The following is a 56504-nucleotide window of genomic DNA, read 5'->3' as shown; positions in this document are numbered from 1 at the left end:
GCCAACCTCATACTTCTCGCCAATCACGGCGTCATAGCCGCGGGTCGCAACCTGGCCGAGGCGGTCTATCGCGCGGTCTCCATCGAGCGGGTCTGTCGGCTGGCCTACGACGTGATGCTCACCGGCCGGACCCCGTCCGAGATGAACCGGGGCGACATGATCGGCATGCAGCAGTCGCTGATCGAGCGCGCCGCCGACGTGTATTGGGCAGGCGCTGCCCGTATGACGATCAAGGCCGATCCGAACGTTCTGAACTGACAGCCCAACCGATCACCCAAGAATCGAGGATTGCCCATGACTTCCATCGACGACATGGCGGCCAATCTCAACTTCACCACAGCCAAGACCGGTGCCGACCGCACCGTGACCTTTCTGCCCGAACCCGAACGGGCAGAACGCCGTTACACGGTCATCTCCGTCGATGATCACATCGTCGAACCGCCGGACACCTTCGAGGGCCGCGTGCCGCGCAAGTTCGCCGACCGCGCCCCCCGCGTCGTCGACACCGGGGACGGCGGCCAGACCTGGATGTACGACGGCAACTCACTGCCGAACGTGGGCTTCAACGCGGTGGTCGGACGACCAGTATCCGAGTATGGCTTCGAACCCGCCCGGTTCGACGAAATGCGCCGCGGCGCATGGGATATCCATGCGCGCGTCAAGGACATGGATCTCAACGGCGTGTACGCGTCGCTGAACTTTCCGTCGTTCCTGCCCGGTTTCGCCGGTCAGCGACTCCAGCAGGTCACCGACGACAAAGACCTCGCGATGGCCTGCGTGCGGGCGTGGAACGACTGGCACATCGACGCGTGGGCCGGCGCCTACCCCGACCGGATCATTCCCTGTCAGCTGCCGTGGCTGCTCGATCCCGAGGTCGGCGCGCAGATGATCTACGAGAACGCCGAACGCGGATATCACGCGGTGTCGTTCAGCGAGAACCCCGCGATGCTCGGACTGCCGACCATCCACTCGGGTTACTGGGAGCCGCTGATGGCGGCGTGCGCCGACACCGGGACCGTGGTGAACCTGCACATCGGATCGTCAGGCACCTCGCCGTCGACCACCGCCGACGCGCCGCCGGATGTGCAGGGCGTGTTGTTCTTCGCCTATGCGATCTCCGCGGCGGTCGACTGGCTGTACTCCGGTGTCTGCACGCGGTACCCCGATCTGAAGATCTGCCTCTCCGAAGGTGGCATCGGCTGGGTGGCGGGTCTGCTCGACAGGCTCGACCACATGCTGAGCTATCACGAGATGTACGGGACATGGAAGGCGCTCGGCGAAACCCTGACTCCCGCGGAGGTTTTCAAGCGCAACTTCTGGTTCTGCGCTGTCGAGGACCAATCGTCGTTCATCCAGCACGAGCGGATCGGCGAGGACAACATCCTGCTCGAAGCCGATTACCCGCACTGCGACTCCACGTGGCCGCATACTCAGCGGACGATCCACGAACAGATCAATGGTTTACCCGAGGCGATCATCCGGAAGGTGACGTGGGAGAACGCGGCGCGGCTCTATCAGCACCCGGTTCCCGACGCAGTTCAAGACGACCCCAACGCCTACTGAATCTCTTGCCGGCGCAAATACCCGGCATGGTCACGCCCGTCGGTAAACCGGCGGTCCGGCCACCCCGTTTCCTCGCAGCGGTACCCTCGAACTCGAATTCATGTCAGATCGGGGGTGGTCATGGACCTCGTGCTCGGCATTTCGATGACATCGGCAGCCGTGCGCTGGGTGCTCGTCGAGGGAACGACCGGCGAGGGCGCGACCATCAGCCGTGGCGCCTTCGACTTGGACGACGCGGTCGAACCGGACGATCTGCTGGATGTCCTGCTGGTCGATGAAGCCGACAACCACACGCACGCCATTGGCCTGACCTGGACCAATGAAGCAGAAGACGCAGCGTCCGGGGTGCTGGAGGCACTGCGGGCCAGGGGGCGCGACAACGTCATCGCGGTTTCAGAACTCGAGGCGGGCGACGTCCTGGCCTCCGGTATCGCAGCCATCGCGGAGTACGAGGATGTCGCGGTCTGCATCGTCGAACCCGACGCCGCGGTCGTGGCGATCGTCGATGACAACGGCGTGACCGTCGACCGCTTCGGCCGACCGTCCGACGGGTCGGACGTGGTGGAGCTGCCGAGTTCAGTGTTGACCATGCTGGAGCTCGACGATTGGCGTCCCGATTCGATCTTTGTGGTTGGTTCGGCCGACGACCTCGACTTGATCAGGTCGACGCTCGAAGACGTCACCGACGCACCCGTCTTCTCGGCCGCCGAAGCCGATCTCGCGCTCGCTCGCGGTGCCGCGCTGGCATCCGCCCGTGCCGTGAACGGTTTGGATACTGCCGGATCGCACACCCCGCCGCGGATCCGCGCGTTGACCGCAGTTCTCGTCGCGGCTGCGGTGACGTTCGTGATTTCGCTGTCGGTCGCGCTCGGTCTGAGCCTGACGCCGTCGGCACCGGAGCAGCCGACTGCTGCGGATCATCAGCCCACGGCCGAGGCGCCGCCTCCGGGCAACGAACCCGCGACCAAGGTTTCGAAGCTCACCGCGTCACTGCAGGCGGCTCGTCCCGTCGTGGCGCAGACCATCGTGGTGGCCGCCCCGCCCGCCCCGGAATTCGTGCCGCCGGCTGCCCCCGCAAATCAGCCGCCCGCGCGCACCGCGCCGACGTATGCGCCACCGCCGGTGTACGTGCCGCCCGTGGCTCCGCAGCCGCGGCTGCGCGACCGGATCATCGAACGGATTCCGATCATCAATCGGTTCCACGAACCGCAGTACCAATACCCGCCGCGCTAAACCCTTTTAAGGCACCGGCGGCGGCTGGTACGGGTTGTTCGGCACTTGAATCGGGATCGGCACCGGTACGAACGGCACCGTGATGTGGGTCGTCGTCATCGCCGGCGTCGTGGTGGTCGTGGTGGTCGTTGTCGGTGACGTTGTCGTCGTTGTGGTTGTCGTCGTTGTGGTTGTTGTCGTTGTCGTCGTCGTTGTCGTCGGCGGCGTGGTCGTTGTCGTCGGCGGTGTGGTGGTCACGTATGTCGTGACGGTCTCTTGCGTGGGTGGCGGTGCCTCAGGGGTAAAGGTCACGGTTTCCGGCGGGGGCGGCGCGACGCTGGCCGGTGGTTCTGCGCTCGCGGGCGGTGGCGGTTCGGCGTTCGTCGGTTTCGGGGGGCTGGCGGTGCTCGGTTGATCGGTCTTGCTGCTGCTGTCGGTCACGCTCGTCAGGGCGATCGCGACGCCGCCGACAGCGATCAGTGCGATCGCGGCCGCCAGTCCGATCACCAACTGCGGCAACCGCTGCCACGTCCGAGGCTTGTCGATGGGCCCAGTCGAGGGTACGTACTGCACGGGCTGACGCATCGAGATGGCTTCTACGTCATAGGAGCTTTGGTAGGGGTTTTCACCCGTGTACGGGACGGGTTCGTCGGCGATGTCGTCGTCCTGCGACCACGCCAGCGCGTTGGCCGTCTCCGTTGCCGGTGCGTCGGCACTCGGCGCTGCGGGCGCCAAACCGGTTGGGGCGTCCGCCATCACCGGCGCCATACCGGTCTGGGCCTCGGCTGCCGAACCGTACGCCGCGAACAGGGCCGCCCCCACCGCCGCATCCAGTGCGGGCTGCGGTGTCGTCACCACCTGGGTACTAGTGTGCCCTGAAAGTCGTTGTGTGATAAACGGAATGCTGGCACCCCCACCCACTGCGACGACAGCGGCGATGTTGGGCCAGCCAATCCCGTTGCGCTCCAGCGTATTGTCCAACTCGGCCAGCAGGCCGTCGAGCGGAGCGGCGATCAGAGACTCCAACTCGCTGCGGGTCAACTGAATGGCCGACCGATGATTGGGAAGTTCAGCGAGGACCTCTGTCGTCGTTTCCGCGGACAATCGTTCCTTGGCACTACGGCATTCCTGCCGCAGCCGGCTCAGCGAGCCCACCGCCGCGGTGGCCGCCGGATCGATACCACCGTTCTCCGCAACGCTATTGACGACGTGGCTCAGCAGTGACTGGTCGATCTGGTCGCCCGCGAAGTCGGTGTACCTGGTGGTCTCGTCAATCGGCTCGAATGACGCGCCCGCGTCCGCCAGAGTGATACTCGTTCCGCTGCCGCCGAAGTCGAGTAGTGCAATGACACCTTGGGAAGGCAGCCCTGGATTTGTCTGTAGCGCCGTCAATGCGGTGATCGCGTCGGACACCAACCGGGCGGGCATGCCGTTGGGCGACAGGCTGGGATCGGTCCGCAGCGCGTTGCGCAGACTGCGCAGGGTCGCCATCCCCCAGTACGCGGGCACCGCGATCGCAATCTCGGTCGGCGGCTGTCCGTCGGTCGCATCGACCATGTCTCCCAGCGCTTCGACCAACAACCGATCGGCCTGATGAGGTGCTCCATCCGGGGCGACCAATGGCACCGGGTCGCCGACCCGCTCGACGAATCCGCCCAGCACGGAGCCATCGGCGAGGGTCACCGCCGCACGGTGTATCACAGGTTGATTGCCGACTCGTGCCGCGACCAAGTTCGTCGTCCCGACCGACAACCCCAACGGGTCGCTCATAACGGACCACACCCTAGCCTCCCCACCTGCTGATATCCGGTAGACACTCCGTACCAACGGCGTTCCACCAACACGGTTTTGGGCCGCGTGGAGTTCGCTGTGGCCGACAGGGCGAACACACTAGGCGGGGTTTCCGGTGCGGCGCGGTAGCCGGTGTGCTGCAATGTCGGCCATGGGTGACATCGACGACATCAAGCAAGTCAAATACCGGTACCTTCGCGCGCTCGACACCAAGCACTGGGACGAGTTCGCCGACACCCTCACCGAGGACGTGGTCGGCCGGTACGGCGAGTCGATCGGTGAGGAGCACCACTTCACCAACCGCGACGAGTTGGTCACCTTCATGCGCAACTCACTCGGGCCGGAGATCATCACTGAGCATCGAGTGACCCACCCGGAGATCACCGTGGACGGCGACGAGGCGTCGGCGACCTGGTATCTGCAGGATCGGGTGATCGCACCAGATTTCAATTTCATGTTGATCGGCGCGGGTTTCTACCACGACAAGTACCGGCGAACCAGCGAAGGCTGGCGCATCAGCGAGACCGGCTACGACCGGACCTATGATGCCTCGATGTCGACGGAGAATCTCAACTTCAAGGTGAAAGCCGGTCGGGCAATCAATCTTTGAGAGCTCCCCCGTTTTTGCAGGATCACTGTGAGATCGCGATGAGCGCGCCTGGCCGAAGCCAGCGCATGATCTCCACCAGCTTGGCGTCGTCGATGGCCACGCAGCCTGCGGTTGGACCGCCGTCGGTGGCATGCAGGAAGAAGGCGCCGCCGTTGCCGGGCACACGTTCCTTGTTGACGCCCATCACGACGGCATGGACGTACTGCGGGATCTCTAGGTTCTCGGTTCCGCTCGAAGGATCGGTGTTGAACGGGCACTGCGATTCCTCGCACACCTGCATCGTGTTGTAGGTCGGGCTCTTCATATCGCCGTCCCACCAGTGATTAGGGCCGACCTGCACGTACTGCAGGCCGCCCCCGGGGTTGGGCGCGGTGCCGAACGCAAAGTCGAGGGTGAAGATCCCCATCGGCGTCTTCATCTGGCCGTCGTGGGTCTGCGGCGCAATGCCGGCCGAACCGATGAAGGCGGGGATACCGACGGCGACGGGCTGCCATCCGGCTGCGGTCCGTTGGTAGACGTCCATCTTGGCCGACGAACCACCAACGCCGACAACGGAAATCACTTGAGTAGCGTTGCCGACGTAGTGCGCGAACCACGGTGCGGTCTGGGCGTGACTGGTTGCGCTGGAGAGCGGCAGCAGTGCCACGCAGAGCAGGATCAGGAGCCGGCGCACCCGTTCATGCTAGGTGCTGACCGGGTCACCTTCGAGGAGGCCACGCAGCCAGGACGTCCATTTCGGCTGTTCGGCAGACGCGACATCGGCGGCGTCGGGTCCGTACAGATAGATGCCGGCCATCGCCCGGCCCTCCTGCCCGACCGTGCATGCGCCGACCACAGCGATGCCCGGTGCGGGCTGGTCGATACGCAGCATCACCTCCCGGGAGACCCCGTTCTGGTGGATGCGCTCGACGCGGCCGGCCAACCGGGGTGCGTGCGTGGGCGATTCGACACGATCGCCGACGTCAGCGGTAGCGACGTTCAGCGCACTCGTCATCTTCGACCACGCCTGCTTTTCGCCGCCGAGATGGGCGGCCGAAGCTCGGATCGTCGCCGGCTGCGCCCCTGCGAAGTTCGCGAGATAGACCTTGAGGATCTCGAAGAAGCCGGGCCATCCGGTCTCGAAGCTCTCGATCTCACCGTCCCAGTCGTCCTTGTCGGTGATCATCGTGTGCACCATGCGGACCACGCACTGGTCGCCGGATCGGGCGGTGACGGTGACCTCGGTCGCGACCGGCGGGGCATCGCCGCTCCATCCATACTCCTCGTATTCGAGCCGCACCGGCGGATCCCAGGCGGTGACCTTGCCCGACGAGACATCGGCGCCGCAGTTCTCGTCGCCGAAATCGAAGCTGATCGCGCCGCCGACGCGCTCCTCGACGTGTGTCGTCGTGAACCATGCGCTCATACCCGGTCCGGTTGCGATGGCCTGCCACACCTGTTCGGGCGTGCCGGGTACGAGGAATTCCATCTCGACCCATCGGCGTCCGGAATCGTCTCTCTTCAAAGGCATTACGTATTCTCCTTCGGCTTGGGATAGGCCGCGACCATCAAGCGGTAGCTGCGACCATCGGAATCTGATTCGTCGTGATAGCGGGCGGCCAACGTCGTCACGGCGTCGGACAGCTCCTTGGTGAACGCGGTCCGGTCCGCGGGGGATCGGAACTGGATCGCGGTATCGATCGACAGGGTCGGGAGTCGCTTGTTGTTCGTGCGCGCCGCACGCCAGAGCTCGCCGACCTCGCGTACGGCACGCGCCGACAGTGCGATGAGGTAGCTCGCCGACAGCCGGTCATCGGAGCGCCTCGGATCGGAGGCAACGGGCCCGAGGGCGCCGGGCGACACCACGTACGAGGCCGCGGTCGCGACGAGGAGACGCTCCCTCAGCCCGCCCCACTGACGTTCGCCGGCCTCGGTGACCAGGTGGTGGTCTTCGAGCGCGCGGAGGTGGTAGTTGACCTTCTGCCGGGGCATGCCCATGCGCGACGCAAGGGCGGCCGCCGATGCTGGTTCGGTCAGCGCGGCGAGCAGTCGGCCTCTGATCGGATCGAGCGCGCTGACCGCCGCGGCGGGGTCGGCGATCACCTCGACGTCGAGCATGGCGCCCATCGTCGCCTTGACAAAATAATTTGTCAAGGATGTGGATAGATTACCCGGCATGAACCTCCTGCCCATTCGTCGTCACCGAGGAATCCGCCAGATCGGCGAGGGCCTCGGGACGCTGGACCGCGAGGTGTTCGAGGCCATCGCCGACTCGCCGAGTCCCCTGCTCGACGCCGTCATGCCGAAGCTGACCAGCGCCGCGGACCATTCGAAGCTGTGGTTCGCGATCGCGGCGGGGCTCGCGACGTTCGGCACCCCGTCGATGAGGCGCGGTGCGACGCGCGGTGTGGTCAGCCTCGGGGTGACGAGCCTGCTGACCAACCAGGTGGCCAAGCGGGTGTGGAAACGGCCACGACCCAACTACTTCTCCGTGCCGTTGGCGCGGCAGAGCCGGCGGATGCCCACGTCGAACTCACTGCCGTCGGGCCACTCCGCGAGTGCGGCAGCGTTCGCCGTCGGCGTCGGATTGGAGACCCCGCCGCTGGGCTTGGGACTGGCGCTGCTGGCGGGGCTGGTCGGAATGTCGCGAATCGCCACAGGCGCGCACTATCCGGGTGACGTGCTCGCCGGCTTCGGCATCGGCGCGGGAGTCGCGGTGCTCAGTTCGCGGATCGTGCCGCCGGTGGTGCCGACCCGGTTGCCGACCGCCGACCCGCTGTTGGTCGACGCGCCGAAACGGCCGGACGGCGAAGGCGTGATCCTCGTGGTCAATCCGGCGTCAGGCAGCGGGACGGGCGCAGCCGTCATCGATCAGGTGCGAGAGGCGTTGCCGCGCACCGAGATTGTCCAGGTAGATGGCAGCGACGACATTCAGAAGGAGCTGAAGGAAGCCGCGGGGCGGGCCGAGGTGCTCGCGGTCGCCGGCGGTGACGGCACGGTGTCGTGCGCGGCAGGTATCGCGCTTGAGGCGGGTATTCCGTTGGCGGTGTTCCCTGGTGGCACCTTCAACCACTTCGCGAAGGACATCGGCTGCGACACGGTGGCCAAGACGGTCGACGTGATCAGGCGGGGCCATGTGTCGTGCGTCGACATCGCGTGCATCAACGACACCAACATGGTGATCAACACCGCGAGCATCGGTGCCTATCCGATGTTCGTGCAGACCCGCGAAAAGTTGGAGCACAAAATCGGCAAGCCGATGGCCGGCATCTACGCGATGTTCCACACGCTGCGTCACGGCGAACCGGTGCGCATCAAGTACGACAACAAATCGCTGCAGACGTCGCTGTTCTTCCTCGGCAATTCGGTCTATCTGCCTTCGGGATTCGCCCCGTCGCGACGGCACCGCATGGACGACGGGCTGCTCGACGTCCGGATTCTCGAGACCGGTCGCCGGCTGGCGAGAGTTCGGATCCTGGTGGCGCTCGCGCTGGGGCGGCTGACGCGCAGCCCGCTGTATCACGAGATGCGGGTGCCGGAGTTCTCGTTCACCGCACTCGACGGCCCCACGGTGCTGGCGCATGACGGCGAGGTGGGCACGGAGTTCAGCGAGGCCACGTTCAGTGTGCGGTATCGAGCACTTCCTGTTTATCGTCCGCTGCCGTGACCCTGCGCCAAGGCGGCAGGAGCAGTAGGCACAGGACGAAGTAGGCGTAGCCCAGTCCCCATCCTGCGATCACATCGGATGGGTGGTGCACGTTCAGTACGACCCGTCCGACGCCGATCATGACGACGAGCAACGCGCCTGCGACGACGAGCCATCCGCGCAGCGGTGGGCGCACGAAGGGCCAGGCGAGCGTCAGGACTACGAGCACGCCGACCATGACTCCGACCGCGTGACCGGACGGGAACGACAGCGAATAGGCGAAGACCATCGCGGTCGGCGGCCGGGGGCGGTCGGCGAGGTGCTTCGTGAGCTCGATCAGGGGTCCAGACAGGCCGGCGAGTGCGACGAAACCCGCGAGCCGCCAGTTGCGGCGCCATAGCGCCACGATGATCACGACGAGGCCCGCCAGCCGAAACGCGTTGGGTCCGAGCACGGTACAGAACACGTCCCACGCAGTCACCCAGCCCGGGTGCGTGGAACCGTAGCGGTAGGTGGGGTCGAGCGCCGCCGCGTCCATGGCGGTCAGCCACGGCCACCCCGCCTCAAAGCCGATCCACATCAGCGCGTAAACCGCCGCGCCGGCCACAGCGCTCGCCGCGAGCCAGCGTGTCCTGGGTGTCATACAGATAGCTCTACCAGGCGTAACCGCCAACCATTAGGGTGGCTGGCCATGGCCGGACTTTTCCGCAAACTTTTTCGTATCGGCAAGCTGCCCGCCGAGATGCGTCCCGGCGTCGACTCGGAGGGCGTCATTTTCCTCGGCGAGTACCTCGGTGTCGTGATGCGCTTCACCGGCCGCGTTCCGGGACGGAAGTCGGTCGGGCTGGTGCGCGGGTACGGGGGCGCGCTGGCGTTGACGAACACGCGGGTCCTCGCGACGGTCTCGGCCGTTCCCGGCAAAGGCGGACGCGCGGTGGATCAGCCGTGGAACGCTCCGCAGTCCGGGACGGTCAAAGGCACGCTGTCAGAGTCCGGGCTGCTGCTGGAGGTCGCGGATCTCTCCCAGGTCGATCCCGAGTTCTCCGGGACCCTGTCGCTGAACTTCAAGGCTGAGCTGCCCGCCGATGTGTTGAGCCGTGTGCCGTCGCGGACGCTCGCGTTCGATGTGCCGCCGAAGTTCGTCTACAGCGTCCTCGGGATACCGCGCGGCTGAGCTACGGTTCCCCTATGGCTGTGTTTCTACGCAAGCTGTTGCGCATCGGCGGGCTACCCGCTGAACTGCGGGCCGAAGTAGAGGCCGAGGGCGTCATCTATCTCGCCGAGTACGTGCCGGTGACTCGACGCTTCAGCGGCAAGATCCCCGGCAAGCGCGCACACGGCAACGTGGCGAGCTACGTCGGCTCGTTGGTGCTCACCAATCAAAGGATCCTCGCAACGCTCTCGTCGGTGCCGAAGCTCGCGGGCCGCACCATCGATCAGCCTTGGAGCGCACCACAATCGGGCACGGTGACGGCCGACATCACCGATGCGGGCCTGCACCTCGAGGTCGACATCGCTGCAGTGGATCCGCGGTGCGAAGGTGAGCTCTCGCTGCAGTACAAGACGCCCATCCCGCCCGAGATCCTGACGCGGATACCGCGCCAGTCGATGGCCTTCAACGTCCCGCCCGAATACGTTTTCCGCGCGGTCGGAGTGCCCTACCACCCCTAGAACGGTGGCGGGTCGTCGTCGTAGCTTGGCGGTGGCCGGGAGGGGGAATAGGCGCTCTCGCAATCAATTCCGGTGTCCTGCTGTTGGCGTTCGTGTGCGCGTTGCTCGGCTTCGGCCTGGATGAGTGTTTGGTTGAATCGCCGTTCGTCGTTGATCGCCTTGGTGCGGTTGTGGGCGCGGGTGGTTTTGCGTCGGGGCATGGCCAGCCCACGCGCGGCAGGGTCGGTCGGGCAGTCACCGGCGGGGTGCACCACTTCTACGGGTGCGGTGGGCCGGCACAGGGTCGGGAACAGCAGTCGGCTGCCCGGATGGGTGGTGTAGGTCTGCCCCTGCGGGCAGGTCCATATGACGGTGCCGTCGGGGAGCTGTTGATCCTGCCAGCCCCAGAACGTCTTGAGCAAGTGATGTTTTCGGCATAGAACCTTCAGGTTCGACGCTTGGGTCGGGCCGTTGGGGTAGGCGAGGGTGTGGTCGATGTCGCAACGATGGGCGGGTTCATCACAGCCCGGGAACCGACACGTCATATCCCGACACCGCACAAACGTCGCCAACACCGCTGAGGGAATGTAGCGCGGTTCCGGTGGCGTGCTGCCCGGATGGCGGATCGGGACGATCTTCGCGGTACCCGCCACTTTCGCGGCCAGCAGGGGTGCGGGCAGCATCCCGCCGCTCATCAGTGCCGCCGGTGGGGTGTGGGCGATGACCCTCGGTTGGGGTGGTGCGGGGGCGAACGCTTCGCGCACCGTCACTTCGCTCAGCGGCTTGTCGAACAGCGGAGCTGATTTGCCGTCCAACTGGATCGGAGTGTCATCGGACAGCGAGTCCTCGCGGGCCACGACGTGCACCACGACCGCGCTGGGGACGGCGTCTTTGGCGTCGCAGTCGGGGTCCTCACACCCGCACACCAGCCGCTCAGCCTGGTGGGCCAATGCTCCGAGGGCCGCAGCGCGGCGTTGGTCGTGGGTGCGGGGATCTTTCTCGCACACCGTCTGGGCCAGGGCATCGAGGCGTCGGTCCAGGGCTTCGCCGTCGGTGATGATCAGCCGGCCCTCCACCCACACGCTGCCCGAGCCATCCTCGGGATCGCGGACATCGACATGGCAGTTGCGCGCGGAGTACTCGGCGCGCCGCACCGCGGCGGGGTCATACCGATTCACCCAGTAATCGATCTGAGTTTCGGTTTTGTCCGCCGAGAGCACGCCCCACTGCTGCACCTGGGCGGCGATCTCGGTATCGACTTTGGCCATCGCCTCAGGGTCGGTGACCAGGCGGGTGCGGTTGACGATCGCTGAGACCAGCCGGTAGGTGATTGCCCCGGTGGCGAACACCTCGCTCACCCGGGGTAGGCGTTCCCGTAAACCCATGGCGATTAACAACTGGTGCGAGGCCACCCCGAGTGTCACGTTTTGCGACGCCGCCACCGAGGCGGCGACCGCCCCCCAGTTGTCCAGACACCACTGCTCGCGTTCTGCAGAGTCGTCGGCGGCCAGCATCCGCTCCAACTCATCCGCGCAGGCGAACAACCGGCGCGCGCACGCGGCGTTTTCCACCTGCGCCCACGCCCCGACCGCCGCCACACCCCGGCTGCGGATCGTCGCCTCCACCAACGAATCGAACATACATTCGACACTAACCGCACCGTCGACACCAAACCAGCAGCTCAACCCCAACCTGTGGATAAAAACACGATTGGGGATAAGTTGCTTGAAGTGAGTCAAAGGGTTGCGAAATCCGCGCAGCGGCCTGTTCGGTGGACCGACAAGACAGGGAAGGACGCTGCGTGAACCAGCCGAGACGAGACAACCTGCTGATCGTGCACTGGCACGACCTGGGCCGCCATCTCGGCGTCTACGGACACGACGACGTGTCCAGCCCCCGGCTCGACCAGCTGGCCGCCGAAGGCATTCTGCTGACCCGCGCGCATGCCACCGCACCGTTGTGTTCTCCGTCGCGCGGCTCCCTCTTCACCGGCCGATACCCGCAGAGCAACGGCCTGGTCGGCCTCGCCCACCACGGCTGGGAGTATAGGACCGGTGTCCGCACGCTGCCGCACCTGCTGTCCGAATCTGGTTGGCATACAGCGCTATTCGGCATGCAACACGAAACATCGCACCCTCCGCGCCTTGGCTTCGACGAGTTCGACGTGTCGAACTCGTACTGCGAATACGTCGTCGAAGAGGCCACCCGGTGGCTCACAGATCCGCCTGCCCAACCGTTTCTGCTCACCGCCGGCTTCTTCGAGACACACCGCCCGTATCCGCGGGATCGTTACGAACCCTCCGATGCCGCAGGTGTGGACGTGCCCGATTACCTGCCCGACACACCTGACATCCGCCAGGACCTCGCCGAGTTCTACGGCTCGATCACGGTCGCCGACGCCGCCGTCGGACGACTGCTCGACACCCTCGCGGAGACCGGCCTCGACCGCACCACCTGGGTGGTCTTCATGACCGACCACGGCCCTGCACTCCCCCGCGCCAAGTCCACCCTGTACGACGCGGGCACCGGGATCGCGATGATTGTGCGGCCTCCCCGCGACGCAGCGATCACCCCGCGGGTCTACGACGAATTGTTCAGCGGCGTCGACCTGTTGCCGACCCTGCTCGGTCTGCTCGGCATCGACGTCCCCGCGGATATCGAGGGAATCTCGCACGCCGACAACCTGCGTCACGCGCGGACCGCACCGGCGCGCACCGAGGTCTACACGACCAAGACCTACCACGATTCCTTCGACCCGATCCGCGCCGTCCGCACGAAGGATTACAGCTACATCGAGAACTACGCGGCGCGGCCACTCCTCGATCTGCCCTGGGACATCGCCGAAAGCGCGCCCGGTCAGACGGTCGCTCCGCTGACCCAGTCGCCTCGTCCCGCGCGCGAACTCTACGACCTGCACGACGACCCCACCGAGGCGCGCAACCTGCTCGGGCCAGACGCATCCGACAAGGCCGAAGCCATCGCCAACGAACTTGCGCTGCTGCTCAATGACTGGCGTGAGAAGACCAACGACGTCATCCCGTCGGAGTTCGCCGGTACCCGAATCGCGGAGCGCTACACAGAAACCTATCTGCAAATTCACGGACCGTCGGTGACCAGCCGTTCGGCCATCTCATCCGAGCGCGGCATCGACGACGAAGAGAGTTCCGGGCAATAGTTTTCGTCACTGCGATTCTTAAAGCCATGCTGTGCAAGGCAATTCGAATGCGGTTAGGCTCACGCGCATGTCAGCCCATCCGACGGCCTACTTGGTGCTCGCGTCGCAGCGCAGCGGCAGCACGCTGTTGGTCGAATCCTTGCGGGCGACCGGCGTAGCGGGAGAGCCGCAGGAGTTCTTCCAGTACCTCCCCACGACGAGCATGTCGCCCCAGCCGCGCCAGTGGTTCGCCTCCGTGGAGGACGAGTCGATCATCCGGCTGCTCGACCCCCTCGACGAGGGAAAGCCCGACCTCGCACCGCCCGAGATCTGGCGCGACTACATCCAGACCGTCGGTCGCACACCGAACGGGATCTGGGGCGGCAAGCTGATGTGGAATCAGACGCCACTTCTGCTGCAGCGCGCGGCGGGCCTGCCGGACCGCGAGGGCGACGGACTCCTGGCATCGATTCGCGCCGTGGTCGGCAGCGACCCGGTGCTGGTGTACGTGCATCGACCCGATGTTGTCTCGCAGGCCGTTTCGTTCTGGCGAGCTGTGCAGACCCGCGTCTGGCGCGGACGCCCCGACCCACGACGCGATTCCCGCGCGGAGTACCACGCGGGTGCGATAGCTCACGTCGTCACGATGCTGCAGGAACAGGACAAGGGCTGGCGCGCGTGGTTCGACGAAGAGGGTGTGCAACCCATCGAGGTGGCCTATCCGGTGTTGTGGCGCAACCTCACCCAGATCGTCGGCGACGTCCTCGAGGCGCTCGGACAGGATCGCAACCTGGCACCTGCTCCGGTGCTTGAGCGCCAGGCCGATCAGCGCTCCGACGAATGGGTGGACCGGTACCGCGCGGACGCCGAACGGGAAGGATTGCCGACATGACGGTCACTTCACCTGGGCGACAACGAATATACGGCGGAACGGGAAAAACGTCGTGCCGTCCGGCCGTATGGAATAGGCCTCATCGAGCATCGGAATGAGCTCCTCGCGGAACTGTTGCCACTGCGTCTCGTCGAGGCGGCTCTTCACCGGCGTCAGCGCCGTACCGGTGATCCACTGCAGCACCGGATTCTCACCCGTGAGCTCGTGGACGTACGTCGTCTCCCATGCGTCCACCCGGCATCCGGCGTCGGCGAGCAGCGCGGCGTAGCCCGTCGCGTCGTCAACCTGACCCTCACGAAACGGGAAGTCGTGCAACGGCTCTGACCACCGGTCATGCCGCGCGAGGCTGCGGACGGCCACGTGCGACGGGGCATCGAAGTTTCCAGGAACCTGCATCGCGATCCACGATCCGGAAGACAGCTGGCCGGCCCACCGAACAAGCAGCTCGGCGTGGTCGGGCACCCACTGCAGCACCGCGTTGGTCAACACGACGTCGGTATCGGGTTGCGGCGTCCACGACTGCACATCACCGACATGGGCATCGACACCTCGTTCACGCGCCGCTTCCACCATCTCCGGTGAACTGTCCCACGCCTCGACAGTGGCGTCGGGCCAGCGTCCGGCCAGGCTGGCGGTAAGGTTTCCCGGACCACATCCGAGGTCGACCACCCGCCTGGGCGATTCGGCGGCCACCCGTGACATCAGGTCGAAAAACGGCCTTCCCCGATGATCGGCAAAGGTCAGATAAACGTCAGGATTCCACATTGGGCCAGTCTTGCACTCGGGTTACCATGCGGACGTGACCACTTCGGACACCCCGCTGGACCCGCCCATCCCCGTCCCCGATGTCCCCGGGGCCGATGCGACCGTCCAGGGACTCCCCCGTCGCGTCGATCTCACACTCCGTCAGCGGCTCATCGTGGACTCGTCGGCGGTGGCCGACATTGCCCTACGCACCGCCATCGCCTCGCTACTCGCGACCACGATGCTGCCGACACTCGTCGGTGGCCTGCGCAGCAGCCAGGCCCGCGCCGAGCAAGATCAGTTGAGGTTCTACGCCGAACTGGCGTCGGCGAAGGATCCCGCCTTGTCGTTCCCGGCCCCGACACAGGTGCCGCGGATCTCGTCACGCCCAGCCAGCCCTCTCGCTGAGTGGATCGCCAAGGGCAATGTGCAGAACATCCGGTTCGACAGCAGCTTCGAAGCCGTGAATCCCGCGCTGCGTGACCAGTGCAGCGGGTTCACACGCAACAACGTTGTGCACGCCCAACACTGGCGCCATGACGACGGACCGCATCCGACCCTGTGCGTGATCCACGGCTTCATGGGGTCGCCATATTTGTTCAACGGGTTGTTCTTCTCGCTGCCATGGTTCTTCCGGTCCGGCTACGACGTGCTGTTGTATACGATGCCGTTCCACGGCAGCCGCGCCGAAAAGGGATCGCCCTTCAGCGGTTACGGATTCTTCGCCAATGGCTTCTCGGGCTTCGCCGAGGCGATGGCGCAGGCGGTGCATGATTTCCGGTCAATCATCGACTACCTCGAGTTCACCGGGGTAGACCGCATCGGACTTACCGGAATGTCATTGGGCGGCTACACTTCTGCGCTGATCGCCAGTGTGGACGACCGAATCCAAGCGGTCATTCCGAACGTCCCCGTCGTCGCGCCCGATCAAACAGTCGACGAATGGTTCCCCGCGAACAAAGTGGTCCAGTTGCGCAGTCTGCTGTCGAACACCGACTCGGATCTCACCAAGGCCGCGACACGCTACTCGTCGCCCCTGAACTACGAGCCCTTGGTTCCCAAGGACCGGCGACTGATCATCACCGGTCTCGGTGACCGGCTCGCACCGCCGGAGCAGGCCGAAATGCTATGGGAGCACTGGGACCGCTGCGCATTCCACTGGTTCCCCGGCAACCACATCCTGCATGTCAGCCAGCCTGACTACCTACGCAGAATGACCCGCTTCATGCGCGATTTCATGTTCGACTGACCAACGCCCGCCCACCAGCCAACCGGCCGGTTCCAGAAGTTCCCGCGGCAGCGGGCTGCTCGGGATGTCGAGACGTTCCGCCGACGCGGGCGCCAACGCGGTGAGCAATCGCCCCTGAATTCCGGGTTGTGCTGTGAGACCACCGATGGGTGTACCGCGCACCGGTTCGGGTGTCCGGACGGCACACAGCGCCCGAACTGTGGGATGCACTGAGGATCCGCCGAATTCGACTGCTGTCCACGTCTCGTTCGGCAGCGACCACACTTCGGCGAGCCGCACCGCGAGGCTGTCGTCGACAGGGATGCCATACGCGGAGATGAAGCCACCGTCCTCGCATACTCCGCGCCACTTCTCGCGTCCACCGCCGATCAGTGGTGCCGGAGCATCATCGACGACAACAGCCAACAGACCTGTCTCCCTGAGGTGATCGGCCAATCGGCGACCGACGATCTCGGCCGTGTCGGAAAGGGGAAGCTCGGCGGAGCGGGCCTTCAGTGCCGCCAGGTTGTCGACCGCCCTCAGTGTCATGCTGATCCAGGTCGAACGGACACCGTTCTCGTCCCGGTTGGTGACCCGGACCTTGTCGCAACGGACACCGAAGCGCTCGACGTAACCCGCCACCGTGGGTAGCGACAGGCCCAGTCCGGCCGGATCCTCGACGTGCAACACGACAGTGACGTCGCTCGATGCCTGAGCGTGCGGCTTGGAATGGTTGTGGCGCCACACCGCGTAGCGTCGACCGATCATCTCCGTCACGAAAAGTCCGCGCCACCAGGCGAATACCACCAGCGTGACACCGACGGCGCTGCCCAGGATCCACCATTCGGTGTTGGACTCCCACGGGTACGCCATCGCGGCGGGAACGATGAACAGCAGCGCGAGCGCGATTCGGATGGTCACTTTGCCTCTGTCTTTCGTCTTTGTATGGCGATTCCCGCGGTGACAGCGGCGATCAGCGCGAGCACACCGGTACCGACGAACGCAACCGTGCGCGGCGTGTTGTTTGGTGGTGCCGGCTGTGGGGGTGCCGCAATGGGTTTGGGCTGCGGGTCACCGGCGACGTCACTCGCGGCGCTGACGTCCCACGTCATCGATGCGACGGCGTCGACGAGCCCGTTACCGGTCAGGTTGGATGGCGCGCGGGCCGCTCCCTGGGCCCCTGCCGTCAGGCGTTCGATCACCTGCGCGGCAGTCAACTCCGGAAATCGACTGCGCACCAAGGCCGCGACGCCAGAGACGTAAGCCGCCGCGAAGCTTGCACTGTTGAGGGGAAAGAGCTCTCCCTGATCGCTGGGCAGCGCGTTGGCGAGCCCGCCGCCATCGGCGTTTCCGACCGAGGTGATGTTCTCGCCTGGCGCGGCGATCCCTACCCACGGGCCGGCCATGGTGAAGTCCGACGGCCTGCCGCTGGAGTTGAGCGAACCGACGGACAGGACGTATTGCTGCCACCACGACGGGATCGAGATCTCCGTGACGCCTGCCCAGTTCCTCGGGTCCTCGGGACGACCCGGATCCGACAGCGGATTCGACGGGCACGCCGAGCCAGGATTCAACCCGGCCTTGTTGTTCCCGGCCGCCGCGATGATGACGGCATCCTTTTCGACCGCGGCGTAACGAAGGGCGGCGCCGAGCTCGGTCTGGTTGACAGTCTTGTTGGCAGGCAAGCACGTCACCGCCGAGATGTTGATGACACGCGCACCCAGATCAGCCGCACGCACGATCGCTCTTGCGAGCGTTGCGACGTCGAGCGCCACCCGTGCAGTCGCGGGATCCTCGCCGGACTCACGCGGTGAGTACCGGGCCGACGTCGAACGGATCGACAGGATCCTCGCGCCCGGCGCGACTCCTGAGAAGCTGTCGTCGCCCGGCTGTCCGGCGATCAGGCCTGCCACCAACGTCCCGTGTCCGTCGCAGTCCACCAGACCGTCGGTGGCTTCGACGAAGTCGCCGCCCGGGTCGACGTTCGGCAGGCGCGGGCCCGGCCGGACACCGGTGTCGAGCACCGCGACGAGCTGCCCGTCACCGCGGCTGTACTTCCACGCCCCCAAAAGGTTCAGCATGGACGAATTCGGGCTCACCACACCGGGATCGCTGCCTGGCAACACGCCCGCCGCAACGCATGGGCTGCGCTGTGTCATCGTTTGTACCGGGCCCGGCGCCCCCGACGGCGGAACCGCTCCGGCGTCCAGCTCGGGCGGCGTGATCGCCCCTGCCGCAGGACAACTCACCGTGGCGACGGCAAGCAGGGCCGTCGTGGCGGCAAGCGTACTGCGCAGCATCGCGTACGTCACCGATTCAAGACCCAGGCGAACAGTCCGACCAGATACGCCAGCACCGGGATCAGCGACGCGTCGACCGCGGAAGCCAGGAAGCCGACCAGTCGGCGCATCGGCAACGAGTACGTGTCCGGCGACGCGACCTTCGGCACCAGTGCCGCGAACACGAACACAGCCGTGAGACCCGCCAGCGCCGCCAGCGCCCACCAGGCCGCGGTGTAGCGGCCCTCGGCGGCGAACGAGGCGAGGAACAGGACGCCCATCAGGAAAGGCTGGGCGAGCAGCCAGGCCTTGCACGGTGCGGAGTCCCACACCCGTGCGCGCAACACCGAACCGAGCGCCACCGCACCCACGACGTACCACGCCCAGTACGACACTCCTGGCGCGCCGGCGAGCAGCCATGTCCCAGAGGTCGCCAACACCACACCGCCCGCGATGAAACCGGTCTGGTGCGAATCGGTCACGCGCACGCGGCGCGGGAGGTCTTCGAGCACCTTGAGCGACGGCCGAGGAGGCGTCGGGTCACCCGGCGCCGGAATCACCGGCGCGGGCAGACGGGACCACATCGCCGACAGTTGCGCGGCCTGCACGGTGACCACCAGTGCCACCACGACGAGCAGCGAGGCGATGATGACGGTGTCAAGTTCCCAGATTGCCGCGGCCCCGGCGATCAGCAGCGCGCCGACCCCCACCACGGTCACCGCGGTGAAGACCGCGATCGCGCGTTCGGCGACGGTGATGCTCACGATCGCCCATGCGGTAACCCCGGCCGCGGCAAGCAGAACCTGAGACGCGCCGGTCTCACCGGGTACAGCGAGTCCGAGTGCCGCGGCAATAGGGACGAGCGCCGTGATCGACAGCGCGGTTGCCAATTTCGGTGCCCGGCCCCACGCGAGCATGGTGACGAGGACAGTGAGCACCGCAACGCCGCACGCCGCGATGAGCCCGGCGTATCCGCCGACGACGAGACGATGCGCGGTGGCGAACACCGTCGCGGTCAGGATGAGTGCAATGACTCCGAGAGTCGCGAAGCGCTGCACATGGCGTGCGCCCCAGGGCTTTTCCCGCGCGGCGGAGAAGATGACGGCGGCATCGCCGATGTCCTCCACGATCCGCGGTGCGGGCGGGCCTGCCGGGACGGGTTGCAGCGCCAGCAGATCTCCGTCGACGACGCCGACGGTGTTCAGAGTGGCGTCGAGGCTGAACGGTGCACCCCCGATCGGGGCGAGCGACAGCTGCACCGAATCGGCTGTGGCACCTGAGTCTTCGTCTCCGGCCACTGCCATCCGCCGCACCGCGGGCAGTATCTCGCGCAGCGGGAGCTCCGTCGGCAGTGCCATGTCGGTGACACGACCGCCTGGAGAGTCCGGGCCGCCCGAGGCGAGCACGGCGACGCGCACGATCGGCATCGAGGGCGCTGCCGCCGAGGAGTTGGTGCCGATCAACTGACTGTCTGACGCCATTGCTGGTGTTCCGTTCTCTGGTCCGAGCCGAAGTCTCGGGTCAACTGCTGATGGGGGAACCACGGCCCGTCGGGCAGCGTGGAAGTGAGCCGCTCTACCGCAGTGGCGATGGCCAGCGGTGTGCCTGGGGTGAAGGTCGAGATCCATTCGCCGTCAAAAGCTTTCGACGGTGTCACAAGAACCCGGCCTTCGCGGGTGTCGACGACGCTGACGCCGACGTTGGTGCTGACCCGGTGACCGTCGCGATGGTCACCGGCGACGATCTCCACATACCTGCGGTCGGCCGCATATGCGGCCTCCACGACGGTGCGCGCTGTCGTCGGGATGCCGAGGAACTCGATCACCTCGTCGAGCGCCGCGCCGCCGCGCAGCTGCTCGTCGGCGCGCGCCCCGGTCCGAGCGGGAATGGTGAACTCCTCGAATCTCGCCGGTGTCCGCCCTGAGAGACCTGCAGTCAGGACGGGCACCAGTGCCTGCGGATGGTCGATGTCCAACGCGGTCAGCGTGACCAGGCCACCGCTGCGCAACGCGACGGTGTGCTCGTCGGTCTGCTCGACGCGACGTGCCACATGCCCGCGCAACATGTTTCCCGATCCGCTGACGAATCTGAGTTCGAGCCAGCGCCGGGCCCGGCATGTCGTCGTGACCCATTGGCGGACACCGGGATCGACGACCCCGTCCTCGGTCATCACCCCCAGTTCCACCAGCTCCGCGGAGAGCCTGGCCGCGACCGCCGCGCGTTGCGCGTGATCGCTGCACGCCGGCGTGATGGCGAGCACCCAGGGAAAGCTCCCTGCGCCCAACGCATCTGCGACGAACCAGGCCTGCTCCGCGGTCAGCTCGACTGCGTTAGCGGTCAACGAACCTCAGCCACCCCACTTGGCGCCTTCGGCCGCGTCGCGGGCGCTCATCGACATGGTGTTCGTCTCGTGCGTGGCAGCCATCGCGCGGTAGGCGCGTACGAGCTCCTCCAGGCTGGTGTTCCACTGTGCCTGCCACGCCTGGTAGGTCATACCGGTATCGCCCTGCCAGGCGCTGGCCAGCGCTGCCTGCTCGGCGGCGATGTCTGCCCCGACGCCGTGCATCGCACCTGCATAGCCGGCCATTTCACCCGCATGCCCGAGCATCGCCGGGTAGTTGTACATGATCTGCGACATCAGTTTCTCCTCTCGTCAGTATTAGAAGTTCGGATCTCAAATTGCGGTGTAGGTGCTGGCTGCCGCGGCGTCCTCGGCCACGTAGGTGCCTGCGGCGTCGCCGAGATTGATCTGCGCGATGTCGAGCAGCGAGTTGACCTTGGCGGAAACCTCGATGAAGCGAGCGTGCGCCGCCTGGAAGGCAGCGGAGGACTCGCCCATGTGGAAGGCCTGCGCTGACTGCGCTGCCTGCTCGGCCTGCGCCATGGTGCTGCGCATCAGGGCCGCCTTGGCGGAGAATGCAGCCTCCGAGGAGACCAGCTGCGGGATGTGAGCGTCCAACATGCTCATGGCTTTTCCTTTCGGTTCTTGTTGTGACGTAGACGGTTTGGGTCAGGCAGTCTGTTCAGTCGCGCGTTCCCCCCTCTTGGTCCCAGTCGCGAGGCAACATGGGCTCTGTGGGTCCGCCGCCGAACGAATCACCGGCGAGCTCGCTGAGGCCGGTGGCCTGCTCGGTGTCGGACTTCCCCGGAGATCCTGCAGCACCGGCGAAACCGACTGCCCCAGCACCGCGTTCGGACGCACGCATGCGTGACCGCGGCTCGGGCGGGGTGTCGGTGGAATCGGGTTCGTAGTCCATGAATGCGTCGGCATACTGGCGCTGGTGAATCGGCTGGGCGCGCTTGCGTCGGGCCTTGCGTTTCGCCAGCGACGACGCCGCGGCCGCGGCCGCGGCAGAGGCCGCAATATCGGAGGCAGGCGCCTTGGCGCTGATGCCGTCCCGGAACGTCGGGGAGACGCCTCCGTCAGGGCCGGGACCGGCGATCGCGTACGGCACGGCGGCACCCACGGCCGGCGCGGGCGGGGCGCCCGCGGGAGCGGTGCCTCCCGCTACCGACGAAGCCGGAGCGGCGGTACCGGTGGGCACGGTCGGTGCCACCGATGTCATCGGCGGCAGGCTCTCAGCCCGCGCCATCGGGGCACGCGCGGGGGCCGGCGCGGGCGCGGGGGCGGGCGCCGGCGCAGGCGCAGGGGCGGGTAACGGTGGGTTCAGGTACTGGTGGATGAGGCCGATCATGATCGGCAGGAATATCGGCGCACTGAAGATCAGCGACCACGTGGTCCAGCCGAGTGGCTGGGTAATCGCCTGATACAGGACGAAAAGCAGCACCGCTCCCGAAGACGGGTTGAAGAGCCACCCGAAGAAGTTGTTGATGAAGTCGCCGAGAAACTGGAAGATGCCGCGGAAAAAGTCCCGCACGAAGCTCAGGATCGACTCGAAGAAGTCCTCGAAGAACTTGACTATCTGTTGCAGAAAATCCGAAATGGAGTCGGCGACATTCAGCGCCGACCCCGAGTCGGCGGCTTGCGCGAGCGCGGCGGTCTGCTGCGCGTCCGCCGCCGCTGAACCCGCTTCTCCGACACCGGGAGTCAGCAAGAACGGCGCAGGCGTGGTTGTCGGTGCGGCTGCCACCGCCGCACCCGATACCGCCTGGTACGTACTCATGGCCGTGGCGGCCTGAATCCACATGCGGACGTAGTCGGCTTCGTTCAACGCGATGGGAATCGTGTTGATCCCCAAGAAGTTCGTGCCGACCAGCACGCCGTGCATCGCATGGTTGAGCGCGAGCTCGGGCAGTGTAGGCATCGTGGCGAGTGCCACGGTGTAGGCGGCGGCCGCCGTCTCGTGCTGGACGGCGGTGGCCGCGCTGTTGGCACTCGCCTGCGCCAGCCACGCAAGGTACGGCGCGTGCGCGGCGACATACTGCTCGGCGCTCGGCCCCTCCCAGGCGCCGCCCTGGACCCCGCCCAGTACGCCGGTCAACTCCGCTGCGGCCGAGGAATATTCGGCGGCCAACGACTGCCACGCCCCCGCGGCCGCAAGCAACGGACCCGGACCCGGGCCTGCGCTGAGCATCGCAGAATGCACCTCCGGTGGGAAGGCCATCCAAATGGGGGCGGTCATGGTCAGCTACCGGCGATCAGGTAGGACGATGCGGCCGCCGCGTCACCGGTGAGATAGCTCGCACCGGACTCGCCGACGCCGACGCCGGAACGTCCGAGCTCCTCGACACCGAGCGCAGCCATCGTGTTGTGCTGCACGCCATGCGCGCTCATCCCCGCCGCGGTCTGTAGGGACACCGGATCGGCAGCCGGCGGTATGACGGCAGTGGTGAGCGGTGCTGCCGCGGCGTGGGCGGCGGCCAGTCGGGCGGTCAGTGCCTCGACGGCGGCGCTCGCCGCGACAAGGCCTTCGGGAACTACGCGCAGAGTCATCAGTTGAACTCCCTTCCTGTGTTTCCGATGTTTCCGGTGCTGCCATGGACTGCGTCAGTGAGCGGATTGACGAGTTGCAGGAACGTCGGAGCGTCACCGTCGTCGAGCAACATCGCTCGGCCTGCGGGCAACCGGCGGAACCGGTGCCCCCTGATCTTGCCGCTGTCCTGCGGGTTGCCGGACAACATGAGGATAGCTGCTTGCAGCTCGTTCAAGCGGCGCAGCAAAGGCGCTGTCATCAACGCATGCGCCGAACCTGTTGCCCGCGCAGTGACAATGACCCGCAGCCCCAGCTCACTGGCCTGCGACAGCAACCCGATGATGCCGGTCCACGGCCGTTGCCCGACGAACGGCCCGCTGACGGCGGGCGCATCCGGGATCTGATCGACGTCGTCGACGATCAGATAGTGGGTGTGACCATCCGGACCAGACTGGTAGGTCCACCCGCTCAATTCCCGCGGGGTCAGGCCCGCCGGCGGGCGGCGCTTCTCCAACAGCGCCGACAACCCCAGCATCGCGGGCGTGATCCGATCGATGTTCGGGGTGTACTCGTTGTCGGGGAACAGCGGTTCGTCGACGAGGTGAAGACGGCGATCGATCACCGTGAAGGCCACGCGATCAGGTGCCGAGTTCTCCCGGATCGTGCGAATCACGTGGCGCAGCAACGTCGTTTTGCCCGACTTGGCATCGCCGAACACCATCAGCAACGGGTTGTCGTTGAAGGCCAACGACACCGCGGCCAAATCCTCCTCGCGCTGGCCGACGACCACCTGCTCCGGCGCGGGATACAGCGGCGCGACAGCGGCCGGGGCAAGTTCCAGCGGCAGCAGCCGCACCGGCGGCGCCGCGACACCCGGGTACCGCGCGTTGATGACCGCGATATCGCGCAGCGACGGCTCCGCGACGAGGAAGTGCTCGGCAGCCATCGTCAGACCGCGGCCCGGCTGATCCGCGGGCACCGCTTCGGCGGGCCTGCGCAGCGCACCGGTTATGCGCACATTGCTGTCGCGCGCATCCGCCAGCTTGAGCTCGAGCCGCAGCCCGAGCCCGTCGCGCATCGCCAACGGCACCTCGAGCCAGTTCGGCGTGGTGATGATCACGTGGATGCCGTAGGACATCCCGGTGTTGACGAGCTCGGTGACCTTGGCCAGCAACGGATTCCGGGTGTTGAAGGTGTCCGTGTTGTCACGGCTGAACGCGTACAGGTTGTCGATGACCAGGAAGACCTCGCCATATTCGTCGCGTTCGCGACCGCCATTGGAGGCGTGACCGCGAGCCTGCCGCGCCCGCAGCAGCTGTTCGAGCTCACCGAACGTGCGCCGGATGCGTTCTGGTTCCAGCGGCGACGCCACGCTGCCGACGTGCGCGAGGTCCGCCAGCTCGCGCAGCTGGCCGCCGCCGTAGTCCAGGCAGTAGAACGAGACGTCACGGGGCGAGTGCAGCGCGGCTGCCGACAGCATGAAGGTCTGCAGCGCCGTGGTCTTACCCGACTTCGGTCCACCGTGGATCAGCACGTTGGCCGCGGCGGAGGTCGCGTCGAAGATGAGCGGGTCGCGCCGCATCGCAAACGGACGGTCGATCTCGCCCAGGGGCCAGCGCCATTCACGCTCGGACACATCCGCACGGGACAGCAGCTCGTCCAGGGGGATCGGCTCATCCAGCGGTGGTAGCCACAAGCGCGGCGCCTTCGGCCCGTAGTGCGAGAGCTGGTCGCCGATGGTGGCGACGAGCTTGCGCGGCGCACGGTCCTCGTGGGCGGCGGGTTCGACGACGGCCACGGTGTCGGCGGGAGCGTCCACGTGGCCAGCTGTGAACAGCTGAGGCACCGGAACCGATTGCACGACAACCGACTTCTCGACCCGCGGCGGATCGTAGATGCCGTCGACATACGTGCTGCGGAACTTGACCGGCATCGCACCAGGCGTCGGCACCAAGTAGCCCTCGCCCTTGTGGTCGGGCCCCGCCTCGATGTGGAAAGCGTCCTCGACGCCGATGATCTGGCGACTGACGGCCGGGCTCGCCACCTTCAGACCGATGCGGTAAGAGGTGTTCTTGTCGATGTCCTTGATACGACCGACATCCAGCGTCTGCGACGCAAACAGGATGTGGATGCGGAACGAACGACCCTTGCGCGCCACGTAATCGAACAGTTCCGCGTACTCGGGATGATCGGACAGCATCAGCGAGAACTCGTCGGCGACGACGAGCAGCGTCGGCAGCGGCGGTAGATCGTGGCCCGCCGCGATCGCGGCCTCGTATTCGAGCACCGAGCTGAAGGCGCTGCCCTGCACCCGGCGGCCGGCCTCCATCAGCAGCTGCTCGCGACGCGCCACCTCGCCGCGCAGCGTGTCGGCAAACCGGTCTGCGAGCGAACGCTTCTCGGCCATGTTGGAGATGACGGCGACCACCTGCGGGAAGTCGCGGAAGATGTCGGCTCCAGCCTCACCCTTGAAGTCGGCGTAGATGACGATCAGCCGGTCGGCTGAGTGAGTAGTCAACAGCGACAACAGAATCGACATCAGCGTCTGCGACTTGCCCGAGCCGGTCATACCGATCATCAGGCCGTGGGGGCCCATGCCGCCCTCTGCCTCGTCCTTGAGATCGAAGTCCAAAGGGTCACCGGTGGACGTCACACCGATGGGCACCCGTAGCTCGTCGGCGCGCGCACGGGGCGCCCACAGACTCGCGACGTCCAGTGCCGCGGCATCCGGAATGCCAAGCAGTGTCGAGAATGTCGCCACCCCGGCATTGCTCGTCCGCGCATGACTGGGGTTGGAATCCCACCGTGACAGTCGCCGCGCGACGTGGCGTGCGGCAGCGACGTCTAGGTCGTCGGCGGCATCGACATAGGCCGCCCAGCCGCCGGTCTGCCAGCGTTCGAGCTTCGAGTCCACGACACGCAGAATCGGTCGTTCCGGGTCCGGGTACTGCTCACGGTGGGGAGGTTCGGCGATGCGGTGCACCAGCGTCACACCCGACAGCCCGCCGCGCGGGACGAGGATGTTCGGGTCAGCGTCGGGATCGTCGACGACGATCAGCAGGTGTTTGACACCCGAATCCGCGTCGGAGCCGAACGGGGCGCGGTCGTCGAGCACCGGATCGAGCAGCGACCGCAATTGCGCCACGTCGTCGCCCAGATAGCGGGCGGGGCCCGCACCGTCGGAGGACCCGGGTATGTCGTTGTGCGGCAACCACTTCAACCACGACCAATCGTCGCTCTCGAGGTCAGGTGATGCGAGGGCGACGCCCAGGACGGCGGGATCGTGCCACGTGACCGCCTGGGTGAGCCACGCGCGCAAAGCGCCACGGACCTCGTCGGGCTCCCCCAGCACGGAGATCCGCGAAACCTTGGCCAGGTCGATACCCGCGGGAACCGCACGCACCGTGCGCTGCACGTCGAGCAAGCCGCGCAGCGTGGTGTGCGAGACCGGTTCGAGGTCGACCTCGTCGGCGCTGTCCTTGACGCGCAGCGCGGCACCGAGGGGTGCGTCGTGCAAACCCGTTCGCACCACGAGAAAGTCGCTGTCGTGAGGATCGCGTTCCCACTGCCGGCGGGTGCCCGGCACCTCGGCGAGCAGGGCGGGATCCGGATGCGACCACTCGAGCGCCGCGCGTTGTTCGGCGGCGTGCGCACGCACGTTGTCGCGGACGACCGAGAGGTAGCGCAGGTAGTCGGCCCGCTCGGCGTCTACCTCCTCGGTGCGCATCTTGTTGTCGGTACCGCGGTAGAGGGCGGTCGCGGCGAGCAACAGGACGAACGGGAAGAACAGCGTCGTCGGTGAGATCAGCCGCATACCGGTGGCGACCAGCGCGACGATCATGCCGATGATCAGGATCACGATCAGATAGGGCAGCACCCGCCGCAACAACGACGGCGGCACCATCCGGGGCAGCTCCGGCGGCGGTTCGATCGTGATGGTGCCTTTGCGCACCGTCGGCGGCGCAATCCGGCGACGCGCTTCAAAGATGAGCCGACTCACGGATTGGTCTCCCTCACGACTGCGGGGCGGGGGTCGGCTGCGAGCCCGTCGTGGGCCAGCAGGGCATCGGTCCGCGACAACGTCGGGCCCTCCGCGAACTGGCTCAGCATCGACCACGGAATGGGTAGCGGCGGCGGGGTCAGCCCGAGCGCCTCGATCGTCTTCTGGTCACTGTCGGTGTCGAGGCCGTACCGCACGCCGGTGTCGCTGAGCCAGAAGTTGGCTCCGCCGATCGGTTGCGTCGACGTCCCTCCGCCGTCCTGACCGACGGTCTGCACCAGGAAGCCGAAGCCCGGGGTCAGCACGACACGGTCGGCGGTGGTGCCCGACCCGGCACCGACCAGGGCGACCGTACGCAGCTCGTCGGACACCGGAAGCGTTACGCCGGAACGCAGTTGGAGTGTTCCTCCGGTCGCGTCCGCGGGTCGTGTCCACTGCGCGCACGTCAACGGCGCATCGGTCGCGTCGACGATCGTGACCTGCTCATTCGGATAGGCGCCGTTGTCGATGCCGCTGGCGACGGGCGCCTTGGCGATGTCATCGGCCCCGAGCCGCGGCGGCTGGTTGAGTCCGAACGAGTTCGTGTTGCGCAGGATCGCGGCGACGACGGGCGAAACCGGTTGTAGCCCTTCGCGAAGCACCGCGTAGTGCTGCAGCGCGTTGTCGGCCCCGAACGATGTCACGACCGCGCCGACGGGTGCGGGCGTCGGCAGGGCGTAGCTCGTCGGCTCACCCGCACCTTCGATGACGGGCGCACTCAGTGCGGGCGCCTCGGGAATCGCGTTGAACAGTCCCGGCGCGATCGCACGGCCGGCGGGTGTCTCCGAACCCAAACCCAGCGCACCGGTGACGGCGCGGTCGTTCAGGTCGATGGTGCTGCGGCGACCGTCCCAGAGCAGCCACGTCCCCGCGTTCGGTCCGTTCTCGTTCGAGACGAGGATGACCTCGTTGTTCGGCAGGGCCGCGGCGCGTTCACCGCCGTCGGTGAGCGGGGCGGCGATCAATGTCACCCCCGTCGCCGGACCGGAAGCTCCGTCGCACACCGTCCAGTCCGCATCGCCGGTCGTGTTCTGCACCATGCGCTCTGGTGCACCTGGGATACCGATCAAGTTGCCACGCGCGAACTGGTCGATCTCGCTGGTCTTCACGGTGGTCGGGTTGTCGGGCCGGCCCGCGATGAGACGCGCCGACGTCAGGTTCAGCACCGGATGCAACTGGTCACCCAGGCGGACGTACAGCGCCGACGTGGTGCGGTCCGCCAGGATCGCGTCGTTGCCCGCGACACCGCCGGGCCTGATGAGCGAGAAGATGAAGCACCCCGCTAGGCCGGTGATGAGCACCAGCGCGCCGACAAGGACCGCACGCGACTGGGTGCGCAGCGGATCGACGAGCATGCGGGTGTCGTGCAATGCGACGCCGGATGCGATGCGGCGCATGATGAATCGCCAGCCCGACACCTGGTGGCGGGTGACGAAGCCGCGGCGGTAGGCAACCCGGTCGGGGTTCTCGTTGACCGGGGTCCTCGAGGTGAACTCGCGGCGGTCGGAGCCGCTGTCCTGGCCGCTCACTCGGACACCGCCAGCCCTAGGCCGCGAAGCAGCGGGATGGCCGACTTCGTGACGTCCTGGTCGGTGATGGTCATCAGCTCGTCATCGGTGAATTCGTCTGTGTCGGAATGGTCGAGGCGGAACTCGCGCTCCTCTTCCGAACGCTCGACGAGGTTGCGGACGAACCGGCCGTTACCGGCGATGTCGAGGTTGCGCCGCTCGACACCGTTGGCATCGGGCGTCGTGACGGAGGCGAGCTGGCCGAACAGCGACTCCATATGTGTGAGCGCCGCCGGCTCGAAGACACTGTCTCGCTTCTCGGCCATACGCATTGCGATCTCCACCAATTCATGCGGCGAGTACGACGGGAAGTCGATGCTGCGGGTGAACCGCGAACGCAGACCCTCGTTCGTGTCAAGGAACGCGTCGAGGTCCTTGCGATAACCCGCGACGATCACGACCAGCCGCTCGCGGTCGTTCTCCATACGTGCGAGCAGGGTGTCGATGGCGACGAGACCGAAGTCGTTCTTCGCGCCGGTGGACACCAGCGCGTAGGCCTCGTCGAGGAACAGCACACCGTCGAGCGCGCTGTCGATGATGCCGTTGGTCTTGGCCTCGGTCTCGCCGATGTGCTGGCCGATCAGGTCGGCTCGGTGCACCTCGCGCACCGTCTCCTTCTTGAGAATGCCGAGCCCGCAATAAATCTTGGCGACAACGCGGGCGATCGTCGTCTTACCGGTACCGGGCGGGCCCGCGAAGACGAGATGGTTGGTCCGGTTGGCCACGGTCAGGCCGCGCTCCTGGCGGCGGATCGCCATGGCGACCGAACTTTTCAGCCGGGCGACCTGATACTTGACCTCTTCGAGACCGATGAACTCGGCGAGCTCCGCCTCGGCCTCGATCAGCAGGTGGGCCTTGCGCTCCTTGGCGCCGGGATCGACGAAATCCGTTTCGGTTGGCTCGGTTTCGGGATCCCACGGATCAGAGCGGGCCTCGATCCGGGCCGCGGTCGTCGGCACGATGCCGTACGACGTGTCCGAGATCGCGGCCTCGACCTCTTCGTTCTCGGGGTTGGCCGCGTAGAGCTCGGCGAGCACGTCGGCCGCGTCGAGGTCTTCCCCCTGCGCGCGCAGCGATAGCGCCTTGGCCAGTGCGCCGTCGACGGCGGCGACGGCGACCGGTCCGGACGGGTCCTCGAGGTAGGACAGGGCAGGCGCGAACATGCCCAACCTGGCCAGAGCGGTGCCCAGTGCGATGCGCACGGCGTGGGCGTACTTCTCGTTCAGCTTCGTGTCGTTGACGATCGGGGTGAGTAGGCGCACCACGTCCGACCAACGCTCGGTCCGGTAGTACATGGCGACCCGCACCCACCGCGCCTCGAGCCAGCTCGGCCGCCGGGCGATCAGCGGATCGACCAGCTCGTCCGCGGCCGCGTAGTCGCCGGAATCGCTCAGGGTGACGGCATATGCGAGCGCGAAGTCGTCTGGTGTCGTGGCGGCGAACTGGAGGTAGAGGCCGGTGTCGTAGTCGAACACCAGATCGCCGTCGGCGAGGTCGACCTCGCGCTGCAGCACACCGGCGGATTTGACCGTCCGCCACACGGCTTCGATGACCCGCGCGCTCGTATCGCCTGCCGCGGCCAGACCTGTCCACGCATCGCACTGCTCGCGGGCGATTCGGGTGAGTTCGGCAAACCCGGAGCGGGCTGCTGGGAGATCGGGCGGACGGCGCCGATCGTGCACGGACAGGCCCAGCGCCCGGCAACATGTCGCAAAACGACTCACGACGTCGCTGTCGACCCGGGAGGTCGCAGCAAAATCCGTTGGTAGAGGCACGCGCGCTTGTCTCCCCCGTAAATTATGGCAGGCTAACTTTCGCCAAAAGTTAGCATTGCATAACTTAACTGTCGAGATGCACGGTCTTGGCTACGAGGTGACTCCCCTCACCCTTTGATCGCGCTGACCAGGCTTATCGTGCCGGTCATAGTGCCGGCGTCGGATTCGGGCGAGGGCACCGCACGGCCGTGGGCCCTCAGATAGTCCGGTAATGGAGTGGCATCGGCGCGCCAGCCCCTGGCACCGAACCATTGAGCCGCCGGTTCGTGCTGCTCGTTGAAAATGAGCTGGAAGAACGGGCCGCCGTGGGCCGAGTCTTCCCCGTTGCGCTCGTCCTCTTGTTTTGCGTTGAACGCCTCGGCATCCATCGGCACGGACTCCTCCACGGCGACGTGGCTGCCGGGCGCGGAGAGGGCGTCGATGCCGGCGAACAGCTGAACCTGTGCAGTCGCGGGCAAATAGATCAGTAGGCCCTCGGCGATCCAGGCCGACGGCGCCGTGGGATCGAACCCGTGCTCCAGCAAGGTCCGCGGCCAGTCGTCACGCAGGTCCACAGCGACCTCACGACGCTGCGCGATGGGCCGGACCCCAGCCAGGGCGGCCTTCTTGAAGTCCAGGACCTGGGACTGATCCAGCTCGTACACGACGGTCGTGTCAGGCCAGTCCAACCGGTATGCGCGTGAGTCCAGCCCAGCCGCCAGCAGCACGATCTGACGAACGCCCGCCGTCGCGGCCCGGCTGAAGTAGGTATCGAAGTATCGCGTGCGCACGCCCTGGAAGTTCACGAAGTCGGCGCCGAACTCGGACTTCAGCGGGTGCTCGGGCACCCCGCCGCCGAGCAGCGCGGCCCACTGGCCGCCAACGGCACGGCAGAACACCTCGGCGAAGGGATCCACGGCGACGGGATCGGGCTTCTGCGCCTCCAGTGCCCTGGCCGCGGCCACGAACAGCGCCGTCGAACCGACGCTCGTCGTGATGTCCCAGGTGTCGTGATCTGTCCGCATGTACCCGTTTGTACCCAGGCAATCTGACAACCAGCTGACAGACCAGGTGACTGCCCGCTAGGTCAACGGGCGGCCCGTGCGGATCCGCCAGTCCAGATCCCGCAACATCCAGTTGAACGGGAACCGCCGCACGAATCGTGGCATCACCTTGTTGACGTTGCCGATGAACGCCATCACTCGATTGAACCTGCGCTGCTTGGCCGCATCCCACGGCAAGCGCATCTCGTCGCGGAAGCGTTGCGGCAGAAAGCCCGTCGTCATGAACAGGTTGACCGCGTCCACTCGCTTCTGCAACGGAGGCGGCAGCACGGCCTTGCCGAGCCGGCCTGCCGCGATGGGCCACAGATACTCGTGGACGGCGTCGTCGATGTGAACCTGGTCCAGCGACTGCTCCCAATACTCGTCGAACGCCTTGCGATCGGCGGGCCACATCTCCTCGGGCACCTGCAACGTCGTGCCGAGCGTCATCCCTTCGCGATAGTGGCGGTCCGCGGTCTCGTCATCCATTTCGCCGACGAAGATGCGATGCACGTCGACGAAACCCTTGTACAGGCACGCGGCCACCCACATCTGCAGGTCCTTGTCGAACGCGCTGTACTGCACCGGGCTATCGGGTTGCGAATAGACCTGCGCATGGGACTTGTTCACCGCGCGGCGATACATCTTCTTCTGCTCGTCGGTGCCCGACAGCGCAACCGCGAGATAGGTGAAGGTGGTCCTCGCCCGCTTGATGGGATGGCGGTCCGCTCTCCCGCTCTCGACCCGGCTGTCCTTGACGCCGTATCCGACGCCGGGACGGGCAAGCTCCATGATCACGTTGGCGCCACCGGACAGCAGACCGATGAACGCCGCGTCATCCGCGTTGCCCATCCACCTCGGCGGCTTCCTGCCACCGGGGAGCACCGGATCGTTGAGCGGACGCTCGACGTGGTCGATCGGAACAGTGACCGTCATTGGCCGCCCCTATCGGGAAAGTGAGAACGTATGTTTCCTGATCTTGCCCGCGCATGTGACAGGTGTCAAGATGTCAGGCATGGCACAGGTCCGCCCGTACCGCGGCGTCGACGCGGTCGAACGCGTAGCCGGTCGCCGGCGCCGTCTGCTGGACGCAGGCCTTGACCTGCTCGGCGCCCCCGGAAAGGACCCCGCCGAGCTGACCGTGCGCGCGGTCTGCGGACAGGCCGCGTTGGGCGTCCGGTACTTCTACGAGAGCTTCACCGACAAGGACGACTTCGTCGGAGCGGTCTTCGACTCGGTGATCGCCGACATCGCCGCCACCACCCAAGCCGCCGTCGCGTCAGCGGCACCCGCCGAGCAGGCACGTGCGGCGATGGCCAATGTCGTGCGCACGATCTCCGCGGACACCCGGGTCGGCCGCCTGCTGTTCAGCGTCGAGCTCTCCAACACCGTGATCGTGCGCAAGCGGGCGGAGTCGACGGCGTTGTTCGCCGCCCTGCTTTTCGCGCACGCGGGCGCCCAGGGTGCGCTGGACAACGACCACGTCAAGGCAGCGTCGCATTTCGCGGTCGGCGGCGTTGGTCAGACCATCAGCGCATGGTTATCCGGTGAAGTCAGTCTCGACCACGACGAGCTCGTCGAAGCCCTGGCGGCGCTGATCGAGCAGCTGGCCGCGATACCGCCAAAACCCTAGACGGATACCCGTGGCCGGCGATCCGCAGCGGTCTTCGGCTCGGTTGTCGTGTCGCTGTCGGTGAATTCCTTGGTCCAGCAGGCAAATTCGAGTGTGATTCCGTCGGGGTCGAAGAAGTAGAACGACCGCACGTACACTCCCGGATGCACCGACGCGGAGACCTGCTGCTTGCTCTCGTCATGGTTGAGCACCGGACCGACACGCACACCCTTGTCCTTGAGTCGCTGCCGATACTCGTCGAACTTCTCCGCGGGGACGTGGAACGCAAGGTGATTCATGGTGCTCACCGCGCTGACGATGTCGCCGATACCCGGAATCGCCTCGGGCGACGAGATTCCCGGCACGCGGTCCGGAGCGTCGGCGAACCAGAAGAAGGCCACGCAATCGCCATTACCCGCATCGAAGAAGAAGTGCTGCCCCATGCCGCCCGGCAGGTCGAGTGACTTGATCAAGGGCATACCAAGCACATTGCTGTAGAAGTCGACCGTCTTCGCCATGTCGGAGCACACCAGCGCTACATGGTTGATGCCGCCGAGCTCGAACTCGGGATTCGGATTGTTCGGCTTGATCATGTGTGGCTGCTCCTCTAGTCAAGCTCGATTTCTGAATCTAACATCAGGTTCAGGTTCGATCAATGGTCAAGGAGAGGCCGTGGCCGGTAGTCAGCGCGTGCAATTTGCGACGATGCGCGGTCGGCAGACTCAGGCGGCCATCGACGCCGGCGCCCGCTCGGTGATTGCCCGCAAAGGCATTCTCGCGACCACGATTTCAGATATTGCGGCGGAGGCCGGCAAGTCCACTGCATCGTTCTACAACTATTACGACTCCAAAGAAGCGATGGTCCGGGAGTGGGCTGTGCGGTTCCGTGATGAGGCCAGGCAACGGTCTCGCGCCGCGGCCGAGCCGGGCCTGTCGAACTGGGAGCGCTCCTACCAGGCGGCGGCCGCCCATTGGCACACCTACCGCCACCAACTCGCCGAGATCGTGAGCGTGTCACAGCTCGCGATGGTCAGCGACGACTTCGCGGAATATTGGAACGAGATCTGCTCGCTGCCGATAGCGCTGGTCACCCATATGGTGAAACACGCTCAGCAACAGGGCTTCTGCACCGACGACGATCCACATCTAGTGGCGGTGGCGTTGGTGTCGATGCTCAACCAGTTCTGCTACACGCAGCTGGCCGGGAACGGCGACGGCACTGCGGCAGCCGTCGACGACGAGGCATGCGTCACCACGCTTGCCAACGTCTTCTACCGGACGATCTATCACAAGGGGGCGGCATGACCAGGGCACCATCGAACGGCGGAACCCCGGGGGTCACCCGCGAATTCGTCGGCGTACAGTCGCCCACCGCACGACGGGCGGGTGCAGGCGGAAACCCGTGCCAGGGCCTTTACTACCGTGGTGTCGGACGAAAACCGAAGGTGGCGATGATCGCCACCCACTACCAGATCGACTTCTCCGAACATTATCTCGCCGACTACATGGCGACCCGGGGCATCGGGTTCCTCGGCTGGAACACCCGCTATCGCGGCTTCGAGAGCAGCTTTCTACTCGACCACGCACTCGTCGACATCGGAGTTGGCGTGCGGTGGCTGCGCGAGGTGCAAGGAGTGGAAACCGTTGTACTGCTCGGCAATTCCGGTGGCGGTTCACTGATGGCCGCCTACCAGGCACAGGCCGTCAGTCATCACGTGACCCCGATGGAGGGAATGCGGCCCGCCGCGGGCCTCAACGATCTGCTGCCCGCCGACGGCTACATCGCCAGCGCCGCGCATCCCGGCCGCCCCGACGTGCTGACCGCGTGGATGGACGCGTCCGTCGTCGACGAAAACGACGCCGTCACCAGCGATCCCGAGCTCGATCTGTTCAATCCGGAGAACGGTCCGCCATTCTCCGAAGAGTTCATCGCGCGCTATCGGTCAGCGCAGGTCGACCGCAACAATGCCATCACCGACTGGGCGGAGAACGAACTCAAACGCGTGCACGCCGCCGGATTTTCGGACCGCCCGTTCACGGTGCTGCGGACCTGGGCGGACCCACGCATGGTCGATCCGTCCATCGAGCCGACCAGGCGACCGGCCAACATGTGTTACGCCGGCATCCCGATCAAGGCCAACCGGTCCGCCCACGGCATCGCGGCGGCGTGCACGCTGCGCAGCTGGATCGGTATGTGGAGCCTGAAGCAGGCGCAGACCCGCGCCGAACCTCACCTGTCGCGTCTCACCTGTCCCGCGCTGGTGATCAATGCCGAGCAGGACACCGGCGTGTATCCCTCAGACGCGCAACGCATTTACGACGCCCTGGCCTCCCAGGACAAGGCACAGTGCTCGATCGACACCGACCACTACTTCGCGAGCCCGGGCGCACGCAGCGAGAAGGCGGATACCATCGCCAAATGGATCGCGAAGCGGTGGCGCTGAGGGTCCTCGCTCACTACGTTCCCGGTGCCAAGGTTGCGCAGTTTGTCGCACCAGAAGCGGATTGGCTCGATATCCACTACTGCGCAGAACACGACGACGACACCTTTTATCGAGAGCTTCCCCACGCCGACGTGATCTGGCATGTGCTGCGCCCGATATCGGGCGCGGATCTGGAGCAGGCTCCGCGGTGCCGACTGGTGCACAAGCTGGGCGTGGGCGTCAACACCATCGACGTGCAGACCGCGACGCGGCTGGGCGTCGCCGTGGCGAACATGCCCGGCGCCAACGCCCCTTCGGTGGCCGAGGGCACCGTGCTGCTGATGCTGGCCGCGCTGCGCAGGCTCACCGAACTGGACCGCACCACCCGCGACGGCAACGGCTGGCCGTCAGATCCCAGCCTCGGCGAGACGGTGCGCGACATCGGCGGGTGCACCGTCGGCTTGGTCGGCTACGGCAACATCGCCAAACGCGTCGAAGCCATCGTCAAGGCGATGGGTACGCCAGCTTCTCAGGTGCTGCACACCAGCACCCGCGACGACGGTCTGCCCGGCTGGCGCCCGCTCGACGAGCTGCTTGCGGCCAGCGACATCGTCTCGGTGCACATCCCGTTGACGGAGGTGACCGAGGGCCTGCTGGATCGCGGCGCCCTCGGATTGATGCCTTCCGATTCGGTGCTGGTGAACACCTCTCGCGGCCCAGTGGTCGACGAAGAGGCGCTCGTCGACGCCTTGCGATCGGGCAGGCTGGCGGCCGCGGGTCTGGACGTCTTCGCCATCGAGCCGATTCCGGCCGGAAATCCGCTGCTCAGCCTGCCTAACGTGGTCCTGACCCCGCACGTCAGCTGGTACACGCTGGACACGATGCGGCGGTATCTGGAGGTGGCCGTCGACAACTGCCGCCGCATGCGGGATGGCAGGGACCTCGCCAATGTCGTGAACGGTATCGTGGTTCCCAACCGACCGGTTAATAGGGAATAACCCCGCCGCAAAGCCGCGACAACGAGGTGCAACCGCTATGCCTATCGCAATTCACACTGAGCACAACGACCTAGCCGATTCGGTCCGGTCCCTGGTGGCGCGGATCGCGCCGTCGGAGGTGCTGCACGAGGCCTTGGAGACACCGATTCCCAACCCGCCGCCGTACTGGAAGGCCGCCGCCGAGCAAGGTCTGCAGGGTGTGCATCTGTCGGAATCCGTTGGCGGACAAGGGTTCGGTGTACTCGAGCTGGCGATCGTGCTGGCGGAGTTCGGCTACGGTGCGGTACCGGGTCCGTTCGTCCCTTCGGCGATCGCCAGTGCCCTGATCGCCGCCAACGATCCCGACGCCAAAGTGCTGGGCGATCTGGCCTCCGGTGACGTGATAGCGACATACGCGATCGACTCCGGGCTGACGGCCACCAGGCACGGCGACGAACTGGTGATTCGCGGTGAGGTCCGCGCGGTACCCGCCGCCGCTCAGGCGTCGGTGCTGGTGCTGCCGGTCGCGATCGACAGCGGCGAGGAGTGGGTCGTCCTCGACGCCGAGGCACTGGAGATCGAGCCGGTCCAGAGTGTGGATCCGCTTCGCCCGATCGCACATGTGCGCGCCAACGCCGTCGAGGTCGGCGACGACCGGGTGCTGAACAACCTGAGCCGCCGCCACGCGCGCGCCATCATCTCGACATTGCTGTCCTCCGAGTGCGTGGGCGTCGCACGATGGGCGACGGACACCGCTACCGCGTATGCCAAGATCCGCGAGCAGTTCGGCAGGCCGATCGGACAGTTCCAGGCCATCAAGCACAAGTGCTCCCAGATGATCGCCGACACCGAGCGGGCGACCGCCGCGGTATGGGACGCTGCGCGGGCCATCGACGAGCACAGCCAGAACCCCACGGACGCCACGGCTTTCGAGTTCGCCGCGGCCGTTGCCGCCACATTGGCTCCCGAAGCCGTGCTGCACACCACCCAGGACTGCATCCAGGTGCACGGCGGCATCGGCTTCACCTGGGAACACGACACTAACGTGTACTACCGCCGCGCGCTGCTGCTGGCCGCATGCTTCGGCCGCACCAGCGACTACGCACAACAGGTCGTCGACATCGCGACGAGCACCGGGACGCGCAAACTCGACATCGATCTGGACCCTGACACGGAGAAGCTGCGTGAGGAGATCCGCGCGGAAGTCACCGGGCTGAAAGCGATTCCGAGCGAGGAGCGCACCACCGCGATCGCCGAGGGCGGATGGGTGGTCCCCCACCTCCCCAAGCCCTGGGGCCGCGCTGCGAGCCCTATCGAACAGATCATCATCGCCCAGGAGTTCAGCAGCGGCCGGGTCCGCCGTCCAGCGATGGGCATCGCGGCATGGCTGATCCCCTCAGTCGTCGCATTCGGGACCGAGGAGCAGCAGCAGCGCTTCCTGCCGCCGACGCTGCGCGGCGAGATGATCTGGTGCCAGCTGTTTTCCGAGCCCGGCGCCGGATCCGATCTCGCCAGCCTGACCACCAAGGCCACCAAGGTCGACGGTGGCTGGCGGATCACCGGTCAGAAGATCTGGACCACCGGCGCACAGTACTCACAGTGGGGCATGCTGCTGGCCCGCACGGACCCGAGCGCCCCGAAGCACAACGGCATCACCTACTTCCTGCTCGACATGAGCAGTGACGGCGTCGAGGTGAAGCCGCTGCGCGAGCTGACGGGCAACGCGATGTTCAACACCGTGTTCATCGACGACGTCTTCGTCCCCGACGACATGGTGCTCGGTGAGGTGAACCGCGGCTGGGAGGTCAGCCGCACCACCCTGACGGCCGAGCGGGTGTCGATCGGCAGCACTGAGCCACCGTTCCTGCCCACCCTCGACGGCTTCGTCGAGTTCATCCGCGACGGCCAGTTCGATCAGATCGGGCAGCACCAGGCCGGACACCTCATCGCTGAAGGACATGCCGCGAAGGTGCTGAACATGCGGTCGACCTTGCTGACGCTGGCCGGCGGAGATCCGATGCCCGCCGCGGCCATCTCAAAGCTGTTGTCGATGCGCACCGGTCAGAAGTACGCCGAGTTCGCGGTGTCGTCGTTCGGGACCGACGGCGCCGTCGGCAATCCGGAGACGCCGCAGGGCAAGTGGGCCGAGTTCCTGCTGGCCAGCCGCGCCACGACCATCTATGGCGGTACGTCAGAAGTCCAGCTGAACATCATCGCCGAGCGGCTGCTCGGCCTGCCTCGGGACCCGTAAAGCGTTCGACATCGGGCGTACCATCGAAATAGCTGGTCGCCTCGTGGACGTTGGTGGTGATGATGAGGAATCTCGAACACCGACTGGTCCGACCTGTCGTCATCGCGGCGGCCGCGTTGAGCTTCTTGATCGCGCCGATGGTGTTGACGGTGCAGGCCGCCGAGACGGACGCTGCGCCTTGCTATCCCGGCTTCGTCCCTGGCAATCCGTATGTCCCGTCGTGCAATGTCGGGCCACGCGTTCCCAGGGTCCGCGGCGGACCGCCGGACCAAGCCGCGGTGATCGCGTGCCGCGATATTCCGGGATGCCTGTCCTGGTACATCAACAACCCGCACTGAGGCTCGACATGACCAACGATGTCGAGAAGCGTTGGGACCGGCCAGGCACCTTCCGCGCCGCGGCTATCTACGTGGGTACCGTCGTCGCGGTCGCTGGACTTGTCTTCGCCGCTTACGCACTGACCGCACATCAATCTGTGATCGTGGCGTCGCTGGTGCCTGCCATCCTGTTCGGCGGCGGCGTCGGCGCCTTCGTCAAGACCTACCGAGAGTGGAAAGCGCAGGGCGCGTGGGTGGCCTGGCAGGGTGCGGGCTGGTTCCTGCTGACCCTGATGCTGGTGTGCCTGTCGATTCCCGGCGCGGCGATCATGGCGACTTAAGGGAGGATCGAGTCGACGTAGCCACCGTCGACGCGAAGTGCGCCACCCGTCGTCGCCGACGCCTGCGGGGACGCCAGATACGTGACCATGTTGGCGATCTCATCGGGTTCGATGAGTCGCTCCAGCAGTGACTGCGGCCGGTACTTGCGCATGAACTCCCGCTGCGCGGTGTCCCACGGCAACGACTTGTCGACCAGTTGGTAGACGAAGTCCTCAACTCCCGCAGTGTGTGTCGGCCCCGCGATGACGGAGTTCACGGTGACACCGGTGCCCGACGCGTCCTTCGCGAACCCGCGCGACAGCGCCAGCAGCGCGGTCTTGGAGACGCCGTAGTGGATCATCTCCTCGGGGATCACGATCGCGGAGTCGCTGGCGATCTGGATGACCCTGCCCCAGCCACGCTCTGCCATCGCGGGCAGATAGCTGCGGATAAGTCGAGCTGCCGCAAGGACATTCACCTCGAAGTAGATGCGCCACTGCTCGTCGGTGATCTCGCGGGCGGGTACCGCCTCGAAGATGCCGAGGTTGTTCACCAGGATGTCGACGTCGGGTAACTGCGCCAGGAGTTCGGCGACTCCGTCGTCGGTCGCCACGTCGGCCGCCACCCCGATGGCGTCACCACCGAGCGTGGCGACGGCCTCGTCGACGCGGTCGGGTGTACGCCCGTTGACCACGACGCGGGCGCCGCTGGCGGCCAGCCCCCGGGCGATCGCCAATCCGATGCCCTGGGTGGAACCTGTGACGAGCGCGGTCTTTCCGGTCAGATCAATGTTCACGCTGTCGTACTACCACCGCGACAGCGGAACTATTCCGACCCCTCGGTGTCCATTTCCCGGAGTTCGCGCTTGAGGATCTTGCCGGTGGGGTTGCGCGGCAGCTCATCGAGGAAAACGACCTCGCGGGGCACCTTGTAGCGAGCCAGGTTGTCGCGCACGTATGCCTTGATCGCGTCCTCGTCGATCGAGGCACCGTCGACCTTGACCACGAAGCAGCGCAACCGGTGGCCCCACTCCTTGTCCTCGACACCGAGTGCGGTGGCCTCGACGACCTCGGGATGGCCGCTCACGAGATCCTCGATCTCGGCGGGGAAGACGTTCTCCCCGCCGGACACGATCATCTCGTCGTCACGTCCGCTGACGTACAGCAGATCGTGCTCGTCGAAGTACCCGACATCGCCCGAGGACATCAGCCCGTCGATGATCTGCTTGTGCCCGCCGCCGGTGTATCCCTCGAAGGGGAAGGTGTTGCCGACGAAGATGCGGCCCACCTCGCCCTGCGGCAGTTCGGCGCCGTTGTCGTCGAGGATCTTGACCTTGACGCCCTTGACGACGGGGCCGACCGTGCCGGGGTTGATCGACAGGTCCTTGGGCCGCGCGATGGTCGCGAACGCGATCTCGGTCGAGCCGTAGAGGTTGTAGATGACGGGGCCGAGATCCTTCAAGGCACGCGTGGCCAGTTCGGCCCCCAGCTGCGAGCCCGACACGAACACGATCTTCAGCGACGACAGATCGGGTTTGGGCTGGGTCTTCTCGAGTTCGTCGAGCAGCCGCGACAGCATCACCGGCACGACGACCATCGCGGTCGCCTTGTTCTTCTCGATGTCCGCCAGCACGGTCGCCGGCTTGAAGCGCCTGCGCAGCACCAGCGTGGAGCCGAGCATCATCGCGATCGTGGCGTGCAGGAAACCGAGCGCGTGGAACATCGGGGCGGGAAGCGACGTCACCTCGCCCGCCTTGAACGGCACATGCGACAGCACGCCGCCGATCGGGGCCAGCGACGGCGGGGTGCTTCGGTTCGCGCCCTTGGGGGTTCCGGTGGTGCCGCTGGTCAAGATGATGATCGACGAATGCTTGGTGACCTTCGGGGCCTGCGCGGAACTGCTGCGCGCGATCAGGTCGGCGATGGTGTCGTCGGTGCTGCCGGACGGCTCGTCCTTGTCCGGGTTGGTCGCCAGCGCGCGCATCTTGCCGAAATCGGGGTCGGCCGCCGAGACCGCGGCGGTGTACTCGTCGTCATAGATGATGACTTTCGCGCCCTCGCGTTCGGACACCTCTTTGATCTGCGGCCCGGAGAACTCACTGTTGAGCAGGATGATGCGGGCACCGGCGCGAGCAGCGCCGTACACGGAGACGAGGAACCACCGGTGGTTGCGCGCCAGGATCGCGACGCCGTCGCCACCCTTGATGCCCATTGCCAACAAGCCGTTGGCAAGTGCGTGCGCCGCATCGTCGAGTTCTTTGAACGTGAACTCGCCATCGTCGTCGACAACAGCTACCCGATGCGGGGTGCGGCGCGCGTTGAGCGCTGGAATCATGCCGAATTCGCCCCAGCGCCGGATGTCGGCGAGGAACGCGGCGATGTTCTGCGGTGCCTCCAGCTTCAGCGCCCCGGCTTCGAACATCTTGCGGGCGTAGTGCAGTTCGGCCGATCCGCGCTCGGCATACTGCTGGATTTTGGCCGCTGCCTGCAACGGAAGATCAGTTAGCTTGGGCATGGACCCACAATATGTGACGCGGGTCGCATGTCGGGTCGGGAACCTAACATGGACCCATGCCCGCCCCGCTCCACTTGGAGGTCGACGGTCAGCAGGTGCCCATCACCAACCCCGACAAGGTCGTTTTCCCCGCATTCCAAGGACGGCCGGGCGTGACCAAGATGGACCTGATGCGCTACTACCTGCGCGTCGCCGACGGAGCGCTGCGCGGCGTGGCCGACCGTCCGATGATCCTCAAGCGGTTCGTCAAGGGAATCGCCGAAGAGGCGGTGTTCCAGAAGCGTGCCCCCGAAAAGCGGCCCGACTTCGTCGACGTCGCCGAGTTGAAGTACGCGTCCGGGACATCGGCGAAAGAGGCGGTGATCCACAACGCGGGCGGGCTGGTCTGGGCGGTCAACCTCGGCTGTGTCGACCTCAATCCCCACCCGGTGCGCGCCGACGACCTCGCCCATCCCGACGAGCTGCGCGTCGACCTGGACCCGATGCCCGGGGTGGACTGGCGTCAGATCGTGGCGGTAGCCCTGGTCGCGCGCGAGGTGCTCGAGGACTATGGGCTGACGGCATGGCCGAAGACCTCCGGATCGCGGGGCTTCCACATCTATGCCCGCATCGAACGGCGCTGGCCGTTCAAACAGGTTCGCCTGGCCGCCCAGACGATCGCACGTGAAGTGGAGCGCCGGGCCCCCGACCTCGCCACCAGCCGATGGTGGAAGGAAGAGCGCGAGGGCGTGTTCGTGGACTTCAACCAGAACGCGTTCGACCGCACGGTGGCGTCGGCCTATTCGGTGCGGTCGCTGCCGGACGCGCGGGTGTCGACGCCGTTGTTGTGGGACGAGGTCGCCGACTGTCATCCCGAACAATTCACCGTCGCGACCGTGCCGCAGAGGTTCGAGGATTACGGCGACCCGTGGGAGGGAATAGATGACTCAGCGGGTTCACTTGATTCGCTGCTGGACTTAGCCGACAAGCTCGGCCCACCGGAGAAGGCGCCGCGCGGTGCCAAGAAGGGTACGGGCCGACGTGAATCCTCGATGCCGCTCATCGAGATCGCGCGCACCAAAACCAAAGACGAAGCGATGGCAGCGCTGGACACCTGGCGCGGACGTTACCCGTCGGTAGCTGAAAGGCTCGAAGCACCAGACGTTCTGGTAGACGGCATGCGGGGCCCCAGTTCGATCTGGTACCGCATTCGGATCAACCTGCAACATGTGCCCGAGGATCAGCGTCCGCCGCAGGAACCGCTGCTCGCCGATTACAACCCGTGGGAGAACTACACGGGCCCACAATGGACGCGCCGCGACTGACTGCGTCTTCTCTTAGTTTGCTCTCAGCCTGAAAACAAGTTCTTACCAAAGCATTAGCGATAGCACCCGGTTGCCTTACTTTGCCTGGATACCTTGAGTGTCAAGAGATCGAGGGGAGGCACCATGTACGGCAATCCGGCTTTCGATTGTGCTGGCGCCCAGATCCATGCGGTGTGCCGCCAGTTGGCCACTGTGGTGACGGTCCAAGGCGTGATCGACGACACCAATATCGAGCGGGTCACCGCGCTGGCGCTTCGGTTCGTCATCGCTGAGAAACCGTTCGTGCTCGACCTCAGCAGTGTGAGTTCCTTTACCGGACACGCACTTTCGCTGCTGTCCGCGGTCGACGAGAGTTGCTTCCACAGCGGTGTGGAGTGGTCGCTGGTCCCCAGCGCCCCCGTCATGCGCGCGACGCAGGCCGCCGGGCTCAGCTTCCCGGTCGCCGAGTCGATTCCCGACGCGCTCCATCATTTCGCCGACAGCATCGACGAACGTCGTCGCCTGCTGCCGTTGCTGACCAAGCAATCCGCATAGCGGAAAGGGTCTGAAAATGCTTCTCGATATTCGCTGGCTCGCATATCTGCTCGGCCGTCGGCACCCCGCCAAGCGCGCAGCACGCGTCGCCCACTAGGGCTCTTGCGCTGGATCGTCGACGGCATGAACGTCGTCGGGTCCCGTCCGGACGGCTGGTGGCGAAATCGCCGATTGGCGATGTCCACATTGATCGAAAAGCTCGAGCATTGGGCGTCCTCACAGAGTGAGGACGTGACGGTGGTGTTCGAGCATCCGTTGTCACCGCCGCTCGAATCGTCGGTCATCACCATCGCGCACGCGCCGAAGGCCGCGGCCAACTCGGCCGACGACCAGATCGTCGCGATGGTGCGGACCGCCGAGAATCCGCAGGACATCCGCGTGGCCACCTCGGATCGCATGCTGTCAGAGCGCGTCGGTGCCCTCGGCGCGACGGTCTACCCCGCGCAGCGCCTGCGCGACCTCATCGACCCTCGCTGACCCGCTCGCCGGTCCAGTTGGCCAGCAGACGCAATGCCGCCTCCGACGGCGACGCCGCCTCCGCGGAGTAGAGGCAGAGCGTCTGGTCGGGATCGCCGAGCAACGCGACGGACTCGTACTGCAGCGTCAACTCGCCGACGAGCGGGTGGTGGTAGCGCTTCGTCCCGTGCGTACGTTCACGCACATTGTGGTCGGCCCACCAGCGGCAAAACTCCGGGCTCTTCACCGACAGCTCACCGACCAACTCCATCAGCACCGGATCGTCGGGATGACGCCCGGCGTCGAGGCGCAGGGTTCCGACGTTGTCCTTCGCGACGCCCTCCCAGTCGACGAACAACTCGCGGGTGCTCTCGTCTAAAAACGTGTAGCGCAACAGGTTTCGCTCCCGCGGCGGAAGCGCATCGAAGTCCGTGAGCAGCGCGCGGGCCAGTTTGTTCGCGGCCAGCACATCCATCCGGCGACCGAAGACGAAGGCGGGTGTCACGTCGTCCAGCGTCTCGAGGATGCGCCGCACACCCGGCCGGACTCGCTGGACGGGGGCCGGGCTGCGCCGGCGCGGGCGGCGCGCGTTGGTCTTCGCGATCCGGAAGAAGTGCGCACGCTCGGTGTCATCGAGTCGCAACGCGCGCGCCACCGCGTCGAGCACCTCATCCGACACATTGAGGTGGCGGCCCTGTTCGAGACGGCTGTAGTAATCCACGCTCACACCCGCCAGCGCAGCGACCTCTTCCCGGCGTAAGCCCGGCACCCGTCGCGTCCGGCCTGTGCCACCGATATCGACGTCGTCGACGCTCAAGCGCGCGCGGCGGGTCCGCAGGAAGTCCCTCAACTCCGCGTTGTGCTCCACGCAATCCAGTGTGCGGCCCGCACCGCGTGCACGCCCGGACAAACGTAGGTCTGCCAGACCTAGGTAGAGCAGTGCCCGATGAGGCGGTAAGCATCGCGCTGTCGCGATGTTGATGTGGGCATGACCAACTCAACTGACACCAGCACCACCAACACTCTCGCCGGCCGCGTCGCCGTAGTGACCGGCGCGTCGAGCGGTATCGGCGAGGCCACCGCCAAACGGCTGGCCGCTTCCGGCGCCAAGGTCGCCGTACTCGCCCGGCGTGCCGAACGACTCGAGAAGCTCGTCAACGAAATCGAGCAGTCCGGCGGCACCGCACTCGCCATCGCAATCGACGTGTCCGACGCCGACGCCGTACGCGCCGCCGCCGACCGCGTGGCCCGCGAACTGGGCACCGTCGACCTGCTGTTCAACAACGCCGGCGTCATGCTGCCCGCGCCCGTCGAGGAGCAGCGCTTCGATCAATGGCAGCAGCAGATCGACCTCAACATCAGCGGTTTGATGTACGTGATCGGCGCATTTGTCCCGCAGCTCATCGCCTCAGCCGCCGAGAAGGGCGTGGCCGATCTGATCAACACCTCGTCGATCGGCGCGCAGAACATCTTCCCGAACTTCGCGGTCTACGCCGGAACGAAGGCCTACGTCACGCACATGTCGCGGACGCTGCGGGCGGAACTCGGTCCCAAGGGGATCCGGGTCTCGGCTATCGAACCCGGCATCGTCTCCACCGAGCTGGCGGACCATGTGACCGACGCGGGAGCCACCGAATGGATCGCGGACACGAAGGGCAAGATCGACGTGCTCGAGTCCGAGGACGTCGCCGAGGCCATCAATTTCCTGGCCGGTCAGCCGGCGCGGGTGAACTTCCAGCAGCTCACGATCATGCCGACGGCACAAGTTTCTTAGCCGCCGGCATGAACGTCGCGAGGTCGGGTAGCCGGTCGCTGACTAATATTCGTCCATGCCTTCCCAGGCGAAGCGTCCCGACCTCGCGGCGATGCTGGCTCCGCTGCTTCGAGAGCTGATCGCCGCGGAGCTACCCGTGCTGGCCGAACACGACATGTCGATGTGGGGCTATGCGGTGCTCCTCGCCCTCGACGAATCCCCGGTGCGTACCCAGGCCGCGCTCGCCGAGTCCATCGGCGCCGACAAGACGCGCATCATCGCGACGCTCGACGAGCTGCAGACCAAGGGTTACATCGAGCGCCACGCCGATCCCGACGATCGCCGCGTGCGACTCCTGGCCATCACCGAATCGGGCCGCACGGTGAAAGACGCGGTACAGCAAGGTATCCAGCGCGGCGAGGAACGCTGGCTCTCGGCGCTCTCGGCCGACGAGCGCCGGGTGTTCGTGCGCGCGCTGCAGGACATGACGCGCGTCTCTAGGGTCGACGGATGAACCGCCTCGATCGCTTCTTCGAGATCACCGAACGCGGGTCCACGCTCACCAACGAAATCAGCGGCGGCGTGGTCACTTTCATCGCGATGGCCTACATCATCGTGCTCAACCCGATCATCCTGTCCGGCATCGACGACGTAACCGGCAGCCAGCTCGAATTCGATCAGGTCTCGGCCGTCACGTCGCTGGCCGCGGGCATCATGACCATCCTGTTCGGCGTCATCTCGCGGCTGCCGTTCGCGTTCGCCGCGGGCCTTGGCCTCAACTCGTTCGTCGCGACGACCCTGGTCGGCTCGCTGACGTGGCCCGAAGCGATGGGGCTCGTCGTCATCAATGGGCTCATCATCGTCAGCCTCGCGGCGACCGGCCTGCGCAGACTCGTGTTCGACGCCGTCCCCATGCAGCTGAAGATCGCAATCACGGCGGGTATCGGCTTGTTCATCCTTTTCATCGGGCTCGTCGACGCCGGTTTCGTCGGATCGACGGGAACTGCGTCGCCGCCGGTGGGTCTGGGGATCGGTGGCTCGGGCGACATCAGCACGGTTCCCACCGTCGTGTTCGTGTTCACCTTGCTGCTGACCGGCATTCTCCTCGTGCGGCGGGTGCGCGGGGCCATCCTCATCGGGCTTGTCGTGGGCACGATCGTCGCCATCGTCATCGAGGCCATCTGGCACCTCGGCCCGGCGACCGAACGCCCCGGCGGGTGGAGCCTGTCGGTGCCCGCGTTGTCGGGGTCGCCGTTCGCACTGCCGGATCTGTCACTGGTCGGCGAGTTCAGCCTGTTCGGCAGCCTCGGCCGCATCGGCGCGATCGCGGTCGTGATGTTCGTCTTCACGCTCGTCTTCGCGAACTTCTTCGACGCGATGGGCAGCTTCACCGGCCTGGCACGCGAGTCCGGCCTCGCCGACGATCAGGGAACGTTCCCGCGCGTGCGTTCGGCGCTGATCGTCGAAGGTGCGGGCGCAGTCGTCGGCGGCGCGACATCGGCTTCGTCCCAAACCGTCTTCGTCGAATCCGGGGCGGGCATCGAGGAGGGTGCGCGCACCGGTTTCGCGAATCTTGTTACGGGCGTGCTCTTTTTGGCAGCGATGTTCATTTCACCGCTGGCGTCGATCGTGCCGACCGAGGTGGCCGCGGCGGCGCTGGTGGTCGTCGGAACGATGATGGCGGCGCACCTTCGGCACATCGACATCTCCGAGTTCTCCGTCGCGCTGCCGGTCTTCCTCACCGTGGTGACGATGCCGTTCTCCTACTCGATCGCCAACGGCATCGGCGTGGGTTTCATCGTGTGGGTGGTGACGCGCTCTGCCGCCGGCAAGGCCCGCGAGATCAGCCCGCTGATGTGGGTCGTCGCCGCGGGCTTCGTGGCCTACTTCGCCCGCGGTGAGATCGAGTCACTGCTTGGCATGTAGCGACGCAAGGTCGTGCGGACCCGCTGCTGGGTAGCCGTGCGCGGCACGCACCGCGTCGGAGAACCGCATCAGGACGGCGACCGCGGTCTCGAAGCCGTCACCGAGGGCGCGCAGCACCGGCGCGCATTGCTCATCGGTGCGGGTCTCGATCGCCTCACGCTCCTGCCTGCCCCGCTCGGTCAGCCCGTCGGCGTCGATCAGGCCGCGGCTTTGCAGGTCGGTGATACCGGCATCGAGTTGCTCGTCCGACCAGCCTCGGGTCCTGACGTACGTCTTGGGCCGCAACCCCCAGTACAGCTCGGTCGTCAGCCCGATCTCGATGGCGCTGTACCCGGCCGACGTCCAGGCCGCCGTGTGTGCGTCGCCGCGGAACTCTCGAAGACGGTCGGCGAACCGCCACGCCGCGCCGAGCGGGTCGTCGGGCACGTCAGCGCCCATCAGGCCCGCATAGAGCGGACGCCCGGCCAGCGGAAGCGACTCGCTGACCGGCCTCAGGAGCCGGGCCAGCTCCGCGGCACCGTCCGGGCTGTTCCCGAGGATCCTTCGCAGCTGACCGACGGCCGCCTCATCCCTGACGCCGAAGATCTCCGCTGCTGTCGTCAGCGACCAGCCGTGGGCGACCGAAGGCACCACGATCGCCGGGTTGAACACCGCGAACGCCGACGCCACCACCTCACCCGGTACCTGACCGAGGATCGCGCCACGGCTGCAGAAGTACGCGTGCATATCGGGCATCGCGACCCCGCCGGCGAGTCCGGGACTGCCGGAAAAGCCGAGCTTCTGGTATCCGTCGTGCGCCTCGGGGGCGAAGTAGACCTGACCGGCGAACGCCTCGGCGGCACCCGCCAGGATCCTCGTGGCGCCAAACGCGCCATCAGCACCGGCCATTCGGTCACGGTAGCCTCCACACCATGGGGAAGCGATGAGCGCCGGCCTGTTCGGACTTCTCGACGACGTCGCGGCGCTGGCGCGATTGGCGGCGGCCTCGGTCGATGACATCGGTGCCGCAGCCGGACGCGCGACCGCCAAGGCTGCTGGCGTGGTCATCGACGACACCGCGGTGACGCCGCAGTACGTGCACGGCATCACCGCCGACCGCGAACTGCCGATGATCAAGCGGATCGCGATCGGCTCGCTGCGAAACAAGCTGCTGTTCATTCTCCCGGCGGCCTTGCTGCTGAGTCAGTTCGTGCCCTGGATCGTGACGCCGATCCTGATGATCGGCGCGACGTACCTCTGCTACGAGGGTGCAGAAAAAGTCTGGGGCTGGATCAGCGGCCACGAGGCCCACGCCGCACCGACCGCGACGAGTGGCGAGGACGCCGAGAAGCAGATGACGTCCGGCGCGATCCGGACCGACTTCATCCTGTCCGCCGAGATCATGGTGATCGCGCTGAACGAGGTGGCGAGCGAACGCTTCTGGTCGCGATTCATCATCCTCGTCGTGGTCGCCATCGTGATCACGGCCGCGGTGTACGGCGTCGTCGCGCTGATCGTGAAAATGGACGACATCGGCCTCAGCCTCGCGCAGCGATCGTCGAAGTTCGCGCAGAAATTCGGCCGCGGTCTGGTCGCCGCGATGCCCAAGGTGCTGTCGGCGCTGTCGACGATCGGCACCGTCGCGATGCTCTGGGTCGGCGGCCACATCCTGCTGCTGGGGACGGACACGCTGGGCTGGCATGCTCCCTATGGTTTCGTGCACCACTTCGAGGACCTGGTGCACCGCGCGGTGGCCGAGGGTATCGGTGGCGTGCTGGCGTGGCTGGTCAACACCGCGGCATCGGCGCTCGTCGGACTGGTCGTCGGTGCCGTCGTCGTGGCGATCATGCACGTGCTGCCGTTCGGCAAGAAGAAGCACGCCTCTGAAGTGCAAGAAGCGCACTGATTCACGAACGGATCAGCCGGCGGTGGCCCAGCCATCGCAGAAATGCCGTCATCGCCCATGTGCCCAACGAATCCGAGATCATGGCGACCCAACCCAACACCGCCTGACTCTGAGATATCTGCCGCGACGTCACCCAGGACAAGGCGGTGAGCCTGCGTCGCCTGGTCCTCTCGTACCAGCGCAGCGCGCTCGTGAGATCACCGTTGCCGCGGCGGCATCCGTCGCGGAGAGAAAGTGCCTTGCACAACACCATCGTGTCCAGCAGTGCCTGATTGGCTCCCTGCGCCAGGGCGGGGGGCATCGTGTGAGCGGCATCGCCGAGCAACGTCACCGCGCCCATCCGCGACAAGCGGGGAATCGGATGCCGAAAATGCGGAAACGGGGAGCGGGCCAGATCGTCGTCGGTCAGCGTCGCCAGTACTTGATCGACCAATTCCGACCACCCACCGAAGCTGTATCGGATCACGTCGATCGGACGTTCCGGCCTGACGAAGTCGGGCGACCACCGCAAATCGAACCACCACTGCAGATCGGAGCCGCCGGCCGGCCACAGACCAAGGTTTCCGTGTTCGCCGATGATCTGCACTGCGACTTCCTTTTCGGCGATGTGGGGAAGGGTGATCAGTCCCTGCCAGCTGCACCAACCGGTCGGCTCCGCGGGTCCCCCACCGACGATTTGTCGAACCTTCGAGTGCAGACCATCGGCACCGATCAACAAGTCCCCGTCCGCGCAGCTGCCGTCTTCGAACTCGATCCGTACCCCGTCCCGGGTATTGAACGCCGCGACCAAGCGGCAGGTGCACTGGATGCGATCGGCCGGAAAGCCCTCCAACAGACGGTCAAGCAGCACGCGGCGAGGGACCATCCGGACGGGCCCGCCCAACGTGTCGACCATCGTGTCCACGGCGACGTTGAGCAGTGGGCGGCCAGTTGACGTCGCTATCCGCACGGTGGACAGCAATTGACCTGCCCCCTCCATGTGGACGCCTAGCTGTTCCAAAACCGTTGAGCCGCTGGGCCAGATGGTCACCGCGCCGCCACCTGGCCGCGTATCCGGCCGCTGTTCGAATACGGTGACGTCATAACCATCTCGAAGTAAGCCCCGAGCGATGGAAATGCCGCCCACGCCGGCTCCGACCACGAGAACCCGGAGTTTGTTCATCACGCTCCCTCGATGTCGCAGTCCGAGATCGGTGTAAGCCGGTCTCAACGTGATACGACTCGCGGTTGGCGTCAGTTCATCGAAAGTGGTCGATCTCACAGAGCACAGACAGTGTGGAGTGGTATCCGAAATATGTTCTTAGAGAGACTCTTTCATCGCGACGCGAGGTTGAGAGCGATCAGCGTGCGCAACTTGTCGACCGTATCGCTGTCAGCGACCGGAATGAAGGTCACCAGGCGCAGGTTCGGATGGTCTGTGGGTGCGAGGATGTGCTGTTCCAAGTGCAGATCGCCGACCACGGTGTGGCGGAAATGGCGCACGCGGGAAGACATCGTGTCGATGGCAAAGCTCTCCCACGCGGACCGGAACTCGGCGCTGGTCTGCAGCAGTCGGCTGACGAGGTCGGCGAAAGGCGGCTCATCGAGACGGTTCCCGGCCTCGGCCCGAAACGAGGCGACGTTGTATGCGCCGGTGACCTCCCAGTCCGGTATCAGGGTGCGGAGATAAGGGTCGGTGAACAGCAGCCACAGAAAGTTTCGGTCGGCGTTGGCGACGGTGGCGATGTTCGGGTATACCGCCACATACGCTGCGTTCCAGGCCAATACGGTCCAGTCGGTGGTGACTGCCATCGCCGGGAAGTCCGTAAGCGCGTCGAGGAGGCGTTGCATGAGCGCGGGGACCGTGCCGGGGTTCGGGTCCTCATCGGGATAAGGCGTGCCGTACCCGGCCAATCCCAGAAGATACACACGTTCGGTGTGCGACAACCGCAGCGTCAGTGCGAGCGAATCGAGCACTTGGCGAGACGGGGTAACCTCACGGCCCTGCTCGAGCCACGTGTACCAGGTGATGCTGACCCCGGACAGGTACGCCACTTCTTCGCGGCGCAGACCGACGGTTGCGCGCCCATTGGGAGGCATGCCGAGATCGGCGCGCACCAACTGGCTCCTGCGGCTTCGCAGGAACTTGCCCATGGCGGCGGCATCGTGCTTCATTGTTGTGTCTCAGGGGTTTTGGTTGAGACCCTGGTTTCAGCGTCCCGTCTCTGAGCGTTGCTGACCGGCCCGAACTTTTCGCCCCCGCTGTCATCCAACTTCGCCACCCGGCTAGCTGGAATAGCCGTCGCAAAACCACGTGCCGCCAGCCGATATCGAACGTGGTAGTGCCAGTACTAGTTGTGGCGCCACCTGCCCCAATGCCTCCGGGGATGTCATCGTCGGTGGTATGACGCTAAGTATTGACGTCGGCGGGCTCTACGAAGAGCACGCAGCCGCCCTGTGGCACTACGCGTGGCGATTGACCGGCGACCGATCTCGCGCTCAGGATGTGATGCAGGAGACGCTACTACGAGCGTGGCAGCACCCCGAGGTCGCCAACGACAGCGAGCGTTCGGCACGGTCGTGGCTGTTCACGGTGGCCCGAAACATGATCATCGACGAGAGTCGGTCCCTGCGTTTCCGCCGTGAGGTGAGCGCGCGCGACGACTTCGGCGTACCTGAGCGCGCCGGACCGGACGAGGTGAACGCCGCGCTGGACCGGATGCTGATCAACGAGGCGCTGGCGCGGCTGACGCCCGAGCACCGTGCGGTGGTTCAACGCTCGTACATCCAGGGTTGGACGACAGCGGACATCGCCGCGGACCTCAAAATCGCAGAGGGCACCGTGAAGTCACGGCTGCACTACGCGTTGCGTACCTTGCGCGACGTCCTGTGCGAAATGGGCGTCACACCATGATCTTCACGGCGGCGGACTGCACGGCGTCGGTGATGGCCTCGACCAAAGGACTGTCGAGCTTCCAGCACTGCCAGAACAGTGGCACGTCGAGATGGGCATCGGCAACGCGAACGAACGAACCGTCCGCGAGAGCGGGTACGGCCAGGTTCTCCGGGAACATGCCCCATCCCAGTCCTGCCCGCACGGCGCTGCCGAAGCCCTCAGCCGTTGGAACGAAGTGCTGCGGTCGGTTGATGTCGCGGCGGAAAACCTTGCGCACCAACATGTCCTGCAAGGCATCGTCACGGTTCCACGCGAGCGACGGCGCTGCGGACGCCGCTTGCGCGGTGAACCCGTCCGGCAGATAGCGCTCGACATAGGACGGCGCGGCCACCGGCACGTACCTCATCACACCCAGCGACCTCGCCCGGCAACCAGGCACCGGCGCACGTTCGGTCGTGACCGCACCCATCACCACGCCTTCGCGCAGCAGTCGCGCCGAGTGGTCCTGGTCCTCGATCCGGATGTCGAACAACACATCGTCGAGCGTGTCGAGGACCCCGGTGAACCACGTCGCCATCGAATCGGCGTTGACAGCCAAGGCGATACGCGGGGAGGACCCGTCACCGCCGGCCATCTCGGTGAGGGCCTCGGCCTCCAGCAGCGCGGTCTGTGCGGCCAACCGCAGGAGCGGTATACCAGCCGACGTTGGCACGCAGGGCTTCTCTCGCACCACGACGACCTGCCCGACCCGCTGTTCTAACGCCTTGATGCGCTGGCTGATCGCCGACGGCGTGACGTGGAGCCGGGTCGCCGCGGCGTCGAACGACCCGTGCTCGATCACTGCCGCGAACGCCGCCAACTGCTGGCCGTCGATCTGCACTAGGCCGATGCCTTCGTTTCGGGTCGGGGCTTGTGGCCCAGGTAGACGACCACGACCGCGGCGGCCAACGACAGGATTCCGACCACCCACATCGCGGCCTTGGCATTCCCTGTCAGATCGGTCAGCCACCCGGTGATGTAGGGACCGCTGAAGCCGCTCAGGTTGCCCAGCGAGTTGATCAGCGCGATACCGCCTGCTGCGGCGACTCCGGTGAGGAACGCCGATGGCAGCGCCCAGAAGACCGGCAGCGCACACATGACCGAGCACGTGGAGAGGGTGACGGCGACCATCGCCAAGTAGGGATCGGTCATGTAGAGCGCGACCGGGATGGACACCGCTCCGACGATCGCGGGGATCGCGACGTGCCACACCCGCTCGCCGGTGCGGTCGGCGTGGCGCGCCCAGGGCACCATCACGATAGCGGCGACGACGTAGGGCACGGATGTCACGAGGCCGCGCTCGATGATGCTGAGATGGGTGCCGTACTGCTGCTGGAAGCCGGCGACGATGGTGGGCAGGAAGAACCCGACCGCGTACAGGCCGTAGGTGATTCCGAAATAGATGAAAGCCAGCAGGAGAATCCGCGGATGACTGAGCGCCTTCTTGAGCGGCCAGTGCTGTCCGGTCTCTGCCATCGACCGTTCGACGTCCAGAATCGTTTCGAGCCAGTCTTTTTGGTCAGTCTCCAGCCACTTGGCCTCGGCAGGTCGATCGGTCAGGTAGAACCAGCAGACGAACGCGAGGACGACCGCGGGGATCCCCTCGACGAGGAACATGAAGCGCCATCCCTCGAGGCCGAACAGCGCCCCATGCCCCCACTCGATGACCAATGAGGAAAGCGTGGATCCGATGGCGGTCGATACCGGCACCGCCACCATGAACAACGAAATCGCCTTGGAGCGGTGCCTTTCGGGGAACCAGAAGGTGAGATAGAGGATGATGCCGGGGAAGAAGCCCGCTTCCGCCACGCCGAGCAGGAACCGCAGGACGATCAGGGTTTCCGCATTGGGCACGAATGCGATTGCGCTGCTGATGATTCCCCACGTCAGCATGATGCGCGCGATCCACCGGCGACCGCCGAACTTGTGAAGTGCGATATTGCTCGGCACTTCCAGCAGCAGATAGCCGATGAAGAAAATGCCCGACGCGAAGCCGAACATCTTCGCGCTCATCGCGAGGTCTTCGTTCATGCCGTTGGGGCCGGCGAAGCTGATGTTGACGCGATCGAGGTAGTTGACGAAGTAGAGGAGGACCAGGAAGGGCAGCAAGCGACGACCGACCTTCGCCATCGTCTGCTGCCCCACGGCCGAATCGGGAAGTTGCGTCGTCATGATTGCCCTCCTGCGCGGGTCCGTCGCAATCGAAGCAGATTTTCGATGCTTTCTGGCCTGATCAGAGGCTCCGTCCGCAGGCGCCGACGACTCGACGTTTCTACATTAGCATTGCTAATGCAAATTAAGAGTTATTAGCTGTACTGATTCGACGTGGTTACCTACCGTCGGTTCCATGAACTCACCGCTACTCGTCGGCTTTCTGGCCTCGCTGACGCTGATCGTCGCGATCGGGGCACAGAACGCCTTCGTGCTGCGCCAGGGCATCCGCGGTGAGCACGTGATGGCGGTGGTGACCGTGTGCGCCGTATCCGACATCCTGCTCATCACAGCGGGTATCGCCGGCATCGGCGCGCTGATCTCCGCGCATCCTGGGGCCCTCGACATCGCCCGGTTCGGCGGTGCGGCATTCCTGATCGGATATGGGCTGCTCGCGGCGCGGCGCGCTTGGCGGCCGTCCACTCTGACACCGTCGGAGAAACGACCGGCCCGCCTCCTCGAAGTGCTGGTCACCTGCCTTGCGCTGACCTGGCTCAATCCGCACGTCTACCTCGACACCGTGATCCTGCTGGGCACCCTCGCCAACGAGCACAGCGGCGAGCGGTGGTTGTTCGGCGTCGGCGCGGTCACCGCGAGCGTGGTGTGGTTCGTCAGCCTCGGACTCGGCGCGCGGCGCCTCTCCCGACTGTTCGCCAGCCCGATGACCTGGCGGTTCCTCGACGGATTGATTGCCGTCACGATGACCGGACTGGGCGTCTCTTTGATCTTGTCCTGACCGACTTGGTATGCCGGCCGACATGTCCTGACACAATGCGGCCCATGTGGGTGCAGCCAGCGACCGGTTTGCGAGACCGAAAGAAGATCCAGACTCGTGACGCCATTCGGCGCGAGGCGATGCGACTCATCAAGGCCAACGGGTACGCCAACACCAACATCGAACAGATCGCCGCGGCCGCCGAGGTCGCGCCGAGCACCTTCTTTCGCTACTTCCCGACCAAAGAGTCAGTGCTGATCACCAACGACCTGGACAAGGTCATGCTCGACACGCTCACCGCCCAGCCAGCAGACATGGCACCGTTCAAGGCGTTTCGGTACTCACTCGAGACCACATGGGCAACC

General features: G+C 66.0%; 56 protein-coding genes (2 of these 56 cut by a window edge). 27 read left to right on the top strand and 29 right to left on the bottom strand.

Features of this window, described 5'->3' with window-relative positions; genetic code table 11:
- From ACIA48_RS04160 to ACIA48_RS04150, 3 genes are all read left to right on the top strand, one after another.
- Window positions 1-258 carry the end of a class II aldolase/adducin family protein gene (locus ACIA48_RS04160; RefSeq protein WP_396727878.1) on the top strand. Its footprint begins 516 nt before the window's first position, so the window shows 258 of its 774 coding nt (coding positions 517-774); the start codon falls outside the window, past its left edge; its stop codon occupies window positions 256-258.
- A gap of 36 nt (window positions 259-294) precedes the next feature.
- Window positions 295-1563, top strand: coding sequence for an amidohydrolase family protein (locus ACIA48_RS04155; RefSeq protein ID WP_396727876.1), 1269 nt, complete (start codon window positions 295-297; stop codon window positions 1561-1563).
- A 120-nt stretch (window positions 1564-1683) separates the two neighbouring features.
- Entirely contained in the window at window positions 1684-2796 is a 1113-nt protein-coding gene (locus tag ACIA48_RS04150) for a hypothetical protein (protein ID WP_396727874.1), read from the top strand.
- Between the two features lie 6 nt (window positions 2797-2802).
- Here the strand turns inward: ACIA48_RS04150 and ACIA48_RS04145 are convergent, their stop codons facing one another.
- The gene (locus ACIA48_RS04145; protein ID WP_396727872.1) at window positions 2803-4545 is read right to left on the bottom strand and encodes an Hsp70 family protein; all 1743 of its coding nucleotides are present in this window, start codon (window positions 4543-4545) and stop codon (window positions 2803-2805) included.
- 172 nt (window positions 4546-4717) lie between these two features.
- Between ACIA48_RS04145 and ACIA48_RS04140 the strand changes: the two genes are divergently transcribed.
- On the top strand, window positions 4718-5176 hold the full coding sequence (locus tag ACIA48_RS04140) for a nuclear transport factor 2 family protein (protein ID WP_396727870.1): 459 nt from the start codon (window positions 4718-4720) through the stop codon (window positions 5174-5176).
- 22 nt (window positions 5177-5198) lie between these two features.
- On the opposite strand, the gene ACIA48_RS04135 is transcribed toward ACIA48_RS04140, so the two are convergent.
- From ACIA48_RS04135 to ACIA48_RS04125, 3 genes are read right to left on the bottom strand one after another with little or no spacing between them, the layout of a single operon-like run.
- The gene (locus ACIA48_RS04135) at window positions 5199-5849 is read right to left on the bottom strand and encodes a L,D-transpeptidase (RefSeq protein WP_396727868.1); all 651 of its coding nucleotides are present in this window, start codon (window positions 5847-5849) and stop codon (window positions 5199-5201) included.
- A gap of 9 nt (window positions 5850-5858) precedes the next feature.
- The gene (locus ACIA48_RS04130) at window positions 5859-6686 is read right to left on the bottom strand and encodes an SRPBCC domain-containing protein (RefSeq protein WP_396727866.1); all 828 of its coding nucleotides are present in this window, start codon (window positions 6684-6686) and stop codon (window positions 5859-5861) included.
- Window positions 6686-7273, bottom strand: a complete 588-nt coding sequence (locus ACIA48_RS04125; protein WP_396728504.1) for an ArsR/SmtB family transcription factor — start codon at window positions 7271-7273, stop codon at window positions 6686-6688. Before ACIA48_RS04125 ends, ACIA48_RS04130 begins: the two co-directional genes overlap by 1 nt.
- Window positions 7274-7331: 58 nt before the next feature.
- On the opposite strand from ACIA48_RS04125, the gene ACIA48_RS04120 reads away from it, so the two are divergent.
- Window positions 7332-8822, top strand: a complete 1491-nt coding sequence (locus ACIA48_RS04120) for a bifunctional phosphatase PAP2/diacylglycerol kinase family protein (RefSeq protein WP_396727864.1) — start codon at window positions 7332-7334, stop codon at window positions 8820-8822.
- On the opposite strand, the gene ACIA48_RS04115 is transcribed toward ACIA48_RS04120, so the two are convergent.
- Window positions 8776-9444, bottom strand: coding sequence for a phosphatase PAP2 family protein (locus ACIA48_RS04115; RefSeq protein ID WP_396727862.1), 669 nt, complete (start codon window positions 9442-9444; stop codon window positions 8776-8778). The two genes, ACIA48_RS04120 and ACIA48_RS04115, sit on opposite strands and share 47 nt — an antisense overlap.
- A gap of 48 nt (window positions 9445-9492) precedes the next feature.
- On the opposite strand from ACIA48_RS04115, the gene ACIA48_RS04110 reads away from it, so the two are divergent.
- Together ACIA48_RS04110 and ACIA48_RS04105 are read left to right on the top strand one after the other, a co-directional pair.
- The gene (locus ACIA48_RS04110; protein WP_396727860.1) at window positions 9493-9975 is read left to right on the top strand and encodes a hypothetical protein; all 483 of its coding nucleotides are present in this window, start codon (window positions 9493-9495) and stop codon (window positions 9973-9975) included.
- A gap of 14 nt (window positions 9976-9989) precedes the next feature.
- Complete coding sequence (locus ACIA48_RS04105; RefSeq protein WP_396727859.1) at window positions 9990-10472, top strand: hypothetical protein; 483 nt, start codon at window positions 9990-9992, stop codon at window positions 10470-10472.
- Here the strand turns inward: ACIA48_RS04105 and ACIA48_RS04100 are convergent.
- Window positions 10469-12091: a DUF222 domain-containing protein gene (locus ACIA48_RS04100; protein ID WP_396727857.1), complete on the bottom strand. Its 1623-nt coding sequence runs from the start codon at window positions 12089-12091 to the stop codon at window positions 10469-10471. The genes ACIA48_RS04105 and ACIA48_RS04100 overlap by 4 nt on opposite strands.
- Window positions 12092-12252: 161 nt before the next feature.
- On the opposite strand from ACIA48_RS04100, the gene ACIA48_RS04095 reads away from it, so the two are divergent.
- Together ACIA48_RS04095 and ACIA48_RS04090 are read left to right on the top strand one after the other, a co-directional pair.
- A complete protein-coding gene (locus ACIA48_RS04095) occupies window positions 12253-13626 on the top strand; it encodes a sulfatase (RefSeq protein WP_396727855.1) in 1374 nt (457 codons plus the stop codon).
- A 67-nt stretch (window positions 13627-13693) separates the two neighbouring features.
- Window positions 13694-14497, top strand: a complete 804-nt coding sequence (locus tag ACIA48_RS04090; protein WP_396727853.1) for a Stf0 family sulfotransferase — start codon at window positions 13694-13696, stop codon at window positions 14495-14497.
- 3 nt (window positions 14498-14500) lie between these two features.
- Here ACIA48_RS04090 and ACIA48_RS04085 read toward each other — a convergent pair whose 3' ends face one another.
- Window positions 14501-15262 carry a trans-aconitate 2-methyltransferase gene (locus tag ACIA48_RS04085; protein ID WP_396727851.1) on the bottom strand — a complete coding sequence of 254 codons (762 nt, stop codon included), beginning with the start codon at window positions 15260-15262 and terminating at the stop codon, window positions 14501-14503.
- Window positions 15263-15296: 34 nt separating this feature from the next.
- Here ACIA48_RS04085 and ACIA48_RS04080 point away from each other — a divergent pair, with 34 nt between their 5' ends.
- The gene (locus ACIA48_RS04080) at window positions 15297-16490 is read left to right on the top strand and encodes an alpha/beta hydrolase family protein (RefSeq protein WP_396727850.1); all 1194 of its coding nucleotides are present in this window, start codon (window positions 15297-15299) and stop codon (window positions 16488-16490) included.
- On the opposite strand, the gene eccE is transcribed toward ACIA48_RS04080, so the two are convergent.
- The 13 genes from eccE to ACIA48_RS04015 all read right to left on the bottom strand — a co-directional run bounded on the left by eccE (window position 16446) and on the right by ACIA48_RS04015 (window position 32962).
- On the bottom strand, window positions 16446-17390 hold the full coding sequence (gene eccE, locus ACIA48_RS04075) for a type VII secretion protein EccE (protein ID WP_396727848.1): 945 nt from the start codon (window positions 17388-17390) through the stop codon (window positions 16446-16448). The two genes, ACIA48_RS04080 and eccE, sit on opposite strands and share 45 nt — an antisense overlap.
- Window positions 17387-18769 carry a type VII secretion-associated serine protease mycosin gene (mycP, locus tag ACIA48_RS04070; protein WP_396727846.1) on the bottom strand — a complete coding sequence of 461 codons (1383 nt, stop codon included), beginning with the start codon at window positions 18767-18769 and terminating at the stop codon, window positions 17387-17389. The genes eccE and mycP overlap by 4 nt, the downstream gene beginning before the upstream one ends.
- Window positions 18770-18777: 8 nt before the next feature.
- Window positions 18778-20229, bottom strand: a complete 1452-nt coding sequence (eccD, locus tag ACIA48_RS04065; protein WP_396727844.1) for a type VII secretion integral membrane protein EccD — start codon at window positions 20227-20229, stop codon at window positions 18778-18780.
- Window positions 20208-21089: an ESX secretion-associated protein EspG gene (locus ACIA48_RS04060; protein ID WP_396727842.1), complete on the bottom strand. Its 882-nt coding sequence runs from the start codon at window positions 21087-21089 to the stop codon at window positions 20208-20210. Before ACIA48_RS04060 ends, eccD begins: the two co-directional genes overlap by 22 nt.
- 6 nt (window positions 21090-21095) lie before the next feature.
- Window positions 21096-21386: a WXG100 family type VII secretion target gene (locus tag ACIA48_RS04055; RefSeq protein WP_163733816.1), complete on the bottom strand. Its 291-nt coding sequence runs from the start codon at window positions 21384-21386 to the stop codon at window positions 21096-21098.
- A 36-nt stretch (window positions 21387-21422) separates the two neighbouring features.
- Entirely contained in the window at window positions 21423-21716 is a 294-nt protein-coding gene (locus ACIA48_RS04050) for a type VII secretion protein EsxS (RefSeq protein ID WP_396727839.1), read from the bottom strand.
- 55 nt (window positions 21717-21771) lie between these two features.
- The gene (locus ACIA48_RS04045) at window positions 21772-23331 is read right to left on the bottom strand and encodes a PPE domain-containing protein (protein WP_396727837.1); all 1560 of its coding nucleotides are present in this window, start codon (window positions 23329-23331) and stop codon (window positions 21772-21774) included.
- A 2-nt stretch (window positions 23332-23333) separates the two neighbouring features.
- Complete coding sequence (locus ACIA48_RS04040) at window positions 23334-23642, bottom strand: PE family protein (protein WP_396727835.1); 309 nt, start codon at window positions 23640-23642, stop codon at window positions 23334-23336.
- A complete protein-coding gene (gene eccCa, locus ACIA48_RS04035; protein WP_396727833.1) occupies window positions 23642-27622 on the bottom strand; it encodes a type VII secretion protein EccCa in 3981 nt (1326 codons plus the stop codon). Before eccCa ends, ACIA48_RS04040 begins: the two co-directional genes overlap by 1 nt.
- Window positions 27619-29190: a type VII secretion protein EccB gene (gene eccB, locus ACIA48_RS04030; RefSeq protein WP_396727831.1), complete on the bottom strand. Its 1572-nt coding sequence runs from the start codon at window positions 29188-29190 to the stop codon at window positions 27619-27621. The genes eccCa and eccB overlap by 4 nt, the downstream gene beginning before the upstream one ends.
- Window positions 29187-31004: a type VII secretion AAA-ATPase EccA gene (gene eccA / locus ACIA48_RS04025; protein ID WP_396727830.1), complete on the bottom strand. Its 1818-nt coding sequence runs from the start codon at window positions 31002-31004 to the stop codon at window positions 29187-29189. Before eccA ends, eccB begins: the two co-directional genes overlap by 4 nt.
- 107 nt (window positions 31005-31111) lie before the next feature.
- Window positions 31112-32008, bottom strand: coding sequence for a class I SAM-dependent methyltransferase (locus tag ACIA48_RS04020; protein ID WP_396727828.1), 897 nt, complete (start codon window positions 32006-32008; stop codon window positions 31112-31114).
- 57 nt (window positions 32009-32065) lie between these two features.
- The gene (locus ACIA48_RS04015; RefSeq protein WP_396727826.1) at window positions 32066-32962 is read right to left on the bottom strand and encodes an oxygenase MpaB family protein; all 897 of its coding nucleotides are present in this window, start codon (window positions 32960-32962) and stop codon (window positions 32066-32068) included.
- Between the two features lie 79 nt (window positions 32963-33041).
- On the opposite strand from ACIA48_RS04015, the gene ACIA48_RS04010 reads away from it, so the two are divergent.
- On the top strand, window positions 33042-33659 hold the full coding sequence (locus ACIA48_RS04010) for a TetR/AcrR family transcriptional regulator (protein ID WP_396727824.1): 618 nt from the start codon (window positions 33042-33044) through the stop codon (window positions 33657-33659).
- Here the strand turns inward: ACIA48_RS04010 and ACIA48_RS04005 are convergent.
- A complete protein-coding gene (locus ACIA48_RS04005; RefSeq protein ID WP_396727822.1) occupies window positions 33656-34231 on the bottom strand; it encodes a VOC family protein in 576 nt (191 codons plus the stop codon). The two genes, ACIA48_RS04010 and ACIA48_RS04005, sit on opposite strands and share 4 nt — an antisense overlap.
- 112 nt (window positions 34232-34343) lie before the next feature.
- Between ACIA48_RS04005 and ACIA48_RS04000 the strand changes: the two genes are divergently transcribed.
- Genes ACIA48_RS04000 through ACIA48_RS03975 form a run of 6 tightly spaced genes read left to right on the top strand, consistent with a single transcriptional unit; the run spans window position 34344 to window position 39947 of the window.
- Window positions 34344-34943: a TetR/AcrR family transcriptional regulator gene (locus ACIA48_RS04000; protein ID WP_396728502.1), complete on the top strand. Its 600-nt coding sequence runs from the start codon at window positions 34344-34346 to the stop codon at window positions 34941-34943.
- Complete coding sequence (locus ACIA48_RS03995; protein WP_396727821.1) at window positions 34940-36082, top strand: alpha/beta hydrolase; 1143 nt, start codon at window positions 34940-34942, stop codon at window positions 36080-36082. Before ACIA48_RS04000 ends, ACIA48_RS03995 begins: the two co-directional genes overlap by 4 nt.
- Window positions 36058-37059, top strand: coding sequence for a 2-hydroxyacid dehydrogenase (locus ACIA48_RS03990; RefSeq protein ID WP_396727819.1), 1002 nt, complete (start codon window positions 36058-36060; stop codon window positions 37057-37059). Before ACIA48_RS03995 ends, ACIA48_RS03990 begins: the two co-directional genes overlap by 25 nt.
- Before the next feature lie 37 nt (window positions 37060-37096).
- A complete protein-coding gene (locus tag ACIA48_RS03985) occupies window positions 37097-39289 on the top strand; it encodes an acyl-CoA dehydrogenase (RefSeq protein WP_396727817.1) in 2193 nt (730 codons plus the stop codon).
- Between the two features lie 59 nt (window positions 39290-39348).
- Window positions 39349-39627, top strand: a complete 279-nt coding sequence (locus ACIA48_RS03980) for a hypothetical protein (RefSeq protein WP_396727815.1) — start codon at window positions 39349-39351, stop codon at window positions 39625-39627.
- 8 nt (window positions 39628-39635) lie between these two features.
- On the top strand, window positions 39636-39947 hold the full coding sequence (locus ACIA48_RS03975; protein ID WP_396727813.1) for a hypothetical protein: 312 nt from the start codon (window positions 39636-39638) through the stop codon (window positions 39945-39947).
- Here ACIA48_RS03975 and ACIA48_RS03970 read toward each other — a convergent pair.
- Window positions 39944-40723 carry an SDR family NAD(P)-dependent oxidoreductase gene (locus tag ACIA48_RS03970; RefSeq protein ID WP_396727811.1) on the bottom strand — a complete coding sequence of 260 codons (780 nt, stop codon included), beginning with the start codon at window positions 40721-40723 and terminating at the stop codon, window positions 39944-39946. The two genes, ACIA48_RS03975 and ACIA48_RS03970, sit on opposite strands and share 4 nt — an antisense overlap.
- Before the next feature lie 29 nt (window positions 40724-40752).
- Window positions 40753-42441, bottom strand: a complete 1689-nt coding sequence (gene fadD2 / locus ACIA48_RS03965; protein ID WP_396727809.1) for a long-chain-fatty-acid--CoA ligase FadD2 — start codon at window positions 42439-42441, stop codon at window positions 40753-40755.
- A gap of 56 nt (window positions 42442-42497) precedes the next feature.
- Here fadD2 and ACIA48_RS03960 point away from each other — a divergent pair, with 56 nt between their 5' ends.
- The 3 genes from ACIA48_RS03960 to ACIA48_RS03950 all read left to right on the top strand — a co-directional run bounded on the left by ACIA48_RS03960 (window position 42498) and on the right by ACIA48_RS03950 (window position 44756).
- Window positions 42498-43745 carry a DNA polymerase domain-containing protein gene (locus ACIA48_RS03960; protein ID WP_396727807.1) on the top strand — a complete coding sequence of 416 codons (1248 nt, stop codon included), beginning with the start codon at window positions 42498-42500 and terminating at the stop codon, window positions 43743-43745.
- Between the two features lie 123 nt (window positions 43746-43868).
- Window positions 43869-44279, top strand: a complete 411-nt coding sequence (locus ACIA48_RS03955; protein ID WP_396727805.1) for an STAS domain-containing protein — start codon at window positions 43869-43871, stop codon at window positions 44277-44279.
- Between the two features lie 102 nt (window positions 44280-44381).
- Window positions 44382-44756: an NYN domain-containing protein gene (locus ACIA48_RS03950; protein WP_396727803.1), complete on the top strand. Its 375-nt coding sequence runs from the start codon at window positions 44382-44384 to the stop codon at window positions 44754-44756.
- On the opposite strand, the gene ACIA48_RS03945 is transcribed toward ACIA48_RS03950, so the two are convergent.
- On the bottom strand, window positions 44740-45603 hold the full coding sequence (locus ACIA48_RS03945; protein ID WP_396727801.1) for a helix-turn-helix transcriptional regulator: 864 nt from the start codon (window positions 45601-45603) through the stop codon (window positions 44740-44742). The genes ACIA48_RS03950 and ACIA48_RS03945 overlap by 17 nt on opposite strands.
- Before the next feature lie 120 nt (window positions 45604-45723).
- Between ACIA48_RS03945 and ACIA48_RS03940 the strand changes: the two genes are divergently transcribed.
- The 3 genes from ACIA48_RS03940 to ACIA48_RS03930 are packed head-to-tail and all read left to right on the top strand — an operon-like array spanning window position 45724 to window position 48414.
- Window positions 45724-46509 carry an SDR family oxidoreductase gene (locus ACIA48_RS03940; RefSeq protein ID WP_396727799.1) on the top strand — a complete coding sequence of 262 codons (786 nt, stop codon included), beginning with the start codon at window positions 45724-45726 and terminating at the stop codon, window positions 46507-46509.
- A gap of 55 nt (window positions 46510-46564) precedes the next feature.
- The gene (locus ACIA48_RS03935) at window positions 46565-47002 is read left to right on the top strand and encodes a MarR family winged helix-turn-helix transcriptional regulator (RefSeq protein WP_396727797.1); all 438 of its coding nucleotides are present in this window, start codon (window positions 46565-46567) and stop codon (window positions 47000-47002) included.
- Window positions 46999-48414 carry an NCS2 family permease gene (locus ACIA48_RS03930; RefSeq protein WP_396727795.1) on the top strand — a complete coding sequence of 472 codons (1416 nt, stop codon included), beginning with the start codon at window positions 46999-47001 and terminating at the stop codon, window positions 48412-48414. Before ACIA48_RS03935 ends, ACIA48_RS03930 begins: the two co-directional genes overlap by 4 nt.
- Here ACIA48_RS03930 and ACIA48_RS03925 read toward each other — a convergent pair.
- On the bottom strand, window positions 48397-49302 hold the full coding sequence (locus ACIA48_RS03925) for a hypothetical protein (protein ID WP_396727793.1): 906 nt from the start codon (window positions 49300-49302) through the stop codon (window positions 48397-48399). The two genes, ACIA48_RS03930 and ACIA48_RS03925, sit on opposite strands and share 18 nt — an antisense overlap.
- Window positions 49303-49336: 34 nt before the next feature.
- Here ACIA48_RS03925 and ACIA48_RS03920 point away from each other — a divergent pair, with 34 nt between their 5' ends.
- Complete coding sequence (locus ACIA48_RS03920) at window positions 49337-50299, top strand: DUF808 domain-containing protein (protein WP_396727791.1); 963 nt, start codon at window positions 49337-49339, stop codon at window positions 50297-50299.
- Between the two features lies 1 nt (window position 50300).
- Here ACIA48_RS03920 and ACIA48_RS03915 read toward each other — a convergent pair whose 3' ends face one another.
- A complete protein-coding gene (locus ACIA48_RS03915) occupies window positions 50301-51461 on the bottom strand; it encodes an FAD-dependent oxidoreductase (RefSeq protein WP_396727789.1) in 1161 nt (386 codons plus the stop codon).
- Between the two features lie 152 nt (window positions 51462-51613).
- Entirely contained in the window at window positions 51614-52453 is an 840-nt protein-coding gene (locus ACIA48_RS03910; RefSeq protein WP_396727787.1) for a helix-turn-helix transcriptional regulator, read from the bottom strand.
- 229 nt (window positions 52454-52682) lie between these two features.
- Here ACIA48_RS03910 and ACIA48_RS03905 point away from each other — a divergent pair, with 229 nt between their 5' ends.
- Window positions 52683-53192 carry a sigma-70 family RNA polymerase sigma factor gene (locus tag ACIA48_RS03905; protein ID WP_396727785.1) on the top strand — a complete coding sequence of 170 codons (510 nt, stop codon included), beginning with the start codon at window positions 52683-52685 and terminating at the stop codon, window positions 53190-53192.
- On the opposite strand, the gene ACIA48_RS03900 is transcribed toward ACIA48_RS03905, so the two are convergent.
- Both ACIA48_RS03900 and ACIA48_RS03895 read right to left on the bottom strand, forming a co-directional pair.
- Window positions 53182-54054 (bottom strand): LysR family transcriptional regulator ArgP, encoded by an 873-nt coding sequence (locus ACIA48_RS03900; protein WP_396727783.1) that lies wholly within the window; start codon window positions 54052-54054, stop codon window positions 53182-53184. The genes ACIA48_RS03905 and ACIA48_RS03900 overlap by 11 nt on opposite strands.
- Window positions 54054-55385, bottom strand: coding sequence for an MFS transporter (locus ACIA48_RS03895; RefSeq protein WP_396727781.1), 1332 nt, complete (start codon window positions 55383-55385; stop codon window positions 54054-54056). The genes ACIA48_RS03900 and ACIA48_RS03895 overlap by 1 nt, the downstream gene beginning before the upstream one ends.
- A 175-nt stretch (window positions 55386-55560) precedes the next feature.
- Here ACIA48_RS03895 and lysE point away from each other — a divergent pair, with 175 nt between their 5' ends.
- Both lysE and ACIA48_RS03885 read left to right on the top strand, forming a co-directional pair.
- Window positions 55561-56160 carry an L-lysine exporter gene (lysE, locus tag ACIA48_RS03890; RefSeq protein WP_396727779.1) on the top strand — a complete coding sequence of 200 codons (600 nt, stop codon included), beginning with the start codon at window positions 55561-55563 and terminating at the stop codon, window positions 56158-56160.
- 44 nt (window positions 56161-56204) lie between these two features.
- Window positions 56205-56504: the 5' portion of a TetR family transcriptional regulator gene (locus ACIA48_RS03885; RefSeq protein WP_396727777.1), read on the top strand. It continues 285 nt past the right edge of the window; the window shows 300 of its 585 coding nt (coding positions 1-300); it begins with the start codon at window positions 56205-56207; the stop codon falls past the right edge of the window.

The organism is Mycobacterium sp. NPDC051804, from assembly GCF_044452905.1.
GTDB lineage: Bacteria > Actinomycetota > Actinomycetes > Mycobacteriales > Mycobacteriaceae > Mycobacterium.
Note: the sequence above shows the minus strand (reverse complement) of the source record. Positions and strands in the feature narration are given on the sequence as shown.

Bases quoted from the DNA above. Each gene is read 5' to 3' on its own strand.
- ACIA48_RS04155 (WP_396727876.1), top strand. From the start codon at position 295: ATGACTTCCATCGACGACATGGCGGCCAATCTCAACTTCACCACAGCC.
- ACIA48_RS04150 (WP_396727874.1), top strand. From the start codon at position 1,684: ATGGACCTCGTGCTCGGCATTTCGATGACATCGGCAGCCGTGCGCTGG.
- ACIA48_RS04145 (WP_396727872.1), bottom strand. From the start codon at position 4,545: ATGAGCGACCCGTTGGGGTTGTCGGTCGGGACGACGAACTTGGTCGCG.
- ACIA48_RS04140 (WP_396727870.1), top strand. From the start codon at position 4,718: ATGGGTGACATCGACGACATCAAGCAAGTCAAATACCGGTACCTTCGC.
- ACIA48_RS04130 (WP_396727866.1), bottom strand. From the start codon at position 6,686: ATGCCTTTGAAGAGAGACGATTCCGGACGCCGATGGGTCGAGATGGAA.
- ACIA48_RS04125 (WP_396728504.1), bottom strand. From the start codon at position 7,273: ATGCTCGACGTCGAGGTGATCGCCGACCCCGCCGCGGCGGTCAGCGCG.
- ACIA48_RS04120 (WP_396727864.1), top strand. From the start codon at position 7,332: ATGAACCTCCTGCCCATTCGTCGTCACCGAGGAATCCGCCAGATCGGC.
- ACIA48_RS04115 (WP_396727862.1), bottom strand. From the start codon at position 9,444: ATGACACCCAGGACACGCTGGCTCGCGGCGAGCGCTGTGGCCGGCGCG.
- ACIA48_RS04110 (WP_396727860.1), top strand. From the start codon at position 9,493: ATGGCCGGACTTTTCCGCAAACTTTTTCGTATCGGCAAGCTGCCCGCC.
- ACIA48_RS04105 (WP_396727859.1), top strand. From the start codon at position 9,990: ATGGCTGTGTTTCTACGCAAGCTGTTGCGCATCGGCGGGCTACCCGCT.
- ACIA48_RS04100 (WP_396727857.1), bottom strand. From the start codon at position 12,091: ATGTTCGATTCGTTGGTGGAGGCGACGATCCGCAGCCGGGGTGTGGCG.
- ACIA48_RS04090 (WP_396727853.1), top strand. From the start codon at position 13,694: ATGTCAGCCCATCCGACGGCCTACTTGGTGCTCGCGTCGCAGCGCAGC.
- ACIA48_RS04085 (WP_396727851.1), bottom strand. From the start codon at position 15,262: ATGTGGAATCCTGACGTTTATCTGACCTTTGCCGATCATCGGGGAAGG.
- mycP (WP_396727846.1), bottom strand. From the start codon at position 18,769: ATGCTGCGCAGTACGCTTGCCGCCACGACGGCCCTGCTTGCCGTCGCC.
- eccD (WP_396727844.1), bottom strand. From the start codon at position 20,229: ATGGCGTCAGACAGTCAGTTGATCGGCACCAACTCCTCGGCGGCAGCG.
- ACIA48_RS04055 (WP_163733816.1), bottom strand. From the start codon at position 21,386: ATGTCGCAGATCATGTACAACTACCCGGCGATGCTCGGGCATGCGGGT.
- ACIA48_RS04050 (WP_396727839.1), bottom strand. From the start codon at position 21,716: ATGAGCATGTTGGACGCTCACATCCCGCAGCTGGTCTCCTCGGAGGCT.
- ACIA48_RS04045 (WP_396727837.1), bottom strand. From the start codon at position 23,331: ATGACCGCCCCCATTTGGATGGCCTTCCCACCGGAGGTGCATTCTGCG.
- ACIA48_RS04040 (WP_396727835.1), bottom strand. From the start codon at position 23,642: ATGACTCTGCGCGTAGTTCCCGAAGGCCTTGTCGCGGCGAGCGCCGCC.
- ACIA48_RS04020 (WP_396727828.1), bottom strand. From the start codon at position 32,008: ATGCGGACAGATCACGACACCTGGGACATCACGACGAGCGTCGGTTCG.
- ACIA48_RS04015 (WP_396727826.1), bottom strand. From the start codon at position 32,962: ATGACGGTCACTGTTCCGATCGACCACGTCGAGCGTCCGCTCAACGAT.
- ACIA48_RS04010 (WP_396727824.1), top strand. From the start codon at position 33,042: ATGGCACAGGTCCGCCCGTACCGCGGCGTCGACGCGGTCGAACGCGTA.
- ACIA48_RS04005 (WP_396727822.1), bottom strand. From the start codon at position 34,231: ATGATCAAGCCGAACAATCCGAATCCCGAGTTCGAGCTCGGCGGCATC.
- ACIA48_RS04000 (WP_396728502.1), top strand. From the start codon at position 34,344: ATGCGCGGTCGGCAGACTCAGGCGGCCATCGACGCCGGCGCCCGCTCG.
- ACIA48_RS03995 (WP_396727821.1), top strand. From the start codon at position 34,940: ATGACCAGGGCACCATCGAACGGCGGAACCCCGGGGGTCACCCGCGAA.
- ACIA48_RS03990 (WP_396727819.1), top strand. From the start codon at position 36,058: ATGGATCGCGAAGCGGTGGCGCTGAGGGTCCTCGCTCACTACGTTCCC.
- ACIA48_RS03985 (WP_396727817.1), top strand. From the start codon at position 37,097: ATGCCTATCGCAATTCACACTGAGCACAACGACCTAGCCGATTCGGTC.
- ACIA48_RS03980 (WP_396727815.1), top strand. From the start codon at position 39,349: ATGATGAGGAATCTCGAACACCGACTGGTCCGACCTGTCGTCATCGCG.
- ACIA48_RS03975 (WP_396727813.1), top strand. From the start codon at position 39,636: ATGACCAACGATGTCGAGAAGCGTTGGGACCGGCCAGGCACCTTCCGC.
- fadD2 (WP_396727809.1), bottom strand. From the start codon at position 42,441: ATGCCCAAGCTAACTGATCTTCCGTTGCAGGCAGCGGCCAAAATCCAG.
- ACIA48_RS03960 (WP_396727807.1), top strand. From the start codon at position 42,498: ATGCCCGCCCCGCTCCACTTGGAGGTCGACGGTCAGCAGGTGCCCATC.
- ACIA48_RS03955 (WP_396727805.1), top strand. From the start codon at position 43,869: ATGTACGGCAATCCGGCTTTCGATTGTGCTGGCGCCCAGATCCATGCG.
- ACIA48_RS03940 (WP_396727799.1), top strand. From the start codon at position 45,724: ATGACCAACTCAACTGACACCAGCACCACCAACACTCTCGCCGGCCGC.
- ACIA48_RS03935 (WP_396727797.1), top strand. From the start codon at position 46,565: ATGCCTTCCCAGGCGAAGCGTCCCGACCTCGCGGCGATGCTGGCTCCG.
- ACIA48_RS03930 (WP_396727795.1), top strand. From the start codon at position 46,999: ATGAACCGCCTCGATCGCTTCTTCGAGATCACCGAACGCGGGTCCACG.
- ACIA48_RS03925 (WP_396727793.1), bottom strand. From the start codon at position 49,302: ATGGCCGGTGCTGATGGCGCGTTTGGCGCCACGAGGATCCTGGCGGGT.
- ACIA48_RS03920 (WP_396727791.1), top strand. From the start codon at position 49,337: ATGAGCGCCGGCCTGTTCGGACTTCTCGACGACGTCGCGGCGCTGGCG.
- ACIA48_RS03915 (WP_396727789.1), bottom strand. From the start codon at position 51,461: ATGAACAAACTCCGGGTTCTCGTGGTCGGAGCCGGCGTGGGCGGCATT.
- ACIA48_RS03910 (WP_396727787.1), bottom strand. From the start codon at position 52,453: ATGAAGCACGATGCCGCCGCCATGGGCAAGTTCCTGCGAAGCCGCAGG.
- ACIA48_RS03905 (WP_396727785.1), top strand. From the start codon at position 52,683: ATGACGCTAAGTATTGACGTCGGCGGGCTCTACGAAGAGCACGCAGCC.
- ACIA48_RS03895 (WP_396727781.1), bottom strand. From the start codon at position 55,385: ATGACGACGCAACTTCCCGATTCGGCCGTGGGGCAGCAGACGATGGCG.
- lysE (WP_396727779.1), top strand. From the start codon at position 55,561: ATGAACTCACCGCTACTCGTCGGCTTTCTGGCCTCGCTGACGCTGATC.